The sequence below is a fragment of the Erythrobacter sp. K21-9 genome, assembly GCF_055808355.1.
Genome location: NZ_CM147866.1, coordinates 2,731,225 through 2,788,895 on the forward strand (window position 1 = coordinate 2,731,225; position 57,671 = coordinate 2,788,895).

Below are 57,671 nucleotides of genomic sequence, written 5' to 3' on the forward strand. Positions count from 1 at the left end.
CTGAGATCGTCGTCGATGGCCGCGGCTTCACGCTTCAAGGCCATGAAAAAGGCTTCTTCGTCGGGCCGACCCTGATCGACCATGTCACGCCCAAGATGGAGAGCTATCAGGAAGAGATCTTCGGCCCCGTGCTTCAGATCGTGCGCGCTAACGATTTCGAGGACGCTTTGCGCCTGCCGAGCGATCACCAATACGGAAACGGAGTGGCGATCTTCACCCGCAACGGCCACGCCGCGCGCGAATTTGCAAGCCGCGTGAACGTCGGCATGGTCGGCATCAACGTGCCGATCCCGGTCCCGGTCAGCTATCACTCATTCGGCGGTTGGAAACGTTCGGGATTTGGCGACATCGACCAATACGGGACCGAGGGCCTCAAATTCTGGACCAAGCTCAAGAAGGTCACCCAGCGCTGGCCCGATGGCGGCGGTGATGGGTCGAACGCATTTGTCATTCCCACGATGGGATGACGGGCCTTGAAACGCGCGCTGACTTATCTTGCATTTGCCCTGCTGGGCATCGCGATAGGAGGGTATTCCGCGCTGGCAATGGCCGGTCTGCTGCCCGGTGATCGCCGCACTCAGGGTCCGATCGAGCTGGACAAGTGGTACGGCGATTTCGCCATGGGTTCGGAAGATGCAAGCCCGTATTCTCGTGCCCGGATCGCGCGCCACGGCCTGCTCGCATTGGCCAATACCGAAGCGGTTTACTTCACCCGGAGTGTCGATGATGGCGGCAGGCCGTTCTCCGAGGATTGCCGATACCGGATCAGCGGCGGCGCGATGCCAGCGCGCTGGTGGTCGGTGACGCTCTATAATTCGGATAATTTTCTGCCCGACAACGCCGATGGCGCGCTCAGTTTCGATGCCAGCCGCGCCGAAGCGCAAGGCGGCGAAGGTGGCGCATGGTCCGCGATCATCGCACCTTCAGAGCCCGGAGGCGAGACCGGCTGGATATCGAGCAGGGCCTCCGGTGAATTCGATCTGACCTTCCGGCTCTATGTTCCCGATCAAGGCGTGCTGGAGCGGCCCCGAGAAACGATCGCGGCGCCATCGGTCGAGCGCATCGGATGTTCAGGGGACGCGGCATGAAGCGGTTACTGGGTCCGCTCGCCGTCAGTGCCGCGCTCGGCATCATCGCTCACGCCGCGATAGTCCACTATGCGCCGTCATTCATCATGGACCGCGCCTACACCTTGATCGGCGAGCGCGGCACGCCGGTTCACGGCTTCGCGCTCGCTCCGCAGATGCGGCCCGATACGCAAAGCGTTGTGCGCCCCTCCCCCGATCTGGCCTATTCGGGATGCCGGTTCGACCTTGGCGAGGCTCCCGATGGCGTGCGGGTGAGAATGGGCGGTTACGAGGGCTATTCCAGCCTGTCTTTCTTCGACGCACGGACCAACAATTTCCGCACCATTCGCGGCAATGGCGAGCCGCAGGAAACCGTACTGCTGGCAGAGGGGAGCGGCGCCGCTGCCGAGAATGCGACCTACACGCAGTTTGATAAGGGCATCATCCTGATCCGCCGCCTCGCTCCGACCGATGAAGATTACGCGCGGGTCGTCGAAGCGGCCAGGAACGATATCTGCAAAGCTCTGTAGGACTGCGCCCGGCTTATGCAATTTGATCGGACAGCGCATTTGGCTCGCCGCGCGCGCTTCGCTAAGGCAATCTCACCGCAATTGGCGGCACCACGGAGCTGGAACGATGATGCGACGAGTTACGGGCTTGGCAGCGATGGCGCTGCTCATGACTGCCTGCGGCGCTGGCGATGAGCCGGTGGAACAGCAGCAGGCCGAAACGCCGTCCGACGAAACAATGCCTTCCGGCGAAACAATGATGCCGGTCGAACCCGATGGCGGCATCGGGGATGGCGCGGGGCCACCGGGCGGGTCCGCCGCGCTGACCCCCGCCCGCTTTCATGGCATGTGGGATTACGAAGGCGGGACCTGCAACCCGGCCAGCGACATGCTGATGGAAATTTCTGCATCCGAGATCCTGTTCTACGAGATCGATCGGCGCGGTCAGCGGAGTGGAGATGGAAGGCGACGACGTGGTTGTCCGGCTCGACATGGAAGGAGAAGGCGAAACCTGGACGCAGCAGACGAGGTTCTCGCTCGTTGGCGATGGCGAAGACCAGCGCTTGCATGTCTCTGACGGCGAAGCGCCCAAGGAAGACGATGATTATCCCAGCAAACGATGCCCGAGTTGATGAGAGCCACGATGACACGATATCTTGCCGCCCTTCCCCTTGGCCTGACACTCGCCGCATGTGCGGGCAGCATACCTGCGCCTGACGCCAGCAAAGCGCCCGCCGAACCGCTCAGGAAACCGGCAAGCGCTGTATGCGATGCGGAGCCGGTGCAGGGGTTTATCGGCGAGGAGGCCACACAAGCGGCAGGCGCAGCGATCCTCGCCGAAAGCGGTGCGCGCGCCTTGCGCTGGGGGCCGCCCAACACGGCATGGACAATGGACTACCGCGAGGACCGCGTGAGCGTGCGTTATGATGACGACATGACGATAATCGCGATCTCCTGCGGATGACGGACAGGCAGCACGCGACATCGGGCTCCCCGTTCGAGGAGCAGTTCGGGTTCTGCCGCGCGGTGCGCGAAGGCAACCGGATTATCGTCGCCGGGACCGGTCCGATCGAACCCGGCGGCACCTCGACGCCCGGCGGCGCAGCGGAGCAGGCCGCGCGGTGCTGCGAGCTAATCATCGCCGCTATCGAGGATCTGGGCGGGAGCGCGCAGGACGTCGTGCGCGCGCGGATGCTGCTCACCGATCCGCACGATCAGGACGCGGTCGGCGCAGTCCATGCGCGCTATTTCGGGAGCGCGCGGCCTGCCGCGACAATGGCCGGGGTAGCATGGCTGTGCCGCCCGGAATGGAAAGTCGAAATCGAAGCCGAGGCCATCCTTTCCGGCGACTAGGCCGGATGCAATCCTATTCCCGCTGCGGCCAAGCGGCGCTCGGACAAGCCGATCAACTGGTCCAGCCGTTCCATCGCTTCCATCTCTTGCGCCGTGACGATCGGCTTCAAGGCTCCGTTCGCCAGCTCGAGCGCGATAACAGGCAGCGGCAAAGTCAGACCGGGCAATCTTGCTGCATGATCGTCGCGGTGCAGTTCGACCTTTTCCAGCGGAACGCGCTGCAGGAAGCGCTTCCATTCGCGCTTCACCGTGAAGAACCCGAAAGCCAGCGCGCACAGGGGACATGGGTAGCTTTGCGCGGCGAAGGTCTTGTGAAAGCTGTCGCGGAGCGCGTTCAGCAATCCACCATCGGCGTTATACACCAGGATCAGCTTGGGCGGTGTCGGGGTCATACCGTTACTACGTCCGAAGCGCCAAATCGGTTACCCGTCACGCAAGACCACTGGCAAAAATCTGGGTGTCAGGCCCCTTCCCTCGCCCTGACCAACGGGCTAATGCGCCCCTCATGCAAGGACAATTCTCACTCACCGACGATCAGCTCGCGATCCAGGAAATGGCGCAGCGTTTTACAGCCGACAATATCACGCCCCATGCCGGGGAATGGGACGAGAAACACCACTTCCCCAAGGACGTGATCAAGCAAAGCGCCGAGCTTGGCTTTGGCGCGATCTATGTTTCCGAGGAATCGGGCGGAATTGGCCTCGGGCGGCTCGAGGCTGCGCTGATCATGGAGGCAATGGCCTATGGCTGCCCGACGACCAGCGCGTTCATCTCGATTCACAACATGGCCGCATGGATGATCGACCAGTTCGGCGGCGCGGGCGTGAAGGCGAAATACCTGCCCGACCTTATCGGGATGGAGAAGATCGCCAGCTATTGCCTCACCGAACCGGGCAGCGGATCGGATGCGGCGGGGCTGAAGGCCAGCGCGAAACTAGATGGCGACCATTACGTGCTCAACGGCACCAAGCAGTTCATCTCCGGCGGCGGCGTCAACGATGTCTATGTCACGATGGTCCGCACCGGCGAGCACAAGACCAAGGGTATCACCTGCCTCGTGATCGACAAGGACACACCGGGTGTCAGCTTTGGCGCGCCGGAGAAGAAACTCGGTTGGAACGCGTCACCCACCGCGCAGGTCATCTTCGAAGATGCGCGCGTGCCGGTAGAGAACCGCGTTGGCGATGAGGGCGAAGGGTTCCGGTTTGCGATGATGGGTCTCGATGGCGGACGCCTGAACATCGGCGCGTGTTCGCTTGGCGGCGCGCAAAGGTGCCTCGACGAAGCGGTCGCCTACACCAAGGATCGCAAGCAGTTCGACCAGTCGATAGCGGACTTTCAGAACACCCAGTTCATGCTCGCCGACATGGCGACGGACCTCGAGGCGGCGCGCGCGCTGCTTTACCTCGCAGCGGCGAAGGTCACCGACAACGCGCCGGACAAATCGCGCTTCTCGGCAATGGCAAAGCGGCTGGCGACCGACAATGGCAGCAAGGTCGTGAACGACGCGCTGCAACTCTTCGGCGGCTACGGCTATCTCAAGGATTACCCGATCGAACGCTTCTGGCGCGATCTGCGCGTGCACTCGATTCTCGAAGGCACCAACCAGGTAATGCGCATGATCGTCGGCCGCGATCTGCTGCGCCAGTAAGGACCGCGAAATCGATGACTAAGCACGTTAACATCCACACTCATGGCCGCGTCGGCCATATTTCGCTCAACCGGCCCAAGGCGCTCCACGCGCTGACGCTCGACATGTGCCATGCGATGAGCGCGGCGTTGACCAGGTGGGAGCACGATGACGCGGTTGAGGCGATCATTATCGACCATGCAGAGGGCCGGGGGTTCTGCGCGGGCGGCGATATCACGATGCTGCGCAATTCGGCGCTGAACGATGGCGGGGTTTCGGGGCGCAAGTTCTTCCACGATGAATACCAGCTCAACCACCAGCTGTTCACCTATCCCAAGCCGATCGTCGCGTTCATGGACGGCATCACGATGGGCGGCGGGGTCGGTATTGCCCTGCCCGCGAAATTCCGCGTCGCGACCGAGAACACGCGCTTTGCCATGCCCGAAACCGGTATCGGCCTGTTCCCCGATGTCGGCGGCGGCTGGCATCTCTCCCGCCTTGGCGGAAGGCTTGGGCAGTTCCTTGCGCTCACCGGCGCGCGGCTGGATGGGGCTGAGTGTCTGTGGACCGGCATTGCCACGCATTACGTGCCGAGCGAGATGATCGGTGAGCTCAAGGCGCGCATAATCGAACGGCCCGGACGCATTGCGGGCATCCTGTCCGAGCCGGTCGGCACGCCGCCCGAGGCCCGGATCGAAGGCAATGCCCTGCGCATCGCAAAACATTTCGCCTCCGACAATTACGAAGAGATCCTCGCCAGCCTCGAAAACGAGATCGAGACGGATGAAAATGGCGGCGCTGCATGGGCGGCGAAGGAGCGCGACACGCTCGGCACCAAAAGCCCGCAGACCTGCAAGGTCGCGCTGCGCCAGCTGGCAGAAAGCAAGCGCCTCACCGATTTTGCCGACAACATGCGCATGGAATATCGCATCGCCAGCCGCGTGCTTACCCGGCCCGACTTTGCCGAGGGCGTGCGCGCGGTGATCGTCGACAAGACCAATGATCCGCAGTGGGACCCGCCCACGCCGCAGCAGGTGAGCGATGAGCTGATCGACAGCATCTTCGCCCCGCTGCCCGACAATGAGGAATGGAAACCGCTATGACGTTCGAAACCATCACCGCCGAGAAGAATGCGCAGGGAACCAAGGGCGTCACTCTGCTGACGATCAACCGGCCAAAGGCGCTCAATGCGCTCAATTCGCAGGTGCTGGAAGAGCTGATCAAGGCCTTTGCAGACTATCAGTCCGATGACAGTCAGCTGTGTGCGATCCTCACCGGATCGGGCGAGAAGGCATTTGCAGCGGGCGCGGATATCAAGGAGATGTCCGACAAGGCTGCGGCCGATTTCTACCTAGACGATTTCTTCTCGCCGTGGACCAGCGAGATCGTGAAGAAAACCCGCAAGCCGTGGATTGCCGCGGTGAACGGCTTTGCATTGGGTGGCGGATGCGAGCTGGCGATGATGGCGGATTTCATCATCGCATCGGACAATGCGAAGTTTGGCCAGCCCGAAATCAAGCTCGGCGTGGCGCCCGGCATGGGCGGATCGCAGCGGCTCACTCGCGCCATCGGCAAGTCGAAGTCGATGGAAATGTGCCTGACCGAGCCGGATGATGAGCGCCGAGGAAGCCGAGCGCAGCAACCTGATCGTGCGCGTGATTCCACAGGCCGACCTGATCGCCGAAGTCTTGAAGACCGCCGCCACCATCGCCTCGATGCCGCCGATGGCGGTCATCGCGAACAAGGAAATGGTGAATTCGGCTTTTGAAATGACGCTCGATCAGGGCCTCATCGTCGAACGCCGCATCTTCCAGATCCTCACCGCGAGCGAGGACAAGGCCGAAGGCATGGCGGCGTTCATCGAGAAGCGCGAGGGCAAGTGGAAGGGGCGGTGAGATATATCCTCACCAGTGTACTGATTGGGTCAGGATTTTTCTTGAATCATCGCTGGTGGACAAATCGACATAAGCGGAAGGAAAAGGTGTGCTGACGCTGTCTGCTGCGGGAATGTGGGTGGACGCAAAGGGGCAGCCAACATCATTACCGCAAGTCCTAAGGGCCTTTAGCGAAGCAATACCAATGTTCTTTGGTCTTGGGCTTATCGCGCTCGGCAGCGCTGTTCTTATATCCGGAGAGTAAAATGAAAATCGCATTCATCGGCCTCGGCAATATGGGCGGCGGGATGGCCGCGAACCTTGTGAAGGCGGGGCACTCGGTACGCGCTTTCGACCTCTCGCAGGATGCGCTGGCTGCGGCCAAGGAGTCCGGCTGCGAGACCTTCGGCTCTGCGCGCGCGGCCTGCGAGGAAGCCGAGGTCGTTGTCTCGATGCTGCCCAACGGCGCAATCGTGCGCGATGTCTACCGCACCGATATTATCGGTCAGGCCCCGAAAGGCGCGGTGCTGCTCGATTGCTCGACCATCGACGTTGCCACCGCGCGTGAAGTCATCGCGACCGCCGAAGAGGCCGGGTACGATATGGTCGACGCACCGGTTTCCGGCGGGATCGCCGCAGCGAATGGCGGCACGCTTACCTTCATGGTCGGCGGCAGCGAGACCGCGTTCGGACGCGCAAAACCGATTCTCGAGGCGATGGGCAAAGCCGTGATCCACGCAGGGGACGCAGGCAACGGGCAAGCGGCGAAGATCTGCAACAACATGTTGCTCGCGGTCCAGATGATCGGCACCTGCGAGGCGTTCTCCATGGCCGAGAAACTGGGCCTCGACCCGCAGACATTCTACGATATCTCCTCGGTATCTTCGGGCCAGTGCTGGTCGATGACAAGCTACTGCCCGGTCCCCGGCGTCGGCCCGCAAAGCCCTTCGGACAATGACTATCAGGGCGGATTTGCCTCCGCATTGATGCTCAAGGATTTGAAGCTGGCGATGGAAGCGGCGGAGACGGCTGGCGCGAATACCGCCCTCGGCAAGCATGCACAGGAAATCTACGAGGCGTTTGCCGAGGAAAACGGCGCGCTCGATTTCTCCGGGATCATCAAGACGCTCTGATCTCGGCGATAATCCGATCGAGCCAATCGCGCGGGGCCTTGCGCCGTCCAATATCGGCGACGAATTCCTGCCCTCGCGCGACGCTCCTGAGACGGCGTTGTCCGTTCTTGGCGCGCAGCCAGCGATCCGCGCGGTCGTGATAGGAAAGCCCGCCGCGCCTCAGCCACTCGGGCCGATGCCACAGCGTCGGCGGCCCGCCCGGCACTGTCAGGCGCAGCGCATCGCTGGCACGGCCCGCCTGCACCCCCTCGCCCCGCCAGATGCAATCGTTCCTATGGTGCATCGCGAGCGCATGCGGATGGCCGATCCTGGCGAGATCGGCAGGAGCGTCGCCCGCCAGAGGAACGATGTCTTCCACGCGGAGATAGCCGAATATGCGGTGGTGCGGCTCGGCAGTATGCTCGTCCGCAAACAGGCCGAAAAACACGAACACATCCCCCAGCCCCGCGCCTTGCCGCTCCAGATGCGTCTGCGCCGCGCCGCACTGGCCGAAGATGCAGGTGCCGTCCTCAAGGAACATGGGATCGTGGTGGCACAAATCATCCGCACCAAGCTTCCCGCGACTGGATTTTGCGGCCAATGCGCCCAGTCCCAGATCGCCGTACGTCGTAGTGCTCGCCGCCCCGGCAGGGATCGGCAGGCTCACCGGACGTCCGCCGACAATCGGGGACGGGCCGCCGCCAGCACTGCTGTCAAAACCCTTGCGTGAAAAGATGATCCGCATGGGCATCCCCATGCCCTGCGACAAAAAGTTGCACAAGCTGCACCATTCCTTGCTTTGCGCCGCAAGGGCTTTGGCGGTAAAGGCGGCTCGTTATGACCCAAGACACTGCCGAACACACAAAAGTCACCGCGCTGATCATGGCGGGCAAGCGCTCAGGCGTTCTCGACCCGCTGGCCCAGCGCGCAAATGTCGCGCAGAAATGCGTCGTCCCCGTCAATGGCGTGCCCATGGTGGAGCGCGTGGTGCAGCAGGTCTCCGCCTGCGACCGGGTCGGCCCGATCCGCATTGTCGCACACGAACCTGATGAAATCGCTGCACTTCCCACTGTGGCGAAGCTGATCGAAGAAGGCCGCCTGACCTTCACCGAAGGCAAGTTCAACATTGTCGACAGCGTCTTTTCCGGCGCCGACGGGGCGGATTTCCCGCTGCTGATCACGACCGCCGACAATTGCCTGGTCACGCCCGAGGGCTATGCCGAATTCATCGGCAAATGCCTTGCCGCCGATGCGGGCGGCGCTGCCGGCCTTGCGCGCAAGGAAGACGTGCAGGCCGCCGATCCCGAGGGGCAGAAGAAGTTCTACGAATTTCGCGATGGCGGCTATTCGAATTGCAACATGTACTGGCTCGGCAGCGAAAAAGCGCTGAGCGCGGCGGAAATCATGCGGGAAGGCGGGCAATTCGTGAAATTTCCGCGCCGCATCATCAAGGCGTTCGGCCTGATGAACCTCATCCGCTTTCGCATGGGCTGGGGATCGAAGGAGAAGCTGTTCGAACAGATCTCCCGCCGGTTCGGGTTCAAGCTCGTGCCGATCGTCCTTTCCGATGGTCACTATGCAATCGACGTCGATAATGAGCGGACTTTCGCCGTGACCGAGAAAATCCTGAAGCGCCGCGAAGGAGAAACTCCGGGCGCATAGTCGGCAGAAGGGCCGCAGCGCGCGAGAATACAGATGGGACGCCTGTTCACAAATATGGGGTGGCTCCTCGGAGGGCGCGGCGTGAACGCCGTGCTCAGCCTGGTCTACCTTGCGCTGGCCACGCGCACGCTGGGGCTGGAGGCGTTTGGCCATTTCGCCTTCATCGTCGCCATCGGACAGGTCGTGACGGGCCTTGCGAATTTTCAGACGTGGCAATTCATCGTGCGCTGGGGCGCGAATGGCGATGGGCCGCATCCCAAGAACAAGATCGAGGCAACCGGCTTTGCCATCGCGCTGGACCTGCTGTCGGTCGCGATGGGCACGGTGTTCGCAGCGATCCTCGTCTGGAGCGCGCCCTTGTGGCTGCCCTTGCCCACTGACCTGCTGTGGCTGACCTTTGGGTATTGCGCGGTATCACTGCTCTCGATCCGGACGACTCCGACCGGCCTGCTGCGGCTCAATTTCAAATATGGCCGCGCTACCGCTGCCGAGGCCGTCCAGCCGATCATCCGCGCGGGCGGAGCCGTGCTGGCATGGCTGTTCATGCCAAGCGTAGCAGGCTTCGTCCTCGCCTACGCCGCAGCCGAGATTGCCGTTGCCGCTGCCCTGTGGTTCGCCGCCGCCCGGACCGAGCGTATCGATCTGTCCGCGCTCAGCCTGACCCGCATCCCGGCGCGGCACAAGGATGCATGGCGCTTCGTGTGGTCCACCAACATGTCCGGTAGCCTGACGATTGCGGGCAAGCAGGTGATGATCCTGCTGGTCGGAACGTTCGGCGGAGCAGCGCTTGCAGGCGGTTTCCGCGTCGCGAGCCAGCTGGGGCAGGCGCTTGTTTCGCTGGCGCAGACCGTGTCCAAGGCGATCCTGCCCGAGCTTGTCCACGCCAAGGAAGACGCGCTCTCGATTGCGCGCCGGATGGCGAATATCGCTCTGATTGGCGGCGTGATGGCGGTGCTGTTTGCGCTGTTCTTCGGGCGCTGGGGTCTTGAGATCATCGCGGGCGAGGATTTCCGCGTGTTCTATTGGGCGATGGTGATCCTTGCGATTGCTGGCGCGGTTGAACTGGTCGGTGCAAGTCTTGAATCGTTGCTGGTATCGGCAGGCCGCGCCGCCACGGCATTCCTCGTGCGCGCAGTCCCGACGATCCTCGCATTGGTCCTGCTCGATGCGGCGATCGACTGGAACGGGGCGAAGGGCGCTGCCTTTGCCGTGCTGGGATCAAGCTCGCTTGCCGTGGTCGGGTTCTACGTTGCGATCCTCAACCTTCAGCAGATCAGGATCGTGGTCGAACCCGACGCCGACGCGGACAGTGTGAGATCGGACGAAGAGCCAGGCGGGGCAGACCATGCGCCCGCCCCGCCCGTCAAACACTAGCGGCTATTCGGCAGGCTCCGACCAGGCGAGCTTGGGCTTGCGCGCCGCGGCGGTTTCATCGAGCCTGCGGCGCGGCGCGTAATAGGGCGCCTGCTTCATGCTCTCATCGCCAGCAAGCGCGCGCTCGGCAACGCTGCGGAACGCGGCGATGAACTGGTCGAGGCTGGCCTTGCTCTCGGTTTCGGTTGGTTCGACCAGCATCGCTCCATGGACCACCAGCGGGAAATACACCGTCATCGGATGATACCCCTCGTCGATCAGCGCCTTCGCAAGGTCGAGCGTCGAAAGCCCGCCGCCGAAATCCTTGTCGCCGAACAGCGCCTCATGCATGCAAGGGCCGCTATCCGCGAATGGCGCGTGGAGCAGATCTTCGAGGCTGCGCAGCACGTAATTGGCGTTGAGCACCGCGTCTTCGGCCACCTGTTTGAGGCCATCCGCGCCGTGGCTTAGCATGTAGGTCAGCGCGCGGGTGAACATGCCCATCTGTCCGTGAAAGGCAGTCATCCGGCCAAAGGTCGGCCCGCTTTCCAAATCATTGTCTTCCTCGACGAGGTAATATTCGCCGCCTTGTGCCTTCTTGACGAACGGCAGCGGCGCGTAGGGCGCCAGCGCTTCGGAGAACACCACCGGGCCGGAGCCGGGACCGCCGCCGCCATGCGGGGTGGAGAAGGTCTTGTGCAAATTGATGTGCATTGCATCGACGCCGAGGTCGCCGGGACGCACCCGGTCGACGATGGCGTTGAAGTTCGCGCCGTCGCAATAGACGTACCCGCCCGCATCGTGGACCGCATCGGCGATTTCGCGGAAGTCCTTTTCGAACAGGCCGCACGTGTTGGGATTGGTGATCATCACGCCTGCGACGTCAGGGCCGAGGCGTTCCTTCAGCTTGGCGACATCGACGCGGCCTTCTTCGGTCGCGGGAATATCCTCGACCTCATAGCCTGCAAAAGCGGCGGTGGCAGGATTGGTCCCGTGCGCGCTTTCGGGCACGAGCACGACTTTGCGCGCATCGCCGCGCGCGGTGTGAGCGGCGCGGATTGCAAGGATGCCGCACAGCTCGCCGTGCGCGCCCGCCTTGGGGCTCATCGCGACCGATGGCATGCTGGTGAGCTTGCACAGCCAGTCACCCAGCTCATGGATGACTTGCAGCGCGCCCTGTACGCTTTGCTGCGGCGCGAGCGGGTGAATGTCGGCAAATCCGGGCAGCCGCGCCACCTTCTCATTGAGGCGGGGATTGTGCTTCATCGTGCAGCTGCCAAGCGGGAAGAAACCGAGGTCGATCCCGTAATTCTGGCGGCTGAGGCGCGTGTAATGGCGCACCGTCTCCGGCTCGGTCAGGCCGACCAGGCCGATCGGTTCGGATCGGTCAAGTCCCGCCAGCCGTGTCGGCGCATTCTCGTCCAGATCGGGCAGGTCGACGCCGGTCGTCTCGGCATGGCCGATCTCGAAGATCAGCGGCTCTTCAAGCATCAGCGCACGGTTGCCGGTCGAGGTTTCCGGACCGTTGTGCAGGCCGTCTTCGGAGACATTGTCCAGCTCTGGCATCTGGGGCTTCCAGCCGGATTTGTTGGGCGCGTTCATTGGGCTGGCTCCTTCGCCTGCGTTTCAGCCAGGGCATCGTGCAATTCGATGGCGAGCCGGTCGATATCCTCTTCGCTCGTCATCTCGGTGACCGCCACCAGCAGCGCATTTTCAAGCGCTTCGATGCCCGGATAGAGTCGCCCGAGCGACACTCCACCCAGAACCCCGCGATCCGCCATGTCGCGCACGATCTCGCGCGCAGGCTTCCCGTCGAGCATCACGGTGAATTCGTTGAAGAACGCGGTGTTGAGCAGCCTTACCCCCGGCACTTTCTCAAGCCTGTCGGCGGCCATACAGGCGAGGCGGTGGTTTTCCGCCGCCAGCTCGCGCAGGCCCTTTTCGCCGAGCAGCGTCATGTGGACGCTGAAGGCGAGCGCGCACAGGCCCGAATTGGTGCAGATGTTCGACGTCGCCTTTTCGCGGCGGATGTGCTGCTCGCGGGTGGAGAGCGTTAGCACGAAACCGCGCTTGCCCTCGGCATCGGTGGTCTCGCCGCAAAGCCGCCCGGGCATCTGGCGCACATGCTTGGGGTCGCGCACCGCGAACAGGCCGAGATACGGCCCGCCGAATTGCAGGCCGACGCCAATCGACTGCCCCTCGCCCACGACGATATCCGCGCCAAGCTCGCCGGGCGACTTGATCGCACCGAGCGCTACCGGCTCGGTGTTGACCGCCACCAGCAACGCACCCTTTGCATGGGCCGCCTCGGCAACCCTGGAAAGGTCGCTGATCCTCCCGAGAATGTCGGGATATTGCACAACCACGCAGGCGGTCTCTTCATCGATCCGGCTGATGAGGCCGTCGAGGTCCGGCTCGGTCTGGATCGATGGCTGCGCATCCGCAATTTCGTCCCCTGTGAACTGCGCCATCGTCTTTACGACTTGCGAGTAATGCGGGTGGAGAGCGCCGGAGAGCACCGCGCGCTTGCGCTTGGTCACGCGGGTCGCCATCGCCACCGCTTCCCAGCACGCGGTCGAGCCATCATACAGCGAGGCATTCGCCACCGCACAGCCATAGAGCCGCGCTACCTGTGTCTGAAACTCGAACAGCATTTGCAGCGTGCCCTGCGCGATTTCGGGCTGGTAGGGCGTGTAGGCGGTCAGGAATTCGCCGCGCTGGATTACCGTGTCGACGCTTGCCGGAACGTGGTGGCGGTAAGCTCCCGCGCCGAGGAAGAACGGCGCATCGCCTGCCGCCAGGTTCTTGCCCGCGCGCGATTTCATGTGTCGCTCAACCGCCATCTCGCTCGCATGCAGCGGCAGATCGTGGATCGGCCCGTCAAGCTGCGCAATGGCAGGCACATCGACGAACAGATCGTCGATCGAAGACGCGCCGATGCGCTCGAGCATATCGGCGCGGTCGGTATCGGTTAAGGGCAGGTAACGCATGGTGAAATCGGCCTTGTGAGAGGAGAGGCGTCAGATGATGCTCAAAGGCTGTCGACGAAGGTCTTGTAACCCTTGTCGTCCATCAGCCCTTCGAGTTCGGAGGTGTCGGAGATCGTCAGGCGGAAGAACCAGCCGTCTTCCTCAGGCGAGGAATTGACGAGCGCGGGATCGTCTTCGAGCGAGGAGTTCGTTTCGGTGATCTCGCCGCTGATCGGGGCGTAGACGTCGCTGGCTGCCTTGACGCTTTCGACCACGGCGGCATCCTTGCCCTTGCCGATTACGGTGCCGACATCGGGCAGTTCGACGAACACGATATCGCCCAGCTGTTCCTGCGCATAATCGGTAATGCCGACCGTGGCGCTTTCGCCTTCGACGTCGATCCATTCGTGTTCATCGGTAAAGTAACGCGGCATCAAATCAGCTCCCTCGGTAATAGCGGTGCGGGACAAAAGGCATGGGTGAAACGGTGGCAGGCAGGCGCTTTCCGCGGACTTCGCATTCGAGCGCGGTGCCGTCTGCGGCGTGGAGCGCATCGACATAGGCCATGGCGACCGGGCGGTCGAGCGTGGGCGAGAACCCGCCGCTGGTGACGGTTCCGATCTTGATTTCGCCTGCAAAAACATCGGCGCCTTCGCGCGCGGGCATCCGGCCATCCAGCAGCAGCCCGACGCGGCGCCGCGCCAGCGTGCCGCCCTCTGCCTCCGCCAGCCGCATGGCGACCGCCTTGTGCCCGAAATAGCCGCCTTCCTTGCGGCGCTTTTTCGACAGGGCAAAGGCGAGGTCGGCAGTGACCGGATCGGTTTCGACGCTGAGGTCGTGTCCGTAGAGCGGCAAACCGGCCTCGAGGCGCAGGCTATCACGCGCGCCAAGGCCTGCAGGTTTGACGCGCTCGTCGGCGACCAGCGCATTGGCGAGATCTTCGGCGCGGCCTTCGTGGATCGAGATTTCGAACCCGTCCTCGCCGGTATAGCCCGCGCGGCTGACCCACAGATGCGCCGTCTGCCCGTTATCGGTCCATTCGAACAGGCCGGCGGTCATGAATGTCAGGTCGCCCGTCCCCGGGATCAGCTGTTCGAGCACATCGGCGGCCTTCGGGCCTTGCAATGCGAGCAGCGCGTGATCGTCAAAATGGGTGAGCGTGATTGCGTCCGGCAGATGCTCACGCAGATGCGCGATATCGTCCCACTTGCACGCGCCGTTCACGACCAAGGCAAGATGCGGGCCGGTATTGGTGACCATCAGATCGTCGATCACGCCGCCCGCTTCGGTAAGCAGCAGCGAATAGCGCATCTTGCCCGGTTTCAGGTTCGAGATCGCGCCGGGCAGCAACTTTTCCAGCTCGTGCGCGGCATTGTCGCCCTTGAGCGTGAGCTGCCCCATATGAGACACATCGAACAGGCTCGCGCTTTCCCGCGTCCAGTTGTGCTCGGCAACGATGCCTTCGTACTGGATCGGCATTTCGTATCCCGCAAACGGTACCATGCGCGCACCTCGCGCGCGGTGCCATGCATCCAGCGGCAGGGCCGCGAGCGGCGTTTCATTGCCTGCTGTTTCGTCGCTCAAAATATCAGTCCCCGGACAAGCAAGCCAACGCCCCGGTCGGTGCGTCGTTCCTGCCCCCTCTGTCGGGAAACCTGAGAGCTTCAGCCGCGCGCAAATGCGATGCGCGGCCTCCCCTTCGGTGGTGCCAGCGGCGATCCGCCGGCACGCTTTCCAGAGTGCCTGTGCCTGTTCGCGGTCCGTTTGCCTGAGAGTTTCCGGGGCGGTTGCTCCTTCGGCGCCGACCCGGATTACCGGGCCAATCTCTCCCGCGAGAGACGCCGGAATCACTCCCGGCAGGCAATACTCATGTTGCGTATGCGAAACGGCGCGTCAATCGCCCATCGGTATATTCCGGGAAAAGACGAAACATTCGTGCGTTCAGCAGCGCTTTCCGGCTAATCCAGATTGGGCCTGAGCCAGCGTTCCGCAGTGGCCAGATCGACCCCGCGGCGCGCGGCGTAATCCTCCAACTGGTCACGCCCGATGCGGGCAACGCCGAAATACTGGCTTTCCGGATGACCGAAATAGAACCCGGAAACCGCCGCTGTCGGCCACATCGCAAAGCTTTCGGTCAGCGAGATGCCGACGTTCTTCTCCGCGTCGAGCAAGTCGAACAGGATCGGCTTCAGCGAATGATCGGGGCAGGCCGGATAGCCCGGCGCAGGCCGAATGCCGCGATACTTTTCCTTGATCAGCGCATCGTTGGTGAGCTGTTCATCGGGAGCGTAGCCCCACAGATCGGTCCGAGCATGCAAATGGAGGCGTTCTGCAAAAGCTTCGGCAAAGCGGTCTGCGAGCGCTTTCAGCAGGATGTCGGAATAATCGTCCTTGTCCGCCTGGAAGCGCGCAATATGCGGCTCGATGCCGTGGATGCCGACCGCAAAGCCGCCGATCCAGTCGCCATCGGGGTCGATGAAATCGGCGAGGCACATATTGGCCCGCTCACGGCTCTTCTTCACCTGCTGGCGCAGGAACGGCAGGCGCAAATGCTCCTCGCGATTGACGCGGTGGATCGTCACGTCGTCGCCGTCTCGGGCGCAAGGCCAGAAACCGGCCACTCCGCGCGGCGTCAGCCACTTTTCCTCGATGATCTGGTCGAGCATTGCATTGGCATCGTCGAACAGCTGGCTCGCGGTCTCGCCCACCACTTCGTCGGTCAGGATTGCCGGGTAATTTCCGTGCAGCTCCCACGCGCGGAAGAACGGCGTCCAGTCGATGTAATCGCGCAGGTCCGCAAGGTCCCAGTCGTCGAAGACATGCACACCCGGTTTCAGCGGCGGCGCCGGCTTGTCGGACAGATATGCATCGTAGTAATTCGCCCGCGCATCTTCGAGGCTGAGCAGCGCGCTGGGCGTCTTGCCCGCCCGCGCAGCGCGTACTTTCTCGTATTCGCCAGCGGTGTCGCCCACGAACTCATCGCGCTGCGTATCGGACAGCAGCTTGGACGCGACGCCGACAGCACGGCTCGCATCGAGCACGTGGATGACCGGGCCTTCGTAATTCGTATCGATCTTGAGCGCGGTGTGCACCTTGCTGGTGGTCGCCCCGCCGATCAGCAGCGGCATGGTCATCTCGGCGCGCTGCATCTCTTCGGCGACGGTCACCATCTCGTCGAGTGACGGAGTGATGAGACCCGACAGCCCGATCATGTCGGCATTGTTCTCGTTCGCGGCTTCGAGGATTTTCGGCCACGGGACCATCACGCCGAGATCGATCACGTCATAGCCATTGCATTGCAGGACCACGCCGACGATGTTTTTGCCGATATCGTGCACGTCGCCTTTGACGGTGGCCATGATGACCTTGCCCTTGGCCTTGCGCTCGGCTTCGGGGAGCAAGTCCTTCTCGGCCTCGATATAGGGTATGAGGTGGGCGACGGCCTTCTTCATCACGCGGGCGGACTTGACGACTTGCGGGAGGAACATCTTGCCGCTGCCGAACAGGTCGCCGACGACATTCATGCCATCCATCAGCGGACCTTCGATGACCTCGATCGGCCGCCCGCCCGCCTCTGCGGTGGCAGCGCGCATCTGCTCGGTATCGTCGACGATATGCGCGTCGATGCCTTTCACGAGCGCGTGTTCGAGCCGTTTCTCGACTGCCCAGCCGCGCCATTCCTCGGCGGCTTTCTCGTCGGCGACAGACTTGCCCTTGTGGCTTTCTGCAAGGTCGATGAGCCGCTCGGTCGCATCGTCACGGCGCATCAGGATCACGTCCTCGCAAGCCTCGCGCAGTTCCGGGTCGATCTGGTCGTACACGTCAAGCTGCCCGGCATTGACGATGGCCATGTCGAGCCCGGCGGGGATCGCGTGATAGAGGAAGACCGAATGCATCGCGCGGCGCACGGTTTCGTTTCCGCGAAAGCTGAAGGAGAGGTTGGACAGTCCGCCACTGGTCTTGGCGTGCGGGCACTGGCGCTTGATTTCCTGCACCGCCTCGATGAAGTCGAGACCGTAGCGATTGTGCTCCTCGATCCCGGTCGCCACCGCGAAGATGTTGGGGTCGAAAATGATATCTTCAGGCGGAAAGCCCTCAGCGACCAGCAGGTCGTAGGCGCGCTTGCAGATTTCGACCTTGCGGGTCTTGCTGTCGGCTTGCCCGACCTCGTTGAAAGCCATGACGACGACTGCCGCGCCGTAAGCCATGCATTTGCGTGCGTGTTCGAGGAACGGCTCTTCGCCTTCCTTCATGCTGATCGAGTTTACAATCGGCTTTCCCGAGACGCATTTCAGGCCCGCTTCGATCACTTCGAATTTCGAACTGTCGATCATGACGGGCACGCGGGCGATGTCGGGCTCTGCCGCGATTAGCTTGAGGAACGTCGTCATGGCGTGAACCGCATCGAGCAGCCCTTCGTCCATGTTGACGTCGATCACCTGCGCGCCGTTTTCGACCTGCTGGCGAGCGACTTCGACCGCGGCGGCGTAATCGTCCGCCATGATGAGTTTCTTGAACCGGGCGGAGCCCGTCACATTGGTGCGCTCACCGATATTGATGAAGCGCGCGCTGGTAGTCTGTTCGTTCATCAGGCGGCCACCACGAACGGCTCTAGCCCTGCGAGCCGCATGGCTGCCGCGGGCAAAGGAACGGTGCGCGGAGCCAGCCCGTCAACCGCATCGGCAATCGCCTTGATATGCGCAGGACTGGACCCGCAGCATCCGCCGAGGATGTTGGCCTGCCCGTTTTCGGCCCATTGCTTGACGAGGCCCGCCGTCGTCTCCGGCATTTCGTCATATTCGCCCAATTCGTTGGGCAGGCCCGCATTGGGATACGCCATCAGCAATGTGTCTGCGATGGCGGACAGGGACTGCACATGCGGGCGCAGCTGGTCGGCGCCAAAGCTGCAATTGAGCCCGATGGTGACAGGGTTCGCATGGCGCACCGCGTACCAGAATGCCTCGACCGTGTGGCCCGACAGATTGCGCCCCGAAAGGTCGGTGAGCGTCATCGAGATCATCACCGGCACGTCGCGGTCGAGGTCCGCCTCGAGCTGTTTCACCGCCATGATCCCGGCCTTGGCATTGAGCGTGTCGAACACAGTCTCGATCAGGATGAAGTCGCAGCCGCCTTCGATGAGCGCCGCCGCCTGATCCTTGTAGACGGCGGTGAGTTCGTCGAAATCGATCTCGCGAAAGCCGGGGTCTTCGACGTCCGGACTGAGCGAGAGGGTCTTGTTGGTCGGGCCGATTGCGCCTGCGACGAAGCGCGGGCGGCCATCCTTCGCGGCGTATTCATCGGCCAGCGCGCGCGCGATCTTGCCGCTCGCGATGTTGATCGCGGCGACCTGATCTTCGGCGGCGTAGTCGGCCTGGCTGATCCGGTTGGCCGAAAACGTGTTGGTCGAAATCACGTCGGACCCGGCGTCCAGATAGGCGCGGGTGATGTCCCGGATTACGTCGGGCCGGGTCAGCGCGAGGATATCGTTATTGCCTTTCTGGTCGGCCTTCAGACCCAGATCGCCGGCGTAATCTTCCTCGGTCAGCTTGCGGTTCTGGATCTGCGTCCCGAACGCGCCATCGAAGATCAGCACACGCTCGGCAGCGGCGGCCTGCAGTTTCTCGCGCGCGCTCATGCCGTTTCTCCCGGTCCGATTTCTTGCGGGCGTTTGCCCAGCATGTGGCAGATCGCATAGGCGAGCTCTGGCCGGTTGAGCGTGTAGAAATGCAGCTCGCGCACGCCGCCTGCATAAAGGCGGCGGCACAGCTCGGCAGCGACAGTCGCGGCGACGAGTTTGCGCGCGGCGGGCTTTTCATCGAGCCCTTCGAACAGCCCGTCCATCCACGCCGGAATTTCTGCGCCGCAAGCGCCTGCAAACTTGCGCGCTTGCGCGACATTGGTGACCGGCAGGATGCCGGGGATCACAGGCTGCGTGATACCGCTCGCGGCCAGTTGGTCGCGGAAGTGGAAGAACTTGTCCGCCGAAAAGAAGAACTGCGAAATTGCCCGCGTCGCGCCTGCATCCAGCTTGCGCTTGAGGTTGTCGATATCTGCCTGCGGGCAATCGGCGTCCGGGTGCGTTTCGGGATAGGCAGCAACCGAGATTTCGAAATCGGCGATCCCCTTGAGGCCCGTTACGAGATCGGCAGCGCTGGCATAGCCTTGCGGATGCGGAGTGAAAGGCGCGCCCGGCTCGCCCGCATCGCCGCGCAAGGCGACGATATGCCGCACGCCAGCCTCCCAGTAATGCTCGGCCACTTCGCGAATCTCGTCCTTGGACGCGCCGACGCAGGTGAGGTGCGCGGCCGCCGGGATGTTCGCCTCGGCAATGATCCGCGCGACGGTTGCGTGGGTGCGCTCACGCGTCGATCCGCCCGCGCCATATGTGACCGAGACGAAGCTGGGGTGCAGCGGTTTCAGCTCCTGAACCGCGTCCCACAGCTGCGCTTCCATCTTCTCCGATTTGGGCGGGAAGAATTCAAAGCTGACGTCAACGTCGCCGGGCAGGCCTGAGAACAGCGGTGTGTCCACGGCTGTGCGGGCTTCGTGCAACTGATCGAGAGTGGGGGTCATGCTGATCGCTCTTTGGCAGGTGTGGGAGAGGTATGGCCCTCGGGCAGGTCGCGGCGTTTCCCGAGCCAGATTTTCACGACAAGTTCGCCGCCATCCAGCGCAATCGGTTCGCGCGCGGCAAAGCCGGAGGCGCGCAGCAGGTCGCGCATCTGCCGGTCGGAAAATCCGAGCCGCGCATGCAAGTGGCGGGTGCGAAGTTCCTCGCGGTCATGGCTGGCGAAATCGACGATGGCGATGCGCCCGCCGGGCCGGGTGACGCGCGCCGCCTCGGCCAGCGGCAATGCGGGGTCCTGCGCGAAGTGAAGCACCTGATGCAGCAGCACCGTATCGAAACTGGCGCTTGCAAACGGCAAGTCGGAAAAGTCGCCCTGCACCAGCTCGATCCGGGCGGCGGGCAGGTGCTGGAGCTTGGCCCGCGCGACGCGCAGCATTTCGAGGTTCTTGTCGAATGCCACCACGCGCTCGGCATCGTCGGCGAAGAATTCCGCCATGCGGCCTGTCCCGGTCCCGATATCGAGCACCGCGCCCACCGGTGCATCGCCCAGCGCTTCGGCAAGCTGGCTTTCGACCTGCGCATCCGGGCTGTGCAAAGCGCGCAGATCATCCCATTCACCGGCATGGCGCGCAAAATAGTCTTCGGCAGAGGCTTCGCGCGAATTGCGGATCGCTGCCAGTTTTTGCCTGTCCGCCTCGCAGATCTCGGCAAATCCGGCATTTTCGCGCTCGGCGATGGCGAGCAGGCGCTCGACCCCGCCGACAATCGGGTCGGCATTGTCCGCCCCGCTGGCCGAACGCAGGAACACCCAGCTGCCTTCGCGCCGCCGCTCTGCCAGACCGGCATCGCACAATATCCCGACATGGCGCGACACGCGCGGCTGGCTTTGACCCAGAACCTGTGCCAATTCGCCCACGGCCAGCTCCATCGTCCCGAGCAGGCGCGCAATGCGCAGGCGGGTCGGGTCGGCCAGTGCCTTGAAGATCGTTTCAACCGTCATCCCGAACGGATATAAAGATATTTTTATATCTGTAAATGCGTCTCTGAAAGTATCAGGCTTGCAATGCGCGCGCCGGGCGCAGAAACCACGCGGATGAAACTTGGCTGCTGCTATTATCCCGAACACTGGCCAGAGGAAATGTGGGCCGGAGATGCGCGGCGCATGGCCGAGATGGGCCTGTCGCTTGTCCGCATCGGCGAGTTCGCCTGGAGCCGCATCCAGCCGGATGGGATCGGTTTCGAATGGGGCTGGCTCGACCGGGCGATCGAGACATTGCATGGGGCAGGTCTCAAAGTCATACTCGGCACTCCCACCGCGACTCCGCCCAAATGGCTCGTCGACCAGATGCCCGATATGGTCGCCGTGGATGAACAGGGCCGCCCGCGCGGGTTCGGGTCGCGGCGGCATTACTGCTTTTCGCATACCGGCTATCGCAAGTTCTCGCGGCTGATAACTCGCGAATTGGCCAAGCGGTATGGCGAACACCCGGCGATTGCAGCGTGGCAAACCGACAACGAATATGGCTGCCACGATACGATCCTGAGTTTTTCGGACGCCGCAGCGGAGCGCTTTCGCGACTGGCTGCGCGCTCGTTACGGCACAATCGGCGCGCTCAACACCGCTTGGGGCAATGTCTTCTGGAGCATGGAATACCGTTCTTTTGAGGAGGTGGACCCGCCCAATCTGACCGTAACCGAGGCCAACCCCGCGCACTGGCTCGATTACCGCCGCTTTGCCTCAGACGAGGTGGCAAGCTTCAACCGCGAGCAGGTCGATATCCTGCGACAGCATTCACCTGGCCGCGACATCACGCACAACTTCATGGGGTTCTTCACCGAATTCGACCACCACCAGGTCGGACGCGATCTGGATGTGGCAACATGGGACAGTTACCCGCTCGGCTTTCTGGAACAATTCTGGTTCGGTGAAAACGACAAGCGCGCTTACATGCGGCAGGGTCATCCCGATATCGCCGCCTTCCACCACGACCTGTATCGCGGCTGTTCGAACGGGCGCTGGGGCGTCATGGAGCAGCAACCCGGCCCTGTAAATTGGGCGCGGTTCAACCCTGCTCCCCTGCCCGGCATGGTGACGCTGTGGACGCTCGAGGCGATGGCGCACGGGGCCGAGTTCACGAGCTATTTCCGCTGGCGGCAGGCTCCTTTTGCGCAGGAACAAATGCATGCAGGCCTGCTCCGCCCCGATAGCCGCGACGCCCAAGCGGCGGACGAAGTGCGCGAAGCTGCCGCCGTCATCGATCGGATAGGCATGCAGGAGACGGTACAGGCGCCGGTGGCACTGGTCTTTTCCTACGAGGCTGCGTGGGTGTGCGGGATCCAGCCGCAGGGGCAAAGCTTCCGCTATCTCGAGCTTGTTTACGAATGGTATTCGGCGCTGCGGCGGCTCGGCCTCGATGTCGATATCGCCGCCCCAGGCACCCCGCTCGGTGGCTACGCAATGGTGCTGGTCCCGACCCTGCCGATCATGCCCGAGGGGTTTGCTGAGGAGCTTGCCGCGCTTGACTGCCCGGTGCTGCTTGGCCCGCGTTCGGGCAGCAAGACGCACAGCTTCGCTATCCCCGAAGGCTTGGCCCCCGGCGCGGTGCGAGAGCTGGTCCCGGTCACTATCGCGCGCGCCGAGAGCCTGCGCGATGGTCATGCACAAGCGGGCGAGGATTTCGAGATCGCCCGCTGGCTTGAGCATGCCGAGAGCAAGCTGGAGCCCGAATTTGCCCTCAAGGACGGGCAGGGCGTCGTCTATGCGAGCGAGAATTTCCGTTACCTGGCCGCGTGGCCCGACCGCGCGCTCCTCACGATGCTGATCGAGCGCATGGCCGGTAAGGCCGGGGTTGCCGCTGCGCCCCTGCCCAAGGGCCTGCGTGTCCGGCGGACGAAGACGCACATCTTCGCCTTCAACTATGCGGCGGAGCCGGTGACATTCGATCTCACCGGCGAGACGATTGCGCCTGCATCCTTCTCCATCGCCGAGCGCACCGCATGAATGCTTGCCAAGGCGCGGCGGCGGCGACATGGGCAGGATCATGAGCGAGCGGCGCACTTATGCGATTATCGGCTGCGGAATGATGGGCCGCGAGCACATGCAGAACCTCGCGCTGGTCCCCGGCGCAAAGTTGGTCGCGATTGCCGATCCCGATGCCGGATCGCGCGAAGCCGCAGCCGCTTTGGCGCGGCAACTGGGGCAGAATGTGCGGGTATATGGCGACAACGCCGCAATGCTTGCCGATGCAGCGCCGCAAGCGGTCATCATCGCCTCGCCCAACTTCACCCATTTCGATGTCGTGAAGCCGGTGATGGATACTGGCGCCGCCATCCTGCTTGAAAAACCGATGTGCACGGCAGAGGCCGACGCGCTGGCGCTGGCCAAGGCTGCGCGCGGTTATCCCGGCCTGTTCTGGGTCGGCCTCGAATACCGTTACATGCCGCCGGTCACACGCTTTATCGAGCAGGTTCATGCAGGCGAGGCGGGCGATATCAGGATGCTCTCAATCCGCGAACACCGCTTCCCGTTTCTTGAGAAAGTCGGCGACTGGAACCGGTTCAATCGCAACACCGGCGGGACGCTGGTTGAGAAATGCTGCCATTTCTTCGACCTGATGCGCCATATCCTGCGCGATGAGCCGGTGCGCGTATTCGCCAGCGGCGCACAGGATGTGAACCATCTCAACGAGCGCTACAATGGCGAGACACCAGACATCATCGACAACGCTTTCGTCACGGTCGATTTTGCGGGCGGCGCGCGGGCCATGCTCGACCTGTGCATGTTCGCCGAGGGGTCGCAGCAGCAGGAAGAAATCGGCGCGGTCGGCCCGACCGGCAAGCTGGAGGTGAAGCTTCCCGCGGGCGAGGTCACGTGGTCCCCGCGCGACAGGTCCGGGCCTGTGCGAGAGCCGGTCGAGACCCCACCAGATGCGCTCGCGGCGGGCGATCACCACGGCGCGACGTTCTTCCAGCAGCGCGATTTCCACGCGGCGCTTGTAAACGGTACAAGGCCGCTGATCGACGCGCGCGACGGCTATCGCTCGGTCGTCATGGGCGCCGCCGCGCAGCACAGCATTGCCACCGGCCAGCCGGTCGATATCACTTTCGCAGACAAGGATTGAACGTGCTTCCCAACATGCCCCGCATCGGCTTTGGCCTCTGGAAAATCCCGCAGGAGGACACCGCCGCCTGCACCGTCGAAGCAGTGCGCGCAGGCTATCGCCATTTCGACAGCGCTGCCGACTATGCCAATGAGCGCGAAACCGGCGATGGCCTTGCGCAGGCCATTACCGAAGGGCTCGTCCGCCGTGAGGATCTGTGGGTCACGTCCAAGCTGTGGAACACGTTTCACGCGCCCGAGCATGTCGAGGAGGCGTGCCGCAAATCGCTCGCCGACCTGCAACTCGATTATCTCGATCTCTATCTCATCCACTTCCCGATTGCGCTCGAATATGTGCCGATCGAGGAGCGATATCCGCCCGAATGGCTGCACAATCCCGATGCCCCCACCCCGATGATGAAACCGGCCCGGGTGCCGCTGCACGAGACATGGGCGGCAATGGAGGCGCTGGTTGGCAAGGGCCCCGTGAAGAATATCGGCGTGTGCAATTACAACTCGGCCCTGCTGCACGACCTCATGAGCTATGCGAAGGTGAAGCCCGCAATGCTCCAGATCGAGAGCCATCCCTATCTGACACAGGAACGCCTGATCCGGCTCGCGCGCGATTACGGGATCGACGTGACGGCATTCTCGCCGCTGGGTGCGCAGAGCTATTTCGAGCTCGATATGGCGACCAAGGGTGAGAGCCTGCTGGGCGCCGCGCCCGTCATGGTCGCTGCCGATGCGCATGGCAAAACGCCCGCTCAGATCCTGCTGCGCTGGGGCATCCAGCGCGGGACCGCGATCATTCCCAAGACCACCAGACCGGAACGGATGCGCGAGAACCTCGCCATCGACGATTTCGAGCTGTCGCAGGTCGAAATGGCCGCAATCGGGGCGCTCAACCTCAATCGGCGCTTCAACGATCCGGGGACTTTCACAGAGGCGGCCTTTGGCAAATTCCACCCGATCTATGACTGATTTTCCGGCGATCATCACCGGCGGCGGCGATCTCGCCGCATTTCTGCGCACCAACAAGGCTGCGGTCGATGCCGCTTTGAAGGACGCAGGCGCGCTGCTGTTTCGCGGATTCGACGTGCCCGATCCGCTCGCCTTCGACGTGGCGGTCGAGGGGTATGGCGAGCCGGGCTTCACCTATGAGGATTCGCTGTCGAATGCGGTGCGAACCAATGTCACGCCGCGCGTCTTCACCGCGAACGAAGCACCGCCGACGACCGAGATATTCCTGCATCACGAAATGGCGCAGACGCCGCTCTATCCATCGAAGCTGTTCTTCTATTGCGAGATTGCCGCGAGTGATGGGGGCGCGACGCCGCTGTGCCGGTCGGACTGGGTGCTGGAGCGGCTCGAACGCGCGGCCCCGCAATTCCTCGCCCGTATCGAGGCGCAAGGCGTGCGCTACACCAACGTCATGCCAGGCAGCGACGACGCCGGATCGGGCCAGGGGCGCAGCTGGCGCAGCACGTTGAGCGCCCCGGACAAGGCCGCTGCCGAGGCGCGTCTGGAGCAACTCGGCTATTCGTGGGAGTGGCAGGCCGATGAGAGCCTGCGCGCGACCACGCCTGTCCTGCCCGCCGTGCGCGATCTGGGCGATGGGCAGCGCAGTTTCTTCAATCAGCTCATCGCCGCCTTTCGCGGATGGACCGATAGCCGCAACGATCCGAACCGCGCGATCACGTTCGGCGATGGCGAACCGATCACCTCCGATGACATGGCCCCGGCGATTGCGATTGCCGATGAGTTGACCGCCGACCTTGAATGGCAGGCTGGCGATGTGGCGCTGGTTGACAATTACCGCGTCATGCATGGCCGCCGCCCGTTTTCGGGCAAGCGCCGGGTGCTGGCCTCCCTCATCGCCTAGACGGACCGCCTTCCGGTACCGCAGACCACACAGCCGCATTGGCGATCATCAGCGCTCCGATCAGGGCGGCAAACAATGCGCCCGGTCCGCTGTCGCTGGCTACGCCGAGCGGTGAGAACAGCAGATACGCCGCGACTACGCAGCTGAAGAGCGTCACCGCCAGCGGCCTGGCAAAGCGCCAAGGTGTCATGTCGACTTGCTCGTTGCGGGCAAACTCCCATGCCTGCTTGCGAGGCCGCAGCCATCCGCAGGCGAGCATGATGCCGACCTCGACCGCGAACAGGATCGCATATTGGTGAATGAAGTGGAGCGTGACCACATCGTCCAGCACGAACCTGAGCAGCGCGTAGGTGACGACGTGGAACACGATCACGATCTTCGCTCCCAGCGCCGGAACGCGGGCCGTGAACAGGCCGACAATCACGATGACCACGGTCGGGATGTTGTAGAAGCCGGTGAAGATGCGAATGATCTGCCACAGCCCTTCGGGTGCAAGCGCCAGCATCGGCGCGACCACGAAGGAGAACAGCGCGATCACCACGCTGGCGATCTTGGCAACGCGCACCAACTCGGCATCGCTCGCCGTCCCGCCCTTCGCAGGGGCATAGACATCGAGGCTGAACAGCGTCGCGGCGCTGTTGAGCAGCGAGTTGAACGAGCTGAACACCGCGCCCAGCAATACCGCGAGGAAGAAGCCGGACAGGTAGACCGGAAGCACATCGCGGATCAGGCGCGGATAGGCCTCGTCGATTGTGCCCAGACCGGGTCCGTAAAGGTGGAACGCAATCACGCCGGGGATCATCATCAGGAACGGTACGAGGATCTTGAAGAAGCCTGAGAACAGCACCCCCTTCTGCCCCTCGGCAAGGCTTTGCGCGCCCAGCGTGCGCTGGATCACATATTGGTTGGTGCACCAGTAGAACAGGTTGGCGAAGATCATCCCGGTGAAGATCGTCCCGAATGGCGTAGGATCGTCGGCGCCGCCGATCGCGCTGAGTTTCTCGGTGTTCTCGCTTGTCAGCTGAGCTAGACCTGCGCCGAAATCTCCTCCGCCCAGCGCAATCAGCCCGAAGATCGGTACGAGCACACCAATGATCAGCAAGCCGACGCCGTTGAGCGTATCCGAGATGGCGACAGCGCGCAGGCCGCCGAACACCGCGTAGATCGACCCGGTGACCCCGATCAGGACCACCATCGCCACCAGCGCCTCGAAATCGCCGAGCCCGGTGAGCGCTGGCACATCGAACAGCGCGATCACTGCAAGGCTGCCGGAATACAGAACGCTGGGGATCGTCACGAGGCCGTAGCCGAGCATGAACAGCACCACCGACATCCGCCGCACCACCGGATCGAAGCGGTCGTTGAGGAATTGCGGCAGGGTCGTGAACGCGCCTGCGAGGTATTTGGGCAGGAACACCAGCGCCATCGCAATCGTCGCGGCAGCTGCCGTGACCTCCCAGCCCATGCTCGACATGTTGTGGCCATAGGCCGACCCGTTCAGCCCGATCAGCTGTTCGGCGGAGAGGTTGGTCAGCAGCAGCGACCCGGCGATGAATGTCGCCCCCAGCCCGCGTCCGGCGAGGAAGTAGCCGTCCTTTGTCTCGACCGTCCCGCGCGTCTTGATCCAGCTGATCCAGCCGACCAGCGCCATGAAGAACGCGCAGCTCGCCAGCGTGAATATCAGCGACATGCCCGTCACGCGCTGCCCCTTGTCCGTTTGTCCGGCGTGTTACACACAAGCGCCCCATTGGCGAATATTGGCCATGCCAATTTGCCTAGTGATTTCCGGGCTTTGCCGGCAATCCCGCCGCTCAGGGTGTGACTTTTCACGTGTGTTGGCTCGCGAGGCATTCATCGGCACCGGGCTTACAGCGATATGCGCAAGTAGGAAAATCATTGCCCCGTCCGGTACGCGATCATTGCAATGCGCCCAGTAAATCCCGGTAATGCGCAAGCAGCGTATCGCTTCCAAATTCCGGCGTCGCGGCGGCATCGTATTCGCCTTTTTCAGGGTCGAAAACCAACATGCTTTCGGTCGCGTAATAGTGCGCGATCCGGGCATATTCGGCCTTTTCTGCAAACCAGCCGGAGAACGGCGCGCCAAGCGACAGGATACGCGCAATTGCCGGGAACAGGCCGGGCGGGATGGAGCGAAAGCGCGGCGTTTTTCCGACCGCCTCGAACAGGATCTCGCCCTGCTCCCGCAGCGTTATGGCCGGGCCGGGACCGCCGATTGGCAGCACTTGGCCTCGCCGCTGCGGATCGCTCACACAGTCCGCGATGAAGCGCGCCAGATCGCGGTCGCTGATAGGCTTGCACCGGGTTAGCGCGCCGTCTCCGAAAATCATGAAAGGCGCGCCATTCGCCACGCGGCGGACCTGCCCTGACAGCGATTTGAAATAGGCGGTCGGGCGCACGATCGTGTGGTCCACCGGGCTGGCAATCAGCTCTGCCTCGAAGGCGAGCTTGGCATGCTGAAAAGCGAGACGCGGCTTTTGCGCGCAGATCGCGGAAAGCAGGATGAAGTGCTCCGCCCCGGCGGGCGTCGCAGCGGCCAGCAGGTTCGCATTCGCTCGGTAATCGACCGCCTGCGCGTCCTTTGGCGCACCGCTGCGTGAAGCCATGCAGGAAATGACGCAGGCGGGCGCAATTTCCTCGGCAGCTTGGCCAAGCGCGTTCGCGTCTCCGGGATCCACGAACACGGCTTCAGCACCGCCGCCCCGCAACGCTTCGGCGGCTTCCTGCCCCGAGGCGGAATTGCGCAAAAGGCAGACAACTTCGTGTCCATCGTCGGCAAGCGCCCGCGCGACCGCTCGGCCAATCGTGCCGCTCGCCCCGGCAAGCAAGACCTTGAGATGCTGAGCCCCGTCTTCCACGGACGGGGCCTTAGCGCATCACCACAGAACGATATAGAGGCCGACGAGGATCGCCACCGTGATCATCGCCAGTGTGTTGAACAGGGCGGTCGTGGCAAAGCCGATATCGCCCAGCCTTACGGTCCGCTCTTCATCCGGAGCCGGTGTCATCCGCGAGACTGCGATCGCCGCGACCAATCCGACAACGAACACGATCCAGATCCGCACCACGAATGGCAGATCCGGGAAGACCGCGTTGACCACGATGTTGAGCGCCACCGAACCGATCAGCGCGGTAAACGCGCCTGCGGTGTTTGCGCGCTTGTCGAAAAAGCCGAGCAGGAACACGATCACGATGCCCGGTGCGATGTAGCCGGTGTATTCCTGCACCGTCTGGAACGCGCTTTCGAACCCGCCAAGGAACGGGCGCGCAAGCACCAGAGCAATGCCCATCGCGACGAACGCGGTGATCCGGTAGACCATCACATAATGATGCTCGGACTGTTCGGGCCGCGCGCTGCGATAGAGGTCCATCGTGAAGATGGTCGAGATCGAGTTCATCATCGATGCGAGCGAGGACACGATTGCCGCGATCAACGCTGCGAAAACCAGCCCGCGCAGGCCTGCGGGCGCAAAGCCCATCAACTGGCCATATGTCCGGTCGGATTTCTCCGCGAGCGCCGCGCTATCGAGCGCGCCCTGCTGCGCAAGGATGACTGCCGCGATGCCCGGAATGACGACGATGAACGGAACCAGCAGTTTCAGGAACGCGGCGAATGCCAGACCCTTTTGCGCCTCGCCAAGGTTCTCTGCACCCAGCGCGCGCTGGATGATGTACTGGTTGAAGCCCCAATAGCTGAAATGCAGCACCCACAGCCCGCCAAGCAGCGTCCAGATGCCCGGCAGCTTGTCATAGCCATTGTCGCCCTCATCGAGGATCATCTCGAAGTGGCCCGGCATCTCCTGCATCAGGAAACCGAAACCGGCGATCGCTCCGTCGGCGGGAAGCGCATCGAGCGCGAACCAGGTGATTGCAATGCCGCCGATGATGAGGATCACCACTTGGATGATGTCGGTCAGCGCGACCGCTTTCAGGCCTCCATACAGCGAATACAGCACGGCAAACGCGGCCAGCGCCAACATCGATTGCATGACGCCCCAGCCGGTGAGGGTATCGACGGCAAGGCCGCCGAGCCACAGTACAGCGGTCAGGTTGACCGCGGTGTAGAGCGCGACCCAGAACACGCTCATCAGGTTCTTCACGCCCGTTCCGTAACGCTGTTCGAGGAATTGCGGCATGGTATAGATGCGCCGCTTGAGGAAGATCGGGAGGAAGTATTTCGCCACGATCAGCAGGACGATGGCCGCCTGCCATTCATAGGCCGCAATCGCGATGCCGATGGCAAAGCCCTCGCCCGATTGCCCGATGATCTGCTCGGCGGAGATATTCGACGCGATCAGCGAGGCCCCGATCGCCCACCACGGCAATGCGCGCCCGGCGAGGAAGTAATCCTCGGTGTTCTTCTCGTGCCCCTCCGGTTCCCGGCTGACGAACAGCGCAATACCCAGAAGCGCGAGCGCGTAGCCCGCGATGATGATGATATCGATAGTCTCGAGCGTCACGCCGTTTACTCCCCCGGGGGCCGATGGCTCTTTGCGGCCTTGCCCCGTTTGTTATGTTCTATGCGCTCAGAAAGAGCACTCTGCCCCCTCGGCAGCATCTTCGCGTGCTATAGCGGAAATCTGGATCGTGAAAGGCGCTTGCGACCGGATGGTGAGCGCATTGCTCAATCCCGCAAGACATTCCTCGGTCAGCACCATTTCGCGCCAGCCCTTGCCCTCTGCGACCGAAAGTTCCTGCGTCACATCCAGAGCAGCGCCATTGCTGGCGAGCACCACCGGTCCTGCCGGACGCTGTGTGACCTGGTAGGTGATGCGGTAGGCATTGCCGCCCTGCGGTCCGCTCAGATCGAGCGCGGTATCGGGGCCAAAGGTGATGGCGCGCGCGTCTTCCTGTGCGTTGCGGTCGATGCCGCGCGCGACAATCCCGCCCGCTTCACCGCGAAGATCGGGCAATTCGGTGCCCTTGGACAGCGCCTTGACCCGATCGGTCAGCCTGCCGGCGGTGAACCAGTCCGCAGCGCCGCCCGCGTTGAGCGCGCTGCAGTCCTCGTCCAGCACACCAAGCGGCGTCGTGTCGTCCAGCGAGCGGCCAAACCCGTACGGAAACAGCGCGCCCTCGGCGCTGTTGAGCGGTTCGCCCGTGCATGCGGCTGGCCAGGTGAAGGACAGTTTGCCGGTGGCCGGCTTCTCACCGAACAGGACATCGGCAACCCCGCCGCCCTCGCTGCCGGGAAGCCATGCGGCGACGAACGCGTCGGCTGCATTAAGCTCGCGGTTTACCCACATCGGACGACCCGAAAGGAATACCGCGACCGTCGGGATCCCGTCTTCCTTGAACTTGCGCAGCAGCTTCAGGCCTTCTTCATCGCGGAATGCGAGATCCTTCCGGTCGCCGACAAATTCGGCGTAGGGTTCCTCACCAAATACCACGATAGCGACGTCGACCGCGCTTGCCGGGCCAAAATCGCCATCCTCGACGAGGCTGGCAGTTGCGCCGCTCGCTTCGGCCTGAGCCTTGATACCGGCATAGATCGAGGTCGCGCCCGGGAAATCGGCGTTGGTCAGCTCGCCGCCGCCTTGCCATGTCAGTGTCCAGCCGCCCGATTGCTGCGCAAGGTCATCGGCCGCGCTGCCAGCGACGATAATGTTCGCGTCTCGCTTGAGCGGCAGGACACCGCTGTTCTTGAGGATGACCATCGATTTGGCCACCGCGTCACGCGCAACCGCACGGTGCGGCGCAAAGCCGAGCTTGTCCCAGCGTCCGGCATTGGCGCGCAGCGAGGGCTTTACCTCGCCATCGAGAATCCCTGCGCGCTGCTTCAGCCGCAGAACGCGGGCGACGGCTTCATCGATCCGCGCCACCGGGATCGTGCCGTCCTTTACCTGCGCGAGAGTGGTTTCGTAGAGCGCCTTCCAGTCTTCGGGCACCATGTAGACATCGAGCCCGGCCAGCAGCGCCTGCGGGCAATCGGTGTTGGTGCAGCCCTTGATCTGGCCGTGCCCGTTCCAGTCGCCGACGACCAGCCCGTCAAAGCCCATTTCGCCGCGCAGCAGGTCTGTCAGCAGGGCTTCGTTGCCATGCATCTTCTTGCCGTTGATCGAATTGAAGCTTGCCATGACCGACCCGAGACCGGCCTCGATTGCCGGCGGATAGGGCGTGACGTGAACTTGCTTGAGATATTCGATATCGCCGTTCACATCGCCCTGGTCGACGCCCTGTTCGGTTCCGCCGTCACCAAAAAAGTGCTTGGCCGTCGCGATCACCCGGCCTTGACCGAGGAAGTCGTCGGAGCCGGGTTTTCCCTGTAGCCCCTCGACCATCGCAACGCCCATCTTCGCGACCAGCGAAGGGTCTTCGGAATAACTTTCATACGTCCGGCCCCAGCGATCATCGCGGGCCACGGCGACGGTCGGGGCGAAGGTCCAGTCGATGCCGGTGACTTCGATCTCCGTCGCGGTGGCGGCGCCGATCTGCCGGATCAGGTCCGGATCGCCTGTCGCGCCAAGGCCGATATTGTGCGGGAAAATGGTCGCACCGATGACGTTGGAGTGACCGTGAACCGCATCCGTGCCCCAGATCGTCGGGATCGCGGGCTCACCATTGGGCAGCGGCTTGGTCGAGGCTTCCCAGAATTCATCTGCCAGTTTCAGCCAGTCGGATGCGGGGGCCATGTCGTTGTTGTAAGGGCCGGAATTGCCGCCATTCAGGACCGTTCCGAACCGGTATTTCTCGACATCGGCAGCCGTGATCGAGGATATGTCCGGCATGATCAGCTGGGCGACCTTGCGCTCCAGCGTCATACGTGAAAGCAGGTCCGCGATCTGCTGCTCATCCGCCAATTGCTGCGGAGCCTGAGCCGTCGCCGCAGGCGCGCTCGCAGTGGTTTCCACAGGCATCCCGGCACACGCCGAGAGCAATCCAACACAGGCACTCGCCGCCATCAGCCGCGCTGAAATACGCATTTCGGTAAAGTCCCTCCCAAGACCGGAACGTTCAGTCAAATCCCATTATGAGAACGTTCACAAGATCGCATTCGTCGCACGCACGACAACAAAAATCAAGACTTCATGCGCGCCGTGAAACGGTTGCCAACAACACAGCCGCCAGACCCGCCAAACCGGCAAACAAGATGAACAATGCTGCAAAGCCAAAGCCGGGGACCAGGCTCAATGTCAGCCACGGCATGACGATCGACGGGATCGTATTGGTGAGGTTGAAAATACCGAGATCCCGACCGCGATGCTGCGGCAGTGGAAGCACTCTCAGGGTCTGACTGGTATGCAGCGACAGGAAGATCGATGCGGCGATCCCGAACAGCACATAGCCGGTGATGGCGACAGGCAGGCTCGAAGCGCTCGCCATGATCGCGAGGCCAATGGCAGCAAACGACGCGCTGGCCACGAGCGGGGCCAGCGGACGGTCGTTGCGATCCGACCAGCGGCCAAGCAAGAGCGACAGCGGGACCGACACGACCAGAACGGCGCTGAAGATATTTGCCGCCGTGTTCTCGTGAAAATCGGCAACGATCGATCGCAGCCAGAACAACAGGAACGCAAACAGGCCGGCCTCCGATATCTGGACGAGGAACCGAGCGAGCCACATGCGGCTGACCGCGGCGCGCGACGACCCCTTGTCGGCTGCGTCCCGCCTGCTGCGCACGATCGGCTCCATCAGCGCGGGACGCTGCCGCCCGCGCCCCGTAATGAGCAGCGGAAGCACCAAAGCGGACACGAGGCCTACAACTGTCAGCAGGCGGAATTCCTCCGCCACCACACTCTCGAACGTGACGAGCGACCCGGCCAGCGCGCCCAGCGCCGGAGCGATGGCCAGCATCCCGCCGAGCAATCCCTTCTGATCGTCCGGCGCGCAGTCCCCAGCCCATGCGAGTAGCGGGGCGAGCATCATGTTGAGCCCGATCTGCCATGCCATGACCAGAATGATGAGTTCGCTCAAGGAGGACGCCCGGCCAATCGCGAGCAACAAAAAATTCGAGATGACCAGCCCCGCCAATATCCAGGGCGCGCGCGTTTTCGTCCGGTCGCTGAGCATACCGAAGGCGATATTGGCGAGGCTTGCAACGATCGCCCCGAAGAAAGTTACGCGGGCAAGCGCCGGAACATCTTCAGCGCTCATCAGGACCGTAATCTTGAGCGGCAGCAGCACGGTGAGCAGCGGCACGTAGGCGACCGCGCCCCCGCCAGCGGCGAGCGCAAACAGCGCCAGAAACCACACGGGTTGCTGCGGGACTGCTTCGGACCGGGCGTTCACTTGGGTTTCGGCGCAGGCCCAGTGGAGGCGCGTTCGACCAGCTGCGCCGGCACGTCGATAACATCCGTTACTGGCGGCGCTTTACGCGAATTGATGAGATGCTCGACCGCAATGGATACGGTTTCGGCAATGGGCTGATCGACTGCCGAAAGCGGCGGCTGACTGAACCGTACGATGGGCGTATTATCGAAAGAGATCAACGAGATGTCGCGCGGCACGTGCAGCCCGCGATCGCGCGCCACTTCAAGCGCTGCAAGCGTCATCTGGTCGCTGCTGCCGATGATCGCGGTGAGATCGGGATGCCGGTTGAGCAAGGTGCGCGCCGCCCGCGTGCCCGAATCGTAACTGAAATCGCCGCGCTCGCACAGCCCTTCTGCGCTGATGCCATGCTCTTCCAGCGCGCGCCTCCACCCGTCGACACGCCAGCCGCTCAGGCTGTATTGATCCGGGCCTGCAATGATCGCGATCTTGCGATGACCCAGTTCGATCAGCCGCTTGGTCGAAATATAAGCGGCGCCTTCATCGCCCATGGTCAGCCGGACACCCGGACCCTCTTCGGTCGAACCGATGCGGGCAAAGGGAATATTGCGCTGGGCGAGCAGCCGCTTGATCTGGACGTTCTCGGAGTGCGGCGGGGTCAGGATCACTCCATCCGGCTGCAACGCGGCAACCGTTGCGCCCAGCTCGCGCTCGACATGATCGGCATGGGTGTCGACCAGCTCGACGATCATCCGGTAACCGTGTTTCGAACATGTCAGCGTCCCGCCGAGCAACATCTGGTCGACCCAGTCGGTGCCGGTGCGCTCACGCCAATCGGCGAGCGTGCGTTCACGGTCGTTGATCGCGAGGATCAGGTAGCTGCGCGATCCGCTCATCCGCTGTGCGGCGAGCGAGGGGACATAGCCAAGCCGGTCGATCGAGGCCTGCACCCGGTCGCGCATTTGCGGGCGCACATTGGGCTCGTCATTGATGACGCGGCTCACCGTTTGCAACGATACGCCTGCATCTTCCGCCACCTCGCGGATTGTCACTGAATTGCGTCGCCTGGCCATTTCAATCTCGTCAAAACCTGGCCCGACGCCAGTCCACCGATCCGCTCTATACCAGCAATTCGGGCACTTGCACGTGCGATGTCCGCGCTTGCCACAGGGAAGGCCGGCAAGGCACCCCGGCGCGCGACTGGCCCCTTAAAAGAGAAAGAGGGGACTTTGCCCCCGCGCAAAGCCCCCTCCCTCGTCTCGTTCGCTTAATCTAAACCCCTAGAAATCGAAGCGAGCGAGGAACGTGAAGCGGCGATCGTTGCGGAACGCCGAACGTGTGACACGGGTGCCGTCGAAGTCGACGACCTGACTGGTTTCCGTCACCTCATCGAGCAGGTTCACGCCCTGCGCGCCAAGCTTCAGATATTCGGTCACCGAATAGAAGATCGACGCATCGAGCTGCCCGGTATCTTCCTGCCAGATCGGCGAGAACGGGAAGATGTCATCGCGCGGCGTGATCAGGAATTCCGAGCGCCAGTTATAGGCTGCGCGCGCGGCAAACGGTCCCCGCTCATAAAAGAGCGTCGCGTTGAGCGCATGTTCGGAGATACCCGCCAGCGGCTGTTGAGCCACGAATGCACCTGCATTCAGCTCGTCTGCCGCCGTGGTGATCGACGATTGACCAACATCGGAGAGACCCGGGTTCGAGAAGTCGCTTCCATCGACATAGGTGTAGGTCACCTGCGTGCCGAACCCACTCAGCAAGCCCGGAAGGAAATCGAATGTCTGCTGGTAAGCAAACTCGAAGCCCTTGAGCAGGCCGCTCTGCGCGTTGGATGGACCTTCGACGGCGACCTCGAACGGAACAGTCGTTGCGTATTCGACTGTCGTGAAGCCGGTATCGATGAACCCGTCGACGTCCTTGAGGAAGCCGGACAGGGTGATCGAGCCAACCTCAGCGAAGTACCATTCGACCGAGAGATCGTAGTTCCAGATATCGACCGGGAGCAGGTTCCTGTTGCCTGTCGAAAGCGCGAAGAGCGGGCCGTTGGCGAGCGCATCCGGGCCCGCATTGGCCAGCGCCACGGTGTTGTCGCCAATCCCGCCGCCAGCACGGAAGAGCTGAAGGTCAGGACGCGCGATGTTTCTCGACACCGCACCGCGGAACAGCAGGCCGTTGCCGACATCCAGTTTCACGTTGAAGCTTGGCAGCCAGTGATCGAACGTGATGTCACGGTCGTCGATGATGACCTCACCGGTATGCGCAGCGGCAAACACGGCCAAACGGTCCTGGGAAAGCTGGCAAATACCCGAAAGGCTGATGGGAGGCGGAGCGCCGCCAAAATTACAACCGGCGGTAACTTCCGACACCTGCACGATACCGTCGCCGTTTCCGCCGCCGACTTGCACTCCGTTTTCAATGACCGGTGTGTCGAACCGTCCCGGATCAGGCAGACCGATCCGTCCCGTGGTGGAGATCTCTGTCTCTACGTAGCGTACGCCGAAGTTGCCCTCGACATTCCAGCCATTGCTGAAGTCGTGACCGAAATCGATCCGAGCGTAAGCAGCGTTGGTGACTTCGGCGACAGTCGATACCTCGCCGGGGCAGAACACGCCTTCGATGTCGCACGGGACGACGTCACCGGTAAGCTCATCCACTCGCGTGCGTCCGTTTACGCCGTAGTTGAAGCGCTCAGGCGACTGGCCAAAGGTCTGAATTTCCTCGAATTGCTGATCGGTCAGGCCAGAGAGGTACTCATTGAGGAAGTCATCTCCGCCGAAATACCATGCCGCGCCATTAGCGACCGGTGTCGGCGCATTGCCGCGCTGGAAATTGTCAGCAAAGACATCGCGATATTGCGCAAAGGCCGGGAATTCATCGACATAAGCGCCGCCCGCGATTGCAAATTCCTGACCCGGCAGGCCAGTGTAGAAACGGCCTGGAATGAAGCCATTGCCGAACGGACCCGGTCCGCTCGCGCCGCAACCCGGACCTTCACCCCATGGAGCACAGCCGGCGCGGCCAGCCCACGGAGCCGAAAGGTTGCCCCAGGTGCTGAAATTGGTGTTGCGGGTCGTGCGATCACGCTCGGCCCAGCGAGCGCCAAAGCGTGCACTCTTGAAGAAACCATCGTCGCTGATGTCATATTCAGCATCGAAGCGCAGGCTTTCCAGATCGCCTTCGTTCTTCTCGCGGCTATCGAGGCCGAACCAGTAATAGGTGTTGAGGCCGGACGAGAAATAATCCGCTTCCGCACCCGGAGGCGCAAGGAAGGAAACCTGCGGCGTGCTGCCGGTGAGGTCGAGATCGATGTTGGCCCAGGTGCTCAGAGCGCCAAAAACGGAATCGCGCGCAAGCTCAGAGCTGATGCTCTGCGCCTCGAAGTTGACCCGGAACCGGTCCGTGACGTTCCACTTCACATCGAACGAGAAATCCTCGGTCGTGGAATCGAGCTCACGCAGGAAGCGCAGCAGATCGACCGGAATGCCGCCCCGACCAAACGGGTTGGCATACGCATCGCCCGGACGCTGGGTCAGGATACCGCTCTGGAAAATACCGTTCTCGTCGAACTGCAAGGTGCTGCCAGCGGCGGCAACCGGGAACAGCGCCTCATCGTCAACGCGTGCGATCAGAGCATATTCTTCGGTGGCGAAGGTCGTATCGGACCGCAGCCATTCGAACGTCGCGACGAAATCGCCGGTGGGATCTTCGTATTGAAGCACCGCCGACCATGCTTCGCGGTCGCGGTCGAGATTGGTCGTCCGGACGCCTGCACCCTTCGGCAGCAGCACCGAGCCGGCCGGCGGGAAGTTGGCTGCATCGAAATTCGGATCCCCGACGAAGCCGCCGGACCCAACCGAAAGCGCGCGCAGGCACGGACCGGTCAGCGAGGCATCGCGGTAGCAAGGATCGGCTACCTGCGAGGCATCCGTCCGGCTCTTGAGTTCGGACTTGGCATAGGAAAGCTGGAAGCCGAGCGAACCGGCAGGCGATTCGTACACGGTCGAACCGAGCACGGAGAATTCAGGTGAAGCCTCCTCGCGAAGGTCGCCGTAATTGACACCGACCGTTCCCGCGAGACGCGTGCCGGGATTGTCGAGCGGCTTGCGCGTGACGAGGTTCACGGTGCCCGAAGGACCGCCCTCGATCATGTCGGCAGTCACGTTCTTGAACACTTCGACGCGGTCGAGCAGCTCTGGCGAAACATCGTTGAAGCTCAGGACGCGGCCACCGGTCGCGGAGAAGATGTCGCGTCCGTTAAGCTCTGAGCGGGCAAACGGGAGACCGCGAATGATGACCCCAGTGCCCTCGACCGAGAAACGGTCCGGGTCGGTGGTCTTTTCAAACCGGCCGATCGTGATGCCGGGGATACGCTGGAGGGTTTCGGCAACCGAACGGTCGGGAAGCGCGCCGATGTCTTCGGCAGTCACTGCATCGACGAACGTGTCCGAATCGCGCTTGATGTTCTGCGCGTTTTCGAGCGACGCCTTGAACCCGGTGACCACGATGACGTTGCCGCCATCTTCAGCGACCTCGGCGGTCTCTTCCGCCTGGTCTGCATCCTGCGCCAAGGCCGGAGTAGCAATCATCGCCGACATCGCGAGACCGGATGCCGTACTCATCGCAAAGAAACGCCGCGAAGGCGCAATACGAGCCATCTTCATGTAAGTTATCTAACCTCCCCAAGACCCCATTCAGGGTTCATGCCCATTTTGAGCTGAGTGTTGGGTAGCGAAAAATGTTAGCGTTCACAAGAGTTGCAATATAATGTTCACAATCCGGCTTTGATGTGTGGGATTTTGTCCACACTGGGAACAATGTAGAAGCGTACGCACATGCGCACAGGCAGAGGGTAGAGATGACAATCAGGAAGATCGTAATAGTCGGTGGCGGTACCGCCGGATGGATGGCCGCCGCGGCGTTCTCGCGCCTGCTCAAGGGCAACGACCTGGGCGTCACCCTGATCGAATCGGAGCAGATCGGCACGGTCGGCGTTGGCGAGGCGACCATTCCGCCATTCGTCGAATTCAACGACCTGCTCGACATCGACGAACGCGAAATGCTTTCGGCGGTGCAGGGATCCTTCAAGCTCGGTATCCAGTTCGAAAACTGGAACAGGATCGGCGACAGCTACATTCACCCCTTCGGCGCCTATGGCTATCCGATGGGCGGCATCTCGTTCCACCATCTCTGGCACAAGCTGTCCCAGATGGGCGACAACCGGCCCATCCAGGTTTTCAATGTCGAGACGATGGCTGCATATTTCGGCAAGTTCGCCCGGAGCGAGGATTACCAGAAGGACCGGGGCGATCTGCCGCCAGTCAATTACGCCTACCATCTCGATGCCGGACGCTATGCAGCATTCCTGCGCAAATACGCTGAGAAGCGCGGCGTCGTGCGGCAGGAGGGCAAGGTCTGCGACGTCAGCCAGGATGCCGACACGGGTTTCATCACATCGGTCAAGCTTGAAGAAGGCGCCGAGATTGCCGGCGACCTGTTCATCGATTGCTCTGGTTTTCGCGGGCTGCTTATCGAACAGGCGCTCGAAACCGGATATGAAGACTGGACGCATTGGCTGCCATGCAACCGAGCTGTCGCCCTGCCGTGCAAGCGCGAAGACGGTAGCCCGCCCCCGCCTTTCACCCGCGCAACGGCGCACCGGGCCGGTTGGCAGTGGCAAGTCCCGCTGCAGCACCGCAATGGCAACGGCCATGTCTATTGCAGCGACTTCATGGAAGACCAGGAAGCGCTCGACATTCTGGTGGGCAATATCGCAGGCAAACCTCAGGCCGACCCGAACTTCCTGCGGTTCACGACCGGGCATCGCAAAAATTTCTGGAACAAGAACGTGGTCGCCTTGGGGCTATCGGCGGGCTTCATGGAGCCGCTGGAATCGACGTCGATCCATCTCATTAACACCGGGATCGATAAACTGGTTTCGATGCTGTCGCTCAACGGGATCACGCAGGCCCAGCAGGATACCTACAACCGGCTCACGATCCGCGAATATGCGCGGATCCGAGATTTCCTGATCCTGCATTACAACGCCACCTCCCGCGACGATTCCGATTTCTGGAATTATGTGCGCACGATGGATGTGCCCGACACGCTCACGCAAAAGGTCGAGCTCTTCAAGGCGAATGGGCAGATCTTCCGCGAGGAAGACGAGCTGTTTACCGAGACAAGCTGGGCCGCCGTAATGCTCGGCCAGGGGATCAGCATGACCGGCCATAACGCGATGGCGGATACGCTTATGGAAGCGGGCAATCGCAAGGAAATCGACGAGATGGAGCAGTCCATCAAATTCCTCGTGCAGCACATGCCGGGACACGGTGATTATCTTGCAAAATACTGCCCAGCCAAGGCGGCCTGAGGCGGCACAGGGATAAAGGCTCCGTTCAGGCTTCGTCGCCCAGCAGGAGCAGAGCTACTGATAACGTTCACAAATACTGGAACCTGCAAGAGCGGGTCGAGGGATCATGGGGAAAGGCAAAAACATGAAAACTCATCTCAAGATGCTTTGTGCTGCGTGCGCGCTGGCTGCGGGTGCGATGCCGCTCGCCGCGCAGGATGAGGCGGCGCTCAAGGCGCTCGACGCGCAGCTTCCCGGCGACCTCGTCAACGATCCCTCCCGGATCGACTGGCAGAGCTATGGTGCGGACCTCGAAGCCAGCTCGGTCGTGGACGAGAGCATACCGGGCGGCGGGGCCGCGCGCCGGTTCGAGGTCAAGCGAGCCTCGGAACACATCTACACCGCCGGGACGAATATTCCGCTGATCGAGAATGTCGATCGCGGCGACATCGTGACGGTGGGCTTCTACGCACGCACGATCGAGGCAAGGACCGACGATGGCCGAGGCGTGCTGCGGGTGCGCTTTCAGAAGAACGCCGAACCCTTCCCCGGATTTGGCGAGGAGACGCTTTCCATCGGCACAGACTGGGAGTGGTATGAGGTCAGCGCCGAGGCGGAACAGAAACTGCGCAGCAAGGACGGGATCATCGCGCTGCAATTCGGGCGTACGCGCCAGACAATCGAGATCGGCCAGGCCATCGTGGTGACTGGCGCGCCGAAGATCGCGGTCGAAGGGCCGGTGACGGTCGCAGCCGCGCGCTCCGAAGTGCCGGAGCTTGAAATGCCGGAGGGCCTTGCGGCAACCGGAACGCTCATCAACAATCCCGGGCAGGCGCGGTGGAAGTTCGGCGGGTCTGCGGGCACGTATGAAAACCGCGACGAGCCGGAAATCTGGATGATGAAAGCAACGCGGTTCGAAGTCGCTCAACCTGCGACCGAGCTAACGGACCTCTATGCCGCCGTGCCGATCAACCAGGCGATCAAGACCGGCGACGACCTGATAATCGCGATCGCAGCCCGCGCCGTAAGTTCGGCTGCGGCTGACGGAAAAGCGGTCGCAGCATCGCGCATTCAGGGGACTGCGCCGCCGTTTGAAGCCTTCGCCTCCAACCGGTTCAAGGTCGGTCCGAACTGGCAGCTGATCAAGATCCAGACCAAGGCTCCGCGCGATTACACGCCCGGCGGGTCCGAATTGCAGCTCTATTTTGGCGGAACGCAGCAAGCGGTCGACCTCGGCCCGGTCTACATCTTCAAGACCGAATAGACACCGGCCTGCCGGCGCAAACAGTGCGATTTGCCGTTTGCCGGAAAGCTGTTACGCATCTGCCGCAATCACAGGTGCAACAGTTTTACCGGAGATCGTCCCTTGAAAATCGCCCGCCTCGCTCTTGCTGCAACCGCCCTTGCCAGTTGCAGCTCTGCCGCCCTGGCAGACACCACGGTCCTGACCGCAGACGCCATGGTCGATGTGGAGAGCGGCGAATTGATCGCCGATCCGGTCATCACGATTGTCGACGGCGTGATCGAAACTGTGGCTTCGGGCGAAGCCCCGCAGATCGAGGGCGCCGAATATATCGACCTCGATGGCAAGACGATCCTGCCCGGCATGATCGACATGCATGTGCACCTGACCAGCGACAGCGATGTTCACGGCTACCGGCGCCTCGCAATTTCCGATGAGCGCGCGACCATCACCGGCGTCGTCAACGCCAGGACGACGCTGATGGCGGGCTTCACAACGGTGCGCAATGTCGGCGCGGGAAGCTTTGGAGATGTGGCGCTGCGCGATGCCATCAATGACGGCGATATTCCCGGACCGCGCATGTTCGTGTCCGGGCCGCCGATCGGGATTACCGGCGGGCATTGCTCGGACAACAACCTCCTGCCTCCGGAATACGAGGCAAAGGGGGAGAACGTCGCGGACGGGCCGTGGGCCGCGCGCGCGGCGGTCCGCAAGAACAACAAATACGGCGTCGACCTGATCAAGACCTGCTCGACCGGCGGCGTCCTGTCCAAGGGCACGAAGGTCGGCGCGCCGCAATACACGCTCGAGGAACTGACCGCCCTCACCGAAGAAGCGCACAGCCACGGCCTGAAAGTTGCGAGCCACGCGCATGGCAGCGAAGGGATCGTCAACGCTCTGAAAGCCGGGATCGACACGATCGAACACGCCAGCTTCATCGACGATGAGGGCATCCGCCTCGCGCGGGAAAACGGCGCTTACCTCTCGATGGATATCTACGTCACCGAATTCATCCTCGGCGAAGGAGAGGCCGCTGGAATTCTCCCCGAAAGCCTTGAGAAGGAGCGCCTGGTCGGTCAGACCCAGCGCGACAATTTCCGCAAGGCGCACGAGGCCGGCGTGAAGATCGTGCTGGGCACCGATGCCGGGGTCTATCCGCACGGCGACAATGCAAAACAGCTCTCGCGCATGGTCCGTTTTGGCATGACGCCCGGCGAAGCGCTCCGGGCCGCGACCTTCAACGCCGCCGATGCACTTGGGCAGGCGGGCCGCGTAGGCATTATCGCGCCCGAGGCATCCGCAGATATCATCGCGGTGGATGGCAACCCACTGGCCGAAATCGGCTTGCTCGAACAGGTGACCTTCGTGATGAAAGCGGGCGAGGTCTACAAGGGCGACTGATATGCCTGCGGCGACCCGATCCCGGCTCCCGCTGCAAGGTTGCGGCCCAAATAATGGCATTTTTGCAACATAATTGCAGAGTGAACGACAGAAGCGTTACATTGCACTGAAACATTGTTGACACTCCGACCTCCTTGGAGGGAACGTGCTGCATCGCAGCATCGAAGGAAAGTCATGCAAAAACATTCAGGGTCGAGCACTCTCAAGCTCTCACGCAACGCCATTCTCCTTGCAGCGGCCAGCGCCATGCCGTTTGCCGCTCACGCCCAGGACGCTCCCGATCAGGAGCAGCAACCGGTCGTCGAAGAGCAGCAAGCGATCGTCGTTATCGGTTCGCGCATCGCTCGTGATCCGAACATCGGATCGCCAGCCCCCGTGATCGCGATCGATGCCGAGGACCTCAAGCAGTCCGGCACCGTCGACGTGGTCGACGTGCTTCGCGATATTCCCGCGCTTTCCACATCAACCACATCCGAAGGTTCGATCGACGGTGTCTTCGCCGCAGATTTCGATGTTGGTCAATCTGTACTCAACCTGCGCGGTCTGGGATCGAATCGCACGCTCGTCCTCGTCAACGGCCGGCGTCACGTGTCCGGCGTTGCCGGCCAGCAGGCGGTCGATGTCAATTCGATCCCGACGGCTCTTATCGAGCGCGTCGAAACCCTGACAGGCGGTGCATCGTCGCTCTACGGTGCCGACGCGGTGACCGGCGTGGTCAACTTCGTGCTGCGCGACGATTTCGAGGGGCTGGAAGCCAACGTCCAGTCCGGCATTTCGTCGGAAGGCGATGCGTGGCGCATCAACGGTGACCTCACCTGGGGCACCAATTTCGCCGATGGCCGCGGTAACTTCACCATTTCCGGAGAGTATGCGTACTCCGACGAACTGCAATTCGGCGACCGCGCGTTCTCGCGCAATAACGGCATTTTCGACGATCAGGGCAATCCCGCGCTGCGTTTCCAGACGGGCGACATCGGCGGTCCCGACACGCCCAACTTCAATGGCAGTGCGCCGGGCTCGCTGATCCCGACATCCGGTTTCGGCTTTACGCCGACCGCAGCCGAACAAGCGCTGATCGACCGGGCGGCGAACGCCACCACGCGCTTCATTGCCGGCGATCCGCGCTTCTCGCTCTCGTCTGCTGGCGGCGTCGTCGCGCCGGGCGATATCGGGCTCAGCAATGGTCCCGACATCAACGGCAACGGCATTGCCGACTGCCTTGAATCAGCGGTCGGCTTCAACAGCACGTTCGAGCCGGGCGCCTTCGGCCTTGCCGGCGGCTGTGCGGTGATCAACCCGAACGGCAGCCTCTCTGTCTACCAGGACGGCCTCGTCACCGGCATCTTCAACCAGTTCGGCGGTGATGGCATCCAGAACAATTTCGATGTCAACTCGCTGACACCGGAAACAGAGCGCTGGTCGGTCAATGCCAACCTGACCTATGAGTTTTCTTCCGAGGCGACGTTCTTCTTCGAAAGCAAGTACGCATCGAGCTCGGCTGAATTCCAGGCACAGCCAAACACGTTCTACGATCTTCTCACGATCCGGGCGGATAACCCGTTCATCACCGGCGATTTGCAGGACTTCGTTGCCCCGCTCTTCTTTGGCGATGGCGTCGAGGAAGGCCTGTACCTGACGCGTGACCCTGCCGATCTCGGCCCGAACCGTGATCGCAATGAATTCGAGACGATGAGGTTCGTCGCCGGACTGCGCGGCGACATCACGGATCACCTGAGCTATGAAATTTCTGGAAATTACGGACGTTTCAAGAGCGAATTGATCGATAACAACAGCGTGGTCCTGGACCGGTTCTTTGCTGCTATCGATGTGGTCACCGATCCAACGACCGGCAATCCGATCTGCCGCTCGGACATTGATCCGACCCCGCCGGCAACCACGCCCTTCGGCATTCCGGTCGGCGACCCCGGCTTCTTCACATTCAATCCTGGCGATGGCTCCTGCCGTCCGGCCAACGTCCTTGGCGGCGTCGGCGCGATCAGCCAGGAGGCGATTGACTTCGTAACCGCGACGACTGTCGATGAATTCGAGCTCGAACAGCTCGTATTCAGCATGATCTTCACTGGTGATACCGGAGCATTCTTCGAATTGCCCGGCGGCCCTGTCGGCTTTGCTGGCGGTTTCGAATTCCGCGAAGAACAGAGCACATCGTTCTTCGATCCGCTCGTTCTCGGTGTCGTCCCGGTCGATACTCCGGATGCGAATGCGGGCGACCTTCTCCGCGATTTGCCAAACCCGCAGAATTCGCTGGTGTTCGATCCCGAGCAAACGCTCAACAATTCGTCGGGCGAATTCACGGTTTATGACCTGTTCGCAGAAGTCCGGCTGCCGATCCTCGCCAATGTTCCTTTCGCCGAGAACTTCGAGCTCAGCGGTGCAGTCCGCTATTCGAACTATTCGACCGTTGGGAACACCTTCACCTGGAACGTCAGCGCCCTGTACGCACCGGTCCCGGACATTTTGTTCCGCGGAACCTATGCCGAGGCGGTGCGTGCGCCGAACATCAACGAATTGTTCGATCCCGCGCAGGGCACCACCTTCCGTCCGGTCGATCCGTGCGATGTGAACGAGCTTGCGACTGCGGCTGACCCGGCACTGCGCCAGGCCAATTGCACTGCGTTCTTCTCCACGATCGGATTCGATCCGACATTCGGAACAGGAACCTACAGCTACGTCGATCCGCTCACCGCGCGTTTCTCAGGCTCGATTGCCGGTAATCCGGACCTGCAGGAGGAAAGCGCGACGACCTGGACGGTCGGAACGCAGATCACGCCCAGCTTCCTGCCGGGCCTCGCGCTTAGCGTCGATTACTACAACATCGAGATCGAGAACGCGATCAACCCGGTCGGCTCGCAGGACATCGTCGACAACTGCGTCGACAGCTCAAGCATCGCCAACAGCTTCTGCACGGCGTTCGATCGCCGGACGGATAATGGCGGCTTCGCGTTCCTGCGTCAGGTTCCGCTGAACTTCGCGCGGCAGGAAACTGCGGGTGTCGAAGTAATCGCGCAGTACCGTTTCGACCTTGGCGATCACGGCTTCACCCTGAATGCGAGCGGCACATGGGTGGACAAGCTCGACGACTTCTTCGATCCGAGCGACATCACCAATGTCGATCCGGAACTCGGCGAGCTTCAACGAGCCGGAATGGGCTGGACGCGCTGCCCTGACATGGGACTGGAGTATCCTGAGCCTGACCTGGAGCACGACCTACCTTGACGCGCAGGGCCTTCGGGCCGTTGAGATCGAGTCGGTCGGTCAGGGTCCTTCATTCCAGTACACCCCCGAAAACGGCCTCTCCGATGAGACGTTCATCCACGACATCTCCTTCACTCTCGACGTGAACGATATGATCGATGTGTATGGCGGCGTGAACAACATCTTCGATGAGAAACCGTTCGTGACCGAGCAGGCCTTCCCGGTCAGCCCGGTTGGCACCTACTTCTTCATGGGTGCCCGCGTTTCAATGTAACGCGTTATCTCGATGACCTTCCAAAAGGCGGGGCGGCAGCGATGTCGCTCCGCCTTTTTCTTTGCTGCGGTGAGATTCCACGGCGCATCTTTCGCTCCGCAGGAATGCTTTATCGAACATTCACCATTTCCGCGTAAATCCCCCGCCATGAAGCGGACAAACCCTGCCTTGGCCATCCTTGCCTCCTGCGCGCTGCTCAGCGCGTGCGGCCTTGCGCCCGAAGAGAAGCTCGCCGAAGCCGATACGGCCATCGCCGCGCACGATTACAGCGGTGCCAAGGTCTATCTGGTCTCGGCGCTGAAGGATCTGCCCGGAGACGCCGAAACCTTGCTCCTGCTCGCCAGCACACAGATCGCAATGGGCGACGGAGACGGCGCGCTTGTTTCGCTGGACCAGGTGGCCCCGGACATGCGCGACAAGCCGCACTATTCCGAGCTGCGATCCGAAGCGGAACTGCTGCGCGGAAATTACGAAGCCGCGCTTGAACAATTGGGCGAACCCGCGACCGCCAATTCCGCCCGCATCGCTGCTCTTGCCGAGCTTGGCTTGGGCAATCTCGAGGGGGCCAGGGCCCGGATCGAGACGGGCAAGGATATGGCCGGGAACAAGGCAGGATTGTTCTCCGTACAGGCCCGCATCGAGCTGAGCGAAGCCAATCCGCAAGCCGCGCTTGCTACCGCCAAACGGGCACTGGAGATCGACCCGGAGAATATCGACGCGCTGCTGGCGAGCCGCTTCGAGCTATCAGGCAGCCTATGACCTGCCTGCAGCCCTCTCGGCTTATGAAAAAGCGGCAACGCTTTACCCGCAAAACTTCGCTGCGGAGCTGGGCCGGGTCTCGGCCCTTGGCGACATGGGCCGGTTTGACGAGGCTCAGACAGGGACCGAGCGGCTGTCGCAAATCGCGCCGGGATCGATCGATGTCATCCATCTGAAAGCCAAGCTTGCGCTGGCCAAAGGGCAGTGGGAGCGCGCTCGTTCGATATTGCAGGGGCATGAGAGTGCCTTGCGGCAAAACCCGTCCATGCAGGCATCCTATGCGACCGCCCTGCTGCGCGTCGGCCAGGTCGGGCAGGCGCGCGCATGGCTCGAGCCGCTGGTCGAAAGCTTTCCGGGAATGCGCGAACCGCGCGCGCTCCTCGCCGAAGCCCAGCTTATGGCGGGAGAGCCTGCCAAAGCCCTCGCCACGATCCGCAGCCTCGCTGAGAGGCCTGATGCGCGACCGGAAGAACTTCAGATCGCGGCTCAGGCAGCCAAGGCTGCGGGCGACGGCGCGGCGAGCCGCTACGCGAGGCGTATGCAGGTTTCGACCCCCGAATGGATCGGCGGAGAATTGGCCAAGGCCGATGCCGCGCTGCGCAACCAGCAATGGAGCCGGGCGGTAAAAAGCTATGAAGCGATCAATGCGCGCACCAGGTCTTCGAACGCGATGGTGCTCAACAATCTTGCTTTCGCAAAATCCAAGATCGGCGATGTGGATGCAGCGCTGCAACTTGCGCTGCGTGCGGTCGAAGTGGCGCCTGACCATCCCGCCATCCTCGACACCGCAGGATGGCTACTCGTGCAGTCCGGCGAAGACCGCGAACGCGGCATTCGCATGCTCGAAACGGCCAGCCACCTCGACCCCGACAACCCGGCCATCGCCCGGCGCTTGAGCCTCGCCACGCGCGACTAGGCAAACGTACCCAAACGGGAAAGGCCGCCCCCGAGATGCCGAATGGCAATCCCGGACGCGGCCTTGTTTTTCGAAGACTGACTGACTTCAGGCGTGATGCCTATGCGTAGGCGAGGTTGCCTTGCGCAGGAAGGGGACTACGCGGGCGGCGGCGTGTCAGCCCGAAGCCAAGGAGGGCCAGCGCAAACAGCCCGAGCATTCCGCCAGGTGCAGGGACCGGGGTTCCGCCACTGCTGCTGGTTTGCTGGCCGCTGGCCGAAGTCACATTGCCCGCACCCGTGATCGACTGATAGCGAACGAAGAAATCGTCGAGCGTGATCGATGTTGGCGCAGTCAGGAAGTTGAGCGAAAGGCTGCCTGTGCCGGTCTCTCCGGCAGTCACGCCGTTCTTGTTGCCTGCGCAGGAATTGCTGCCACCGGCCTTGAAGCACACATCGACCGACCCGATCCCGTTGGGATATTTCGAGATCCGTCACGACAAAATTGTAATCGCCAGTCGCCGAAGCGCTGCTGATGTCGGGGTCGGTGTTGAACGCGAAGCTGGAAATTCGCGAGATCCAGGCCTTGATCAGTGGTGTTGGTCACAGCGTAGTCGAACTCGTAGGTCGATCCGTTGACCGCGGTCAGCGTGAAGACCGTTTCCGCAGACAGGCCGTCGATGGTCTGATTATCGACGAAACCGTCATATGTGATCGTGAAGCTTTCACCCACGTCACTGGCGTCCAGCATGATGGGCTCTGCGAATGCAGGTGACGCGTACGCGGCGCCCACCATTGCGCAAATTGTCGCTAGTTTCTTGACGCTCTTCATACCAAACGTGCCTCGTCCAAAGATTGATTTACCATTGACGAAGCAAAGGGTGTGCCAACCTGCGGATCAGGCCAGTTACGAAGGTTAACAGCGCGGCCGGGAGTGCGCGCATGTCAAGAATGCCGACAGGCAGGCGGCAGGTCCAGATGCTCGGATTGAAAAGCCCGTGGTGCCGCTTAGCAGACTCGAACTGCTGACCCCATCATTACGAATGATGTGCTCTACCAACTGAGCTAAAGCGGCATTTCAGCGCAGTTTCTGCGCCGGAAGTGGAGGCCCGAGCCGGAATCGAACCGGCGTGCAAGGATTTGCAGTCCTCTGCGTAACCACTCCGCCATCGGGCCGAGCCATTGCTGCTCGCGGGTTGCGAAGCAACAAACGGAGCGCGCCCACTAGCGATTCGGCGCAGCAAAGGCAATCCGGCAATCGCGAAGACGTGCGAGCGGTCCGGCTTTTCTGCTCGAAAGATCTCTGCCTTACGCAACGTCAGGCTGGACCGATCAGGTTCGCATGGGCACATGTCGGAGATGACCATAGCCAGCCTCCTCGAACCTGTGACCGGCAAATCCGGTCCAGCCAGCCTCGTCCATGCTGCCGACTGGATGCAAGGCCGGACGTTGTATGGAGGAGCCTCCGCGCTCGTGGCGTTCACTGCTGCGCAGCGGGCATTTCCGGGCCTTCCGCCGCTGCGAGCAGCGCAAATCGGTTTTGTCGCACCCATCGGCGAAGAGATCGAACTGGATGCACAAATCGTGCGTCAGGGTCGCAACGTGACCCAGGTGCGCAGCGAAATCCGTTCCGGCGGCAATGTCGCGCTCACCGCATTCTGGCTGTTCGCAGCCGGGCGCGAGGCAAATGCGGTGCGATCTGCCGACCCGCTGGCGGACTGGCCGGGCGGTCCGGATGATAACGCCCAAACGATGCAGGATCAGGGGCCATCGTTCATCCGGAACAATTTCGATATTCGCTTTGGACAGGCCAAGGATGCCGATCATGGCGCGACGATTCGCCGCTGGGCGCGTCTTACCGAAGATCATGAGCTCGACCCGGTGAGCAAGCTGATCCTGATGGGCGATGTCATGCCGCCGGGGGCGATGCGGATCATGCAGCGCAAGGGACCGATCAGCTCGATCAACTGGTCCTTCAACGTGCTCGATCCGGAGACACGGTCCGAAGGCGGCTGGTATCTCGCCGAAAATGCGAGTCAGCATGCGGATAGCGGATATTCGTCCGAGCGGCTTCGTATGTGGGATGCCGAAGGCCGTCAGGTGCTCGACGGCCTCCAATGCGTCGCCATCTTCGGCTGACGAGCGGCGTCAGACGTCGTCGAAAGTCGCTTTGCGCCGTTCCATTCCCGCCATCACGGCTTCGACCTGGTTGCGGGTTCGCATGATGCCGTGCTGCTCGATGCTTTCCTCAAGCAGGATCGTGTCGGTATCGCGTTCGAACATGCCCGCCTGAAGCCGTTTGGCGGCGCGGATGGCGTGCGGATTGCGGTTGGCGATCTCGGCCGCGATTTCGGTGGCACGGACAAGCGGATCGGTATCGACGTGGGTCGCGAGGCCGAGCGCTAGCGCCTCCTCGCCCGTGAATTCGCGGTTGGTGTAGATCAACTCGCGCAGCACATCGTCGCGGACCAGACCGCGCCACAGCGCATAACCGCCCATGTCCGGCACAAGGCCCCATTTCAGTTCCATGATGGCCATGCGCGTTTTGGGATGAGCGACGCGGATGTCGGCGCCGCTCGCGATTTGCAGGCCCCCGCCGAAGCAGACCCCGTGCACCGCCGCGATCACCGGCACCGGCAGCTTGCGCCATTGCATTGCGACCTGCTGGAACTTGTTCGAATTGCCGTAAGTGCGCTCGGTCAGTTCCGGCTCGTCCGGGCTTGGCGTGCGAGCAAAGCTGGACGTGTCGAGCCCGGCGCAAAAGGCTTTCCCCTCGCCTGACAGGACCACCGCGCGCAGGCCCTTCATGCGCTGAAGCACGCTTCCTGCCTCGATGATCCGCTCGAACATTTCCGGGTCGAGCGCGTTCATCTTGTCTGCCCGGGTCAGGCGAACCTGTGCGACGCCATCGTCGCCCAGTTCGATAGCGATCCGGTCATTCGTAGTCATGGTGGCGGCTTGTGACATGGGTGCTCCTCAAAAACGCGCGTGCACTTTCGTGACCGCTGCATGAGGCTACCCAAGATCGAGCGCAAGTCCAGAACCGACATTTCACGAAAGCGAGCTGGCCTGCCTCGGCTCAAAGGAAAAGACGCTCTGCGCGATTGGCATGTCGATGAAGTACCCGCGCTCGGGATGCGTCGCCAGGATGCCGGCAAGACCGTAAGGTTCAAGCTTGGCGCGGATGCGGGCAACGTGGACTGCGACGCTGTTCGTTTCCGGGTCGAAATGAATGCGCCAAACCTCGGCGAGCAATTGCCGGCGAGACATCGGCTCGCCGGGTTGCTCTGCGAGCCGCCACAGCAGCTCGAACTCGCGCGGGTAAAGGCCCAGCCAGCGATCGGCGATTCGAGCATCGCGGTGGAACAGGTCGAGCATGACATCGCCCACCTCGCGAAACCGCGGGATAAGGGTATCGCTATCCGGAAAGATGTTGGACGCGGCGTTGGAATTCACAAATTGCCCCCTGCTCGCATCGAATAGACCGAGCTGTGAGTGATGATGAGATGATCGATCAATTCGATATCGAGCGCTTTGCCGACTTCCACCAATCGGTGGGTCGACGAAATGTCTCTGGTGCTGGGCCTGCAATTGCCCGACGGATGGTTGTGCGCCACGATGATGGCCCGCGCGCCCAAAGCGAGTGCGCGGCTGAACAGATCGCGCATGCGAACGGAGAGAAACGCGCTGCCACCCTGGCCAAGCCCCGCTTCCGCGAGGAAGCGGTGATCCTCATCGAGGAAGATGGCATGGAACCGCTCGCCTCCGTCAGGTGCGCAGAGGATGGCCTTGCGCAAATGTTCCACGATCGCTGCTGTCTGAGCCTCTGGAGCCGGCGGAGGCTGGCTTGCAGGGCGGATCATCGCCGAAATCATGAGCGCGGTCCGGGATAGCCCGAAGGCGCGCTCGCAATGAATGGTATAGTGATAGGAACCCTCCAGTCGCGGTAGGGGCCGTATTTCTTTTTCCGCTGCGCATGGCGAATGATCCCGATGCCAAGAAAGATCAGCTGGAACCAGCCGGGCGCGGCGACCATCGTCATGTAGGCCACTGGAGAAATGGTATCTGCCAGGCTCCGCGCGACATGCGCAGTCATGGCGAGAACCTGCATCCCTGCAATAAAGAGGGTGTAATTGCGGTTCGCGTACAAGGCCAAGGTGATCCAGACGATCCCGGCCACAACATCGGTTGTGGCCAGGAATGCGTCTGTATCGGTCAGCATGAGCCCGTCGTCCCAATAGGCCCTGTAAACCCGGCCCGGTATCTCGAACACCAGCACCCACGTCATCGCTGCAATACGCTCCGGGGCTGACCCCCAAAGGAATGCGGCGACGCAGACAACCACCGTCAGCAAGTCCTGAACGAGTGGGCGATAGTCGGAGAAGATGAGTTCAAGCACTGCAGGCGGTTTATCAGACGGCAGCGAGGTCCGGTTGTTTTTCCTCGGTTACCATCTGCATCGATGCAGCAGGGATATCCGTTTTCTGCGCGTCATCGCCCATCGTCTCTTGCGCGATGTTGCTGAGCTCGTGGTGCACGCGCAGGAGGCTGGTCGACATCGCCATCGCCTGTGCCTCGGCCTGGTTCAGCCGCATGAGCGCTTTTTGTCCGGTGTCGACCTCCACAAGGGGATTCTGCCGAGCGGTCAGCATCGCCTGCTTGAGGCGCGAAAAGGCAATCATCGATTCGTCGGCGAGCGCTTCGGCTTCGCGGATCAGTTTTCTTAGGTTCTGCGCTTCGGTCTGGATACGGTCGGTCATGATAAATTCTCCAGCCCCGCCTCCGCTCACTAGGAGAAGCCTTGTTCATCTACGGGGATGGTCGCACGTCCATCCAGCGCTTCGCTTATCGTCATCGCAGCCGTTACGGTCAGAACCACAGCGGCCAGAAAACCGAACGCGATCCCGATGATCGCGCCAAGGCGAAACAGGATGGCGTATTCGCCATCGAGCAACCCGGGGACGACCTTGGGTTCGCCAGGACGCAGCCAGGGCGCCTGTTCGATTAAGGGCAGAACGTCGCTCATCACGAGTTCGCCCTGGTCGACCCGGCGACCTTCATTGCTCTCCGGATCGTTAAGCGGGACCTGATTTTTATTGTATACAGATTCGCTGAAGCCCTTCACCGAACCTTCAGCCGCCACGCTATCCCCTTCAGGTTTCGCGTCTTGCGCAGCGATATCAGGCGGTTGGCTTTCACGATACCGTTCGACCAGATCGCCAAGGTTGCTCACCTCGAAAATGTCTTTCAGCGCGCGAATATGCTGGTTGATCCGGGTCTCGGAAACACCGAGTTCCTGCGCGATCACCTTGATTGGCATGCGCCGATCAATTCTTTCAATCACGGCCTGCTGCCTTTCGGTCAGCGGGCGCGCCGCGGGGGGCGGCATCACATCCTCCATTATCTAATAGCTGATAACATAGTTAACGCATGGTCGCTCCGATAGCTCCGAGATATAAGGACGATATCGGTTCAATATTGTAAACATTGGTTAAGTCGCCGGCCCGTTCACGCCAAGTGACGACAGGTAGCGCTTGATATTTCTCGCAGCCTGCCGCAGCCGCTGCTCGTTTTCGACCATGGCAATGCGGACGTAACCTTCGCCTTTCTCTCCATACCCTACTCCGGGCGCAACGGCGACTTGCGCTTCGGTGAGCAATTGCTTGGAGAACTCAAGGCTTCCCATGTCGGCAAGTGCAGGCGGCAGCGGCGCCCAGGCGAACATGGATGCTGACGGTGCCGGAACGTCCCAGCCAGCGCGGCCAAACGCCTCGACCATGACGTCGCGGCGCTTGCGATAGAGGTTGCGGTTGCTTTCAACAATGTCTTGCGGACCATTGAGAGCCGCGCACGCGGCTGCCTGGATCGGAGTGAAAGCACCATAATCGAGATACGATTTAACCCGCGTGAGTGAGGCGATCAGATGCTTGTTACCAACCGCAAATCCCATGCGCCAGCCAGCCATCGAATACGTCTTGCTCATGCTGGTGAACTCGACCGCAATATCCTTCGCGCCCTTTACCTGCATGATCGAGGGCGTCGGTTCGCCGTCGTAATAGAGCTCGGAATAGGCAAGGTCCGAAAGCACCCAGACCTTGTTCTGCTTCGCCCAATCGACCAGCCTTTCGTAAAAGGCGAGGTCGACCGTTTCGGCAGTTGGATTTGAAGGATAGCTCACCACCAGCACGCTGGGACGCGGCACGGTGTAATTCATCGCGCTCTCGAGCGACCGCCAATATTCTTCGTCGGGGGTCGTCGGCACGGCCCTGATGGTCGCACCGGCAATGATAAAGCCGAACCAGTGGATCGGGTAGGACGGATTGGGTGCGAGCACGACATCGCCGGGCGCGGTGATGGCGTTGGCGAGGCTGGCAAGCCCTTCCTTCGAACCCATCGTCACGACCACTTCGGATTCAGGGTCGAGATCGACGCCAAAGCGCCGCTCGTAATAGCCTGCCTGCGCGCGCCGCAGTCCCGGAATACCCTTCGATTGCGAATAGCCGTGGGCATCGGGCTTGGCCGCGACTTCGCACAGCTTGTCAATCACATGCTGCGGCGGAGGCTGGTCCGGATTTCCCATTCCAAGGTCAATGATGTCCTGCCCCGCCTGACGCGCAGCATGCCGCATCGCATTGACTTCCGCGATGACGTAGGGCGGCAGCCGCTTCATGCGGTAAAATTGTTCGTCCATTGATACCCTGCCCTGATCCGCCCTGGTCAACATGACAGCGGACACGAAAAAGATAGTAAGCCATTTACAGTCGATGTGGGAAGGCGTTTCCGCTAAAGTTATCGGCAAGCAATTCACGCGGTGCACACCGGCCTCAACGCAGCGGCAGCCAGGGAACTCATTGAATCATGGCAAATAATGACAGCGGAAATCCATTCGGGGGCGCAGAGCCCTTTCGCGCTTTCTTCGACATGCAGGGCGAAGCGATGCGCGAGATGTTTTCGGGAGCCACTCCGGATGCAGGCGGCATATCGGTACCGGCCTTGCGAACATGCCATCGTCGATGCCGCAAAGCATGAGCGCGGCCGATCTCGCCGAATGGGCCAAAGCCAGCAGCGAGTTGCAGAAGATGTGGCTCGAATTTGCTGGATATCAGGCCAGAAAAGCCGCCGAGAAAACCACCGAAGGCAAGAACCTGCTCGATCCGGCGCAGTGGCTCGTCATCTCCAAAAGCATGGTCGAGCAATTCCCGAAAGGCGCGTTCGATGCGCAGGCCAAGCTGGCGCAGGATTCGCTGGCACTGTGGAAAGGCGTATTCGAACGCTTCATCACTCAGCCAGCCAAGGGCGGCGAGGTAGATGATGACCAGACCGCGCTACCGATCAAGGATCGGCGCTTCGCCGACCCGGCATGGCGCGAACACCCGGCCTTCGCGCTGCTCCACCAGACTTACCTGATGCTGACCGAGTACTTCCGCCAGTCGGTGAAATCGATGAGCGGGCTGGACAAGGAGAAGCGCAAGCAGCTGGATTTCGCGGTAAGCGCCCTCTCCGAAGCGATGAGCCCGGACAATTTCCTGCTTACCAACCCCGTTGTCATGAAGCGGACGATCGAGACGCGCGGCCAGAACCTGGTGCGCGGGATGCAGCACCTCATCAACGATCTGAAGCGCGGTCAGCTTACGCACACCGATCCCGACGCGTTCACCCTTGGCGAAAATCTTGCAGCGACGCCGGGCAAGGTGGTGTACGAAACACCCCTCTATCAGCTGGTGCAATACAGCCCCTCGACAAAGGAGGTGTTTGAGGTTCCGCTGGTCATCTTTCCGCCGTGGATCAACCGGTTTTACATCCTCGACCTGACACCCAAGAAAAGCTTCATCAAATGGGCGGTCGACCAGGGCCTGACGGTCTTCGTGGTGAGCTGGAAATCGGCAGATGAGACGATGGGTGATGTTGTCTGGGACGATTACATCCGCTCACAGATCGACGCCATCGACCAGGTTCGCGAGCGGCTGAAAGTGCCTGCAGTCCATGCAATCGGGTACTGCGTTGCCGGAACGACATTGGCAGCCACGCTTGCACTGCTCGCCCGCCGGGATGAGGCCGGCAAGGTCAAGAGCGCGACATTCTTCACCGCACAGGTCGATTTCGAGAAGAGCGGCGAGCTGAAGCATTTCATCGACGATGGCCACCTGGACATGATCGGCAAGCTCTCGCCCGACGGCTATCTCGACGGGCGGTATCTCGCTGCGACCTTCAACGCCTTGCGGGGCAAGGACCTTATCTGGAATTACGTGGTCAACAATTACCTGCTCGGCGAGGACTATCCGGCCTTCGATCTGCTGCACTGGAACGGCGATGTCACCAACCTTCCCTCCAAGTGGCACAACGATTACCTGCGAGACCTGTACCGCGACAACAAGCTGGTCGTCCCCGACGCCCTCAGCGCAGACGGCACTCCGATCGATTTGACGAAAGTGAAGACGCCCAGCTTCGTCCAGGCCGGCAAGGAAGATCATATCGCCCCTGCCGAAAGCGTCTGGCGCATTACTAATCACTTTTCCGGCCCGATGGAATTCCTGCTCGCAGGATCTGGTCATATAGCAGGCGTGGTCAATCCGCCCGCGGCGGGCAAATACCAGTACTGGGTCGGCGACAGCAGCGCTCCGTCGCTCAAGGCGTATATTGAAAGCGCCGAGGAACATCCCGGCAGCTGGTGGCCGCATTGGCTCGGCTGGCTCGAGCAGCAGGACGACAACAAGGTGCCTGCAACCGGCAAGCGCAAACCCGGCGGGCGCGGAGACAAGGTGATTGAGGATGCGCCTGGACGCTACGTCAAAACCCGCTAATTTATTTGTCGCTTTCGCTTGATATCAAGGGAACCCAGCACCAGGTTTCGCGTTATATTTCAGAGCAGATAGCCATTTATTGTGCACTGCACAAAAATTCCTTGACTTCGCAGCTGCAATGCTTATTTTGTGCAGTGCAACATGAAGCGAGGAAACCATGGCTGAAGCCAACACCCAATCGAAAATCGATGCTGCTGCCGAAAAAGCATATGAAGAGGCAGCCGCAAAGACCGCCAGTGCGAATAAGGTAGCTGAGGCTGTGGAAGCCGACGCTTCGAAGCCGGCGCCCAAGGCCGCTGCCGTCAAGAAAGCGGTCGCTGCCCCGGCAAAAAAGCCGGTACCGCGAAGAAGGCTCCTGCGAAGAAAACCGCAGCGAAGACTACCGCGAAGAAGGCCCCGGTGAAAAAGACCGCTGCCAAGAAAG

General features: G+C 62.0%; 51 protein-coding genes, 2 tRNA genes, 1 pseudogene and 1 riboswitch (2 of these 55 only partly in view). Of the genes and pseudogenes, 26 read left to right on the top strand and 28 right to left on the bottom strand.

What is annotated here, in order from left to right; genetic code table 11:
* From AC0L39_RS14040 to AC0L39_RS14065, 6 genes are all read left to right on the top strand, one after another.
* Positions 1-467, top strand: partial view of a CoA-acylating methylmalonate-semialdehyde dehydrogenase gene (locus AC0L39_RS14040; RefSeq protein ID WP_473258801.1) — the final stretch only. Its footprint begins 1,027 nt before the window's first position; 467 of the gene's 1,494 nt are visible here — the last part of the coding sequence; its start codon lies off the left edge, out of view; its stop codon occupies positions 465-467.
* A 6-nt stretch (positions 468-473) separates the two neighbouring features.
* A complete protein-coding gene (locus AC0L39_RS14045; protein WP_473258803.1) occupies positions 474-1,088 on the top strand; it encodes a DUF1214 domain-containing protein in 615 nt (204 codons plus the stop codon).
* Positions 1,085-1,597: a DUF1254 domain-containing protein gene (locus AC0L39_RS14050; RefSeq protein ID WP_473258805.1), complete on the top strand. Its 513-nt coding sequence runs from the start codon at positions 1,085-1,087 to the stop codon at positions 1,595-1,597. The genes AC0L39_RS14045 and AC0L39_RS14050 overlap by 4 nt, the downstream gene beginning before the upstream one ends.
* Positions 1,598-1,703: 106 nt before the next feature.
* The gene (locus AC0L39_RS14055; RefSeq protein ID WP_473258807.1) at positions 1,704-2,153 is read left to right on the top strand and encodes a hypothetical protein; all 450 of its coding nucleotides are present in this window, start codon (positions 1,704-1,706) and stop codon (positions 2,151-2,153) included.
* A gap of 66 nt (positions 2,154-2,219) precedes the next feature.
* On the top strand, positions 2,220-2,540 hold the full coding sequence (locus tag AC0L39_RS14060) for an I78 family peptidase inhibitor (protein WP_473258808.1): 321 nt from the start codon (positions 2,220-2,222) through the stop codon (positions 2,538-2,540).
* Positions 2,537-2,929 (top strand): RidA family protein, encoded by a 393-nt coding sequence (locus AC0L39_RS14065; RefSeq protein ID WP_473258809.1) that lies wholly within the window; start codon positions 2,537-2,539, stop codon positions 2,927-2,929. Before AC0L39_RS14060 ends, AC0L39_RS14065 begins: the two co-directional genes overlap by 4 nt.
* Here AC0L39_RS14065 and AC0L39_RS14070 read toward each other — a convergent pair.
* A complete protein-coding gene (locus AC0L39_RS14070) occupies positions 2,926-3,321 on the bottom strand; it encodes a hypothetical protein (protein WP_473258811.1) in 396 nt (131 codons plus the stop codon). The genes AC0L39_RS14065 and AC0L39_RS14070 overlap by 4 nt on opposite strands.
* Before the next feature lie 113 nt (positions 3,322-3,434).
* On the opposite strand from AC0L39_RS14070, the gene AC0L39_RS14075 reads away from it, so the two are divergent.
* The 4 genes and pseudogenes from AC0L39_RS14075 (at position 3,435) to mmsB (ending at position 7,566) form a co-directional block, all read left to right on the top strand.
* The gene (locus AC0L39_RS14075; protein WP_473258813.1) at positions 3,435-4,580 is read left to right on the top strand and encodes an acyl-CoA dehydrogenase family protein; all 1,146 of its coding nucleotides are present in this window, start codon (positions 3,435-3,437) and stop codon (positions 4,578-4,580) included.
* Between the two features lie 14 nt (positions 4,581-4,594).
* Positions 4,595-5,662 carry an enoyl-CoA hydratase/isomerase family protein gene (locus AC0L39_RS14080; protein ID WP_473258814.1) on the top strand — a complete coding sequence of 356 codons (1,068 nt, stop codon included), beginning with the start codon at positions 4,595-4,597 and terminating at the stop codon, positions 5,660-5,662.
* Positions 5,659-6,454 (top strand): annotated as a pseudogene (locus AC0L39_RS14085) (enoyl-CoA hydratase-related protein). Before AC0L39_RS14080 ends, AC0L39_RS14085 begins: the two are co-directional and overlap by 4 nt.
* Positions 6,455-6,699: 245 nt before the next feature.
* Positions 6,700-7,566, top strand: a complete 867-nt coding sequence (gene mmsB, locus AC0L39_RS14090) for a 3-hydroxyisobutyrate dehydrogenase (RefSeq protein ID WP_473258816.1) — start codon at positions 6,700-6,702, stop codon at positions 7,564-7,566.
* Here mmsB and AC0L39_RS14095 read toward each other — a convergent pair.
* On the bottom strand, positions 7,553-8,290 hold the full coding sequence (locus tag AC0L39_RS14095; RefSeq protein WP_473258818.1) for an Nmad3 family putative nucleotide modification protein: 738 nt from the start codon (positions 8,288-8,290) through the stop codon (positions 7,553-7,555). The genes mmsB and AC0L39_RS14095 overlap by 14 nt on opposite strands.
* Positions 8,291-8,382: 92 nt before the next feature.
* Between AC0L39_RS14095 and AC0L39_RS14100 the strand changes: the two genes are divergently transcribed.
* Complete coding sequence (locus tag AC0L39_RS14100; RefSeq protein ID WP_473258822.1) at positions 8,383-9,207, top strand: hypothetical protein; 825 nt, start codon at positions 8,383-8,385, stop codon at positions 9,205-9,207.
* Between the two features lie 33 nt (positions 9,208-9,240).
* Entirely contained in the window at positions 9,241-10,581 is a 1,341-nt protein-coding gene (locus AC0L39_RS14105) for a lipopolysaccharide biosynthesis protein (protein WP_473258824.1), read from the top strand.
* Positions 10,582-10,584: 3 nt separating this feature from the next.
* Here AC0L39_RS14105 and gcvPB read toward each other — a convergent pair whose 3' ends face one another.
* The 8 genes from gcvPB to AC0L39_RS14145 all read right to left on the bottom strand — a co-directional run bounded on the left by gcvPB (position 10,585) and on the right by AC0L39_RS14145 (position 21,097).
* The gene (gene gcvPB / locus AC0L39_RS14110) at positions 10,585-12,162 is read right to left on the bottom strand and encodes an aminomethyl-transferring glycine dehydrogenase subunit GcvPB (protein ID WP_473258826.1); all 1,578 of its coding nucleotides are present in this window, start codon (positions 12,160-12,162) and stop codon (positions 10,585-10,587) included.
* Complete coding sequence (gcvPA, locus tag AC0L39_RS14115; protein ID WP_473258827.1) at positions 12,159-13,550, bottom strand: aminomethyl-transferring glycine dehydrogenase subunit GcvPA; 1,392 nt, start codon at positions 13,548-13,550, stop codon at positions 12,159-12,161. The genes gcvPB and gcvPA overlap by 4 nt, the downstream gene beginning before the upstream one ends.
* A gap of 41 nt (positions 13,551-13,591) precedes the next feature.
* On the bottom strand, positions 13,592-13,963 hold the full coding sequence (gene gcvH, locus AC0L39_RS14120; protein ID WP_473258828.1) for a glycine cleavage system protein GcvH: 372 nt from the start codon (positions 13,961-13,963) through the stop codon (positions 13,592-13,594).
* Positions 13,964-13,967: 4 nt separating this feature from the next.
* Positions 13,968-15,113, bottom strand: a complete 1,146-nt coding sequence (gene gcvT, locus AC0L39_RS14125) for a glycine cleavage system aminomethyltransferase GcvT (RefSeq protein WP_473258829.1) — start codon at positions 15,111-15,113, stop codon at positions 13,968-13,970.
* A 162-nt stretch (positions 15,114-15,275) separates the two neighbouring features.
* Positions 15,276-15,371, bottom strand: a riboswitch (glycine riboswitch).
* Between the two features lie 116 nt (positions 15,372-15,487).
* A complete protein-coding gene (gene metH, locus AC0L39_RS14130) occupies positions 15,488-18,118 on the bottom strand; it encodes a methionine synthase (protein ID WP_473258830.1) in 2,631 nt (876 codons plus the stop codon).
* Positions 18,118-19,164 carry a homocysteine S-methyltransferase family protein gene (locus tag AC0L39_RS14135; RefSeq protein ID WP_473258831.1) on the bottom strand — a complete coding sequence of 349 codons (1,047 nt, stop codon included), beginning with the start codon at positions 19,162-19,164 and terminating at the stop codon, positions 18,118-18,120. The genes metH and AC0L39_RS14135 overlap by 1 nt, the downstream gene beginning before the upstream one ends.
* Positions 19,161-20,102, bottom strand: a complete 942-nt coding sequence (metF, locus tag AC0L39_RS14140) for a methylenetetrahydrofolate reductase [NAD(P)H] (RefSeq protein WP_473258832.1) — start codon at positions 20,100-20,102, stop codon at positions 19,161-19,163. The genes AC0L39_RS14135 and metF overlap by 4 nt, the downstream gene beginning before the upstream one ends.
* Positions 20,099-21,097 (bottom strand): ArsR/SmtB family transcription factor, encoded by a 999-nt coding sequence (locus AC0L39_RS14145; RefSeq protein WP_473258833.1) that lies wholly within the window; start codon positions 21,095-21,097, stop codon positions 20,099-20,101. The genes metF and AC0L39_RS14145 overlap by 4 nt, the downstream gene beginning before the upstream one ends.
* A 63-nt stretch (positions 21,098-21,160) precedes the next feature.
* Here AC0L39_RS14145 and AC0L39_RS14150 point away from each other — a divergent pair, with 63 nt between their 5' ends.
* The 4 genes from AC0L39_RS14150 to AC0L39_RS14165 are packed head-to-tail and all read left to right on the top strand — an operon-like array spanning position 21,161 to position 26,078.
* Positions 21,161-23,098 carry a beta-galactosidase gene (locus AC0L39_RS14150; RefSeq protein WP_473258834.1) on the top strand — a complete coding sequence of 646 codons (1,938 nt, stop codon included), beginning with the start codon at positions 21,161-21,163 and terminating at the stop codon, positions 23,096-23,098.
* Between the two features lie 40 nt (positions 23,099-23,138).
* The gene (locus tag AC0L39_RS14155; protein ID WP_473258835.1) at positions 23,139-24,218 is read left to right on the top strand and encodes a Gfo/Idh/MocA family protein; all 1,080 of its coding nucleotides are present in this window, start codon (positions 23,139-23,141) and stop codon (positions 24,216-24,218) included.
* A 14-nt stretch (positions 24,219-24,232) separates the two neighbouring features.
* A complete protein-coding gene (locus AC0L39_RS14160) occupies positions 24,233-25,177 on the top strand; it encodes an aldo/keto reductase (protein ID WP_473258836.1) in 945 nt (314 codons plus the stop codon).
* A complete protein-coding gene (locus AC0L39_RS14165; protein WP_473258837.1) occupies positions 25,170-26,078 on the top strand; it encodes a TauD/TfdA family dioxygenase in 909 nt (302 codons plus the stop codon). Before AC0L39_RS14160 ends, AC0L39_RS14165 begins: the two co-directional genes overlap by 8 nt.
* Here the strand turns inward: AC0L39_RS14165 and AC0L39_RS14170 are convergent.
* The 7 genes from AC0L39_RS14170 to AC0L39_RS14200 form a co-directional block, all read right to left on the bottom strand.
* Complete coding sequence (locus AC0L39_RS14170; RefSeq protein ID WP_473258838.1) at positions 26,068-27,768, bottom strand: solute:sodium symporter family transporter; 1,701 nt, start codon at positions 27,766-27,768, stop codon at positions 26,068-26,070. The two genes, AC0L39_RS14165 and AC0L39_RS14170, sit on opposite strands and share 11 nt — an antisense overlap.
* Positions 27,769-27,994: 226 nt before the next feature.
* Positions 27,995-28,954: an SDR family NAD(P)-dependent oxidoreductase gene (locus tag AC0L39_RS14175; RefSeq protein WP_473258839.1), complete on the bottom strand. Its 960-nt coding sequence runs from the start codon at positions 28,952-28,954 to the stop codon at positions 27,995-27,997.
* Positions 28,955-28,972: 18 nt separating this feature from the next.
* Positions 28,973-30,556, bottom strand: a complete 1,584-nt coding sequence (locus AC0L39_RS14180) for a sodium/sugar symporter (protein ID WP_473258841.1) — start codon at positions 30,554-30,556, stop codon at positions 28,973-28,975.
* Positions 30,557-30,622: 66 nt separating this feature from the next.
* Positions 30,623-33,019 (bottom strand): glycoside hydrolase family 3 protein, encoded by a 2,397-nt coding sequence (locus AC0L39_RS14185; protein WP_473258842.1) that lies wholly within the window; start codon positions 33,017-33,019, stop codon positions 30,623-30,625.
* 103 nt (positions 33,020-33,122) lie between these two features.
* A complete protein-coding gene (locus tag AC0L39_RS14190) occupies positions 33,123-34,325 on the bottom strand; it encodes an MFS transporter (RefSeq protein ID WP_473258843.1) in 1,203 nt (400 codons plus the stop codon).
* Positions 34,322-35,377, bottom strand: coding sequence for a LacI family DNA-binding transcriptional regulator (locus AC0L39_RS14195; protein ID WP_473258844.1), 1,056 nt, complete (start codon positions 35,375-35,377; stop codon positions 34,322-34,324). The genes AC0L39_RS14190 and AC0L39_RS14195 overlap by 4 nt, the downstream gene beginning before the upstream one ends.
* 207 nt (positions 35,378-35,584) lie before the next feature.
* Positions 35,585-38,971: a TonB-dependent receptor gene (locus AC0L39_RS14200; RefSeq protein ID WP_473258845.1), complete on the bottom strand. Its 3,387-nt coding sequence runs from the start codon at positions 38,969-38,971 to the stop codon at positions 35,585-35,587.
* Positions 38,972-39,165: 194 nt separating this feature from the next.
* On the opposite strand from AC0L39_RS14200, the gene AC0L39_RS14205 reads away from it, so the two are divergent.
* The 7 genes from AC0L39_RS14205 (at position 39,166) to AC0L39_RS14235 (ending at position 48,468) form a co-directional block, all read left to right on the top strand.
* Entirely contained in the window at positions 39,166-40,680 is a 1,515-nt protein-coding gene (locus AC0L39_RS14205; protein ID WP_473258846.1) for a tryptophan halogenase family protein, read from the top strand.
* 124 nt (positions 40,681-40,804) lie between these two features.
* A complete protein-coding gene (locus tag AC0L39_RS14210) occupies positions 40,805-41,923 on the top strand; it encodes a hypothetical protein (protein WP_473258847.1) in 1,119 nt (372 codons plus the stop codon).
* Between the two features lie 102 nt (positions 41,924-42,025).
* The gene (locus AC0L39_RS14215) at positions 42,026-43,303 is read left to right on the top strand and encodes a Xaa-Pro dipeptidase (protein ID WP_473258848.1); all 1,278 of its coding nucleotides are present in this window, start codon (positions 42,026-42,028) and stop codon (positions 43,301-43,303) included.
* A gap of 174 nt (positions 43,304-43,477) precedes the next feature.
* Entirely contained in the window at positions 43,478-46,540 is a 3,063-nt protein-coding gene (locus AC0L39_RS14220; protein WP_473258849.1) for a TonB-dependent receptor plug domain-containing protein, read from the top strand.
* On the top strand, positions 46,431-46,793 hold the full coding sequence (locus tag AC0L39_RS14225) for a hypothetical protein (protein ID WP_473258850.1): 363 nt from the start codon (positions 46,431-46,433) through the stop codon (positions 46,791-46,793). Before AC0L39_RS14220 ends, AC0L39_RS14225 begins: the two co-directional genes overlap by 110 nt.
* A gap of 147 nt (positions 46,794-46,940) precedes the next feature.
* A complete protein-coding gene (locus AC0L39_RS14230) occupies positions 46,941-47,552 on the top strand; it encodes a tetratricopeptide repeat protein (RefSeq protein ID WP_473258851.1) in 612 nt (203 codons plus the stop codon).
* The gene (locus AC0L39_RS14235) at positions 47,464-48,468 is read left to right on the top strand and encodes a tetratricopeptide repeat protein (protein WP_473258853.1); all 1,005 of its coding nucleotides are present in this window, start codon (positions 47,464-47,466) and stop codon (positions 48,466-48,468) included. The genes AC0L39_RS14230 and AC0L39_RS14235 overlap by 89 nt, the downstream gene beginning before the upstream one ends.
* 100 nt (positions 48,469-48,568) lie before the next feature.
* On the opposite strand, the gene AC0L39_RS14240 is transcribed toward AC0L39_RS14235, so the two are convergent.
* The 4 genes from AC0L39_RS14240 to AC0L39_RS14255 form a co-directional block, all read right to left on the bottom strand.
* Positions 48,569-48,901, bottom strand: coding sequence for a cistern family PEP-CTERM protein (locus AC0L39_RS14240; protein ID WP_473258854.1), 333 nt, complete (start codon positions 48,899-48,901; stop codon positions 48,569-48,571).
* Positions 48,847-49,278 carry a cistern family PEP-CTERM protein gene (locus AC0L39_RS14245; protein ID WP_473258855.1) on the bottom strand — a complete coding sequence of 144 codons (432 nt, stop codon included), beginning with the start codon at positions 49,276-49,278 and terminating at the stop codon, positions 48,847-48,849. The genes AC0L39_RS14240 and AC0L39_RS14245 overlap by 55 nt, the downstream gene beginning before the upstream one ends.
* Before the next feature lie 167 nt (positions 49,279-49,445).
* A tRNA-Thr gene (locus AC0L39_RS14250) sits at positions 49,446-49,521 on the bottom strand.
* 27 nt (positions 49,522-49,548) lie between these two features.
* A tRNA-Cys gene (locus AC0L39_RS14255) sits at positions 49,549-49,622 on the bottom strand.
* A 174-nt stretch (positions 49,623-49,796) separates the two neighbouring features.
* Between AC0L39_RS14255 and AC0L39_RS14260 the strand changes: the two genes are divergently transcribed.
* Positions 49,797-50,585, top strand: coding sequence for a thioesterase family protein (locus AC0L39_RS14260; protein WP_473258856.1), 789 nt, complete (start codon positions 49,797-49,799; stop codon positions 50,583-50,585).
* A gap of 9 nt (positions 50,586-50,594) precedes the next feature.
* Here AC0L39_RS14260 and AC0L39_RS14265 read toward each other — a convergent pair whose 3' ends face one another.
* The 7 genes from AC0L39_RS14265 to AC0L39_RS14295 all read right to left on the bottom strand — a co-directional run bounded on the left by AC0L39_RS14265 (position 50,595) and on the right by AC0L39_RS14295 (position 55,137).
* On the bottom strand, positions 50,595-51,413 hold the full coding sequence (locus AC0L39_RS14265) for a crotonase/enoyl-CoA hydratase family protein (RefSeq protein WP_473258857.1): 819 nt from the start codon (positions 51,411-51,413) through the stop codon (positions 50,595-50,597).
* Between the two features lie 84 nt (positions 51,414-51,497).
* The gene (locus AC0L39_RS14270; RefSeq protein WP_473258858.1) at positions 51,498-51,902 is read right to left on the bottom strand and encodes a winged helix-turn-helix domain-containing protein; all 405 of its coding nucleotides are present in this window, start codon (positions 51,900-51,902) and stop codon (positions 51,498-51,500) included.
* The gene (locus AC0L39_RS14275) at positions 51,899-52,309 is read right to left on the bottom strand and encodes a JAB domain-containing protein (protein ID WP_473258859.1); all 411 of its coding nucleotides are present in this window, start codon (positions 52,307-52,309) and stop codon (positions 51,899-51,901) included. The genes AC0L39_RS14270 and AC0L39_RS14275 overlap by 4 nt, the downstream gene beginning before the upstream one ends.
* An 8-nt stretch (positions 52,310-52,317) precedes the next feature.
* Complete coding sequence (locus tag AC0L39_RS14280) at positions 52,318-52,845, bottom strand: hypothetical protein (RefSeq protein WP_473258860.1); 528 nt, start codon at positions 52,843-52,845, stop codon at positions 52,318-52,320.
* Positions 52,846-52,858: 13 nt separating this feature from the next.
* Positions 52,859-53,206, bottom strand: a complete 348-nt coding sequence (locus tag AC0L39_RS14285) for a hypothetical protein (RefSeq protein WP_473258862.1) — start codon at positions 53,204-53,206, stop codon at positions 52,859-52,861.
* A 29-nt stretch (positions 53,207-53,235) separates the two neighbouring features.
* Positions 53,236-53,835, bottom strand: coding sequence for a helix-turn-helix transcriptional regulator (locus AC0L39_RS14290; RefSeq protein WP_473258863.1), 600 nt, complete (start codon positions 53,833-53,835; stop codon positions 53,236-53,238).
* A gap of 102 nt (positions 53,836-53,937) precedes the next feature.
* Complete coding sequence (locus AC0L39_RS14295; protein ID WP_473258865.1) at positions 53,938-55,137, bottom strand: LL-diaminopimelate aminotransferase; 1,200 nt, start codon at positions 55,135-55,137, stop codon at positions 53,938-53,940.
* 334 nt (positions 55,138-55,471) lie between these two features.
* On the opposite strand from AC0L39_RS14295, the gene AC0L39_RS14300 reads away from it, so the two are divergent.
* The gene (locus AC0L39_RS14300) at positions 55,472-57,247 is read left to right on the top strand and encodes a PHA/PHB synthase family protein (protein ID WP_473258867.1); all 1,776 of its coding nucleotides are present in this window, start codon (positions 55,472-55,474) and stop codon (positions 57,245-57,247) included.
* 399 nt (positions 57,248-57,646) lie between these two features.
* Positions 57,647-57,671: the 5' end (the start) of a phasin family protein gene (locus AC0L39_RS14305; RefSeq protein WP_473258868.1), read on the top strand. It continues 566 nt past the right edge of the window; 25 of the gene's 591 nt are visible here — the first part of the coding sequence; it begins with the start codon at positions 57,647-57,649; the stop codon falls past the right edge of the window.

Coding starts and splice junctions, on each gene's coding strand:
- AC0L39_RS14050 (WP_473258805.1), top strand. CDS start 1,085: ATGAAGCGGTTACTGGGTCCGCTCGCCGTCAGTGCCGCGCTCGGCATC.
- AC0L39_RS14055 (WP_473258807.1), top strand. CDS start 1,704: ATGATGCGACGAGTTACGGGCTTGGCAGCGATGGCGCTGCTCATGACT.
- AC0L39_RS14060 (WP_473258808.1), top strand. CDS start 2,220: ATGACACGATATCTTGCCGCCCTTCCCCTTGGCCTGACACTCGCCGCA.
- AC0L39_RS14065 (WP_473258809.1), top strand. CDS start 2,537: ATGACGGACAGGCAGCACGCGACATCGGGCTCCCCGTTCGAGGAGCAG.
- AC0L39_RS14070 (WP_473258811.1), bottom strand. CDS start 3,321: ATGACCCCGACACCGCCCAAGCTGATCCTGGTGTATAACGCCGATGGT.
- AC0L39_RS14075 (WP_473258813.1), top strand. CDS start 3,435: ATGCAAGGACAATTCTCACTCACCGACGATCAGCTCGCGATCCAGGAA.
- AC0L39_RS14080 (WP_473258814.1), top strand. CDS start 4,595: ATGACTAAGCACGTTAACATCCACACTCATGGCCGCGTCGGCCATATT.
- mmsB (WP_473258816.1), top strand. CDS start 6,700: ATGAAAATCGCATTCATCGGCCTCGGCAATATGGGCGGCGGGATGGCC.
- AC0L39_RS14095 (WP_473258818.1), bottom strand. CDS start 8,290: ATGCGGATCATCTTTTCACGCAAGGGTTTTGACAGCAGTGCTGGCGGC.
- AC0L39_RS14100 (WP_473258822.1), top strand. CDS start 8,383: ATGACCCAAGACACTGCCGAACACACAAAAGTCACCGCGCTGATCATG.
- AC0L39_RS14105 (WP_473258824.1), top strand. CDS start 9,241: ATGGGACGCCTGTTCACAAATATGGGGTGGCTCCTCGGAGGGCGCGGC.
- gcvPB (WP_473258826.1), bottom strand. CDS start 12,162: ATGAACGCGCCCAACAAATCCGGCTGGAAGCCCCAGATGCCAGAGCTG.
- gcvPA (WP_473258827.1), bottom strand. CDS start 13,550: ATGCGTTACCTGCCCTTAACCGATACCGACCGCGCCGATATGCTCGAG.
- gcvH (WP_473258828.1), bottom strand. CDS start 13,963: ATGCCGCGTTACTTTACCGATGAACACGAATGGATCGACGTCGAAGGC.
- metH (WP_473258830.1), bottom strand. CDS start 18,118: ATGAACGAACAGACTACCAGCGCGCGCTTCATCAATATCGGTGAGCGC.
- AC0L39_RS14135 (WP_473258831.1), bottom strand. CDS start 19,164: ATGAGCGCGCGCGAGAAACTGCAGGCCGCCGCTGCCGAGCGTGTGCTG.
- metF (WP_473258832.1), bottom strand. CDS start 20,102: ATGACCCCCACTCTCGATCAGTTGCACGAAGCCCGCACAGCCGTGGAC.
- AC0L39_RS14145 (WP_473258833.1), bottom strand. CDS start 21,097: ATGACGGTTGAAACGATCTTCAAGGCACTGGCCGACCCGACCCGCCTG.
- AC0L39_RS14150 (WP_473258834.1), top strand. CDS start 21,161: ATGCGCGCGCCGGGCGCAGAAACCACGCGGATGAAACTTGGCTGCTGC.
- AC0L39_RS14155 (WP_473258835.1), top strand. CDS start 23,139: ATGAGCGAGCGGCGCACTTATGCGATTATCGGCTGCGGAATGATGGGC.
- AC0L39_RS14160 (WP_473258836.1), top strand. CDS start 24,233: ATGCCCCGCATCGGCTTTGGCCTCTGGAAAATCCCGCAGGAGGACACC.
- AC0L39_RS14165 (WP_473258837.1), top strand. CDS start 25,170: ATGACTGATTTTCCGGCGATCATCACCGGCGGCGGCGATCTCGCCGCA.
- AC0L39_RS14170 (WP_473258838.1), bottom strand. CDS start 27,768: ATGTCGCTGATATTCACGCTGGCGAGCTGCGCGTTCTTCATGGCGCTG.
- AC0L39_RS14185 (WP_473258842.1), bottom strand. CDS start 33,019: ATGCGTATTTCAGCGCGGCTGATGGCGGCGAGTGCCTGTGTTGGATTG.
- AC0L39_RS14195 (WP_473258844.1), bottom strand. CDS start 35,377: ATGGCCAGGCGACGCAATTCAGTGACAATCCGCGAGGTGGCGGAAGAT.
- AC0L39_RS14200 (WP_473258845.1), bottom strand. CDS start 38,971: ATGAAGATGGCTCGTATTGCGCCTTCGCGGCGTTTCTTTGCGATGAGT.
- AC0L39_RS14205 (WP_473258846.1), top strand. CDS start 39,166: ATGACAATCAGGAAGATCGTAATAGTCGGTGGCGGTACCGCCGGATGG.
- AC0L39_RS14210 (WP_473258847.1), top strand. CDS start 40,805: ATGAAAACTCATCTCAAGATGCTTTGTGCTGCGTGCGCGCTGGCTGCG.
- AC0L39_RS14220 (WP_473258849.1), top strand. CDS start 43,478: ATGCAAAAACATTCAGGGTCGAGCACTCTCAAGCTCTCACGCAACGCC.
- AC0L39_RS14225 (WP_473258850.1), top strand. CDS start 46,431: ATGTCGATCCGGAACTCGGCGAGCTTCAACGAGCCGGAATGGGCTGGA.
- AC0L39_RS14230 (WP_473258851.1), top strand. CDS start 46,941: ATGAAGCGGACAAACCCTGCCTTGGCCATCCTTGCCTCCTGCGCGCTG.
- AC0L39_RS14245 (WP_473258855.1), bottom strand. CDS start 49,278: ATGAAGAGCGTCAAGAAACTAGCGACAATTTGCGCAATGGTGGGCGCC.
- AC0L39_RS14260 (WP_473258856.1), top strand. CDS start 49,797: ATGTCGGAGATGACCATAGCCAGCCTCCTCGAACCTGTGACCGGCAAA.
- AC0L39_RS14265 (WP_473258857.1), bottom strand. CDS start 51,413: ATGTCACAAGCCGCCACCATGACTACGAATGACCGGATCGCTATCGAA.
- AC0L39_RS14275 (WP_473258859.1), bottom strand. CDS start 52,309: ATGATCCGCCCTGCAAGCCAGCCTCCGCCGGCTCCAGAGGCTCAGACA.
- AC0L39_RS14285 (WP_473258862.1), bottom strand. CDS start 53,206: ATGACCGACCGTATCCAGACCGAAGCGCAGAACCTAAGAAAACTGATC.
- AC0L39_RS14290 (WP_473258863.1), bottom strand. CDS start 53,835: ATGCCGCCCCCCGCGGCGCGCCCGCTGACCGAAAGGCAGCAGGCCGTG.
- AC0L39_RS14295 (WP_473258865.1), bottom strand. CDS start 55,137: ATGGACGAACAATTTTACCGCATGAAGCGGCTGCCGCCCTACGTCATC.
- AC0L39_RS14300 (WP_473258867.1), top strand. CDS start 55,472: ATGAGCGCGGCCGATCTCGCCGAATGGGCCAAAGCCAGCAGCGAGTTG.